Here is a 56,943-nt window from a genome sequence, read left to right as displayed (position 1 = left end):
CTCGCTCGAGGATGTGGCGAAGACCTTGGACGTCACCAAGGCTGCGCTCTACTACTACGTCAAGAACAAGCAGGAAATTCTCTTCGAATGCCATATGATGTCGCTCGATTTCGGCGACGAGGCGATGAAGTACTGCGAGGAGCATGGCAAGACCGGGCTCGAAAAAATCCTCCTGCTCATCGACAAATATGTCAGGACCATCACCAGCGAGATGGGCTCTTTCGCTGTGCTCGGCGAATACGACGCACTGGAGCCGCAGAACAAGGCGATCATCGGCAAGCGTCGCGACAAGTTCGACCATGGCTTCCGCAAACTGATATCCGAAGGTATTGCTGACGGGACGGTGCGCGCCGTCGATCCCAAGCTGACGGTGTTCTTCTTCATGGGGTCGATCAACTGGATGACACGCTGGTTCACGCCGGAGGGACCACTCACCGGCGAGCAGGTCGCGCGCCAGCTCGTCGACCTGATGGAGGGGGCTCTGCGGATCCGCTGATCACGCGGCGACAGATCCGGCGACGCGCCAGAAAGTGTGGTCTTCTGGAACGCTGGGTGGGCTTAAGTCAACGCGTTGGTCGACGACGCAACAACGCCGCTACTTTCGTCCTCTCCAGACCGGCTTGCGCTTCTCGACGAACGCACCAATACCTTCGCGCGCATCAGCGTGGGCTACCGCGAGTTCTCCGGAATATTCATAGGCATCGGAGATGGGCATTTGCAGCTGGCGATAGAACGGCTGCTTGCCGAGCGCAAGCGCATAAGCGGATTTGGAGGCGATCCCCGCGGCGAGCGCCTCAACTGTTTCGGCGAGGCGTTCCGGCTCGACCACGTCGTTGACGAGTCCAACCCGGAGCGCGAACTACGCGTCGTGTCGTAGAGGCGCCCCCTCGCCAGCATCTGCATCGCATGTTTCGGCATCACCGTTCGCGACAACGCAACCATCGGCGTCAGGCACTACAGGCCTATATTCGTCGTCCGTGAAGAACTCCGGCTTCAGGCTGGAGCGGTCTGAAGTGCGGCAGTGAGAGGCGAGAGGATTTGGCCCAGCAAAAGGCTGAGCTAGCGGATGAGGCAGCGGAAGTGGTAGCCAGCAGCGGCGAGGATGGCGTTGGCAGCGTCCCCCTGGGGGAACCAGAGATAATTGCGGTCCATGCGGTGCTCGGCCTTGAGCTGGCCGATACGGGTTCGACGGCGGCCCTGCGGCGTAGTTCGCGATTGATCTTGGGCGTCACCTCTCGCTTCTGGCCGAAGATGAACACCCTGAACTTGTGATCAGACGGCGCGTAGTGGCCGCGGTATCCCTTGTCGGCGAGGATGCGCGCGATGGTGTTGCCGGTCAGCGCCTCCATGTCCAGGATCACGCTGGCCAGCGTGTGACCGTCATAGGGATTGCCGGGCTGCGCCTTCACATGGGTGACGAACTGGCCGCCCTTGGCGTGGTCGATCGTGGTGGCAACGGAGACTTTGACGCAGAACGCGTAAGGCCGATGATCGACGTCAAACAGCGCGGGTTGCAGATCGTCCCGAAAATAGCGGTCGGCGACGACGCGCTCGGCTTCTGGAAGGCACTCGACGAGCTCTTTCCCGGCATATGGCACCAGCGGCGCTGGGTGCACAAGACCGTGAATGTCTTGGACACCGCAGCAGAACGTTGGCACCGAGAAATCTCATACCGGTTACTAACGGAACAGAATCGAAGGCTCCGCCTACGCGGGTGACACGGATCGCCAAGCTTAGAAGGGTGACGATGAAGCCAAGGCTGGACGACTGACAGTGCCCACTAGAAGATATGCAAAAACGCCCCGGCGTAGTCCAAAAGAACAAATACTACCCGCTTCCACTGTCATTCGGCGTCGGGAGCCACGCCGATCCGCACTCCGAATCTCGTCGAAGCCACGGTCGCGGATCCGGGCCGCGTTAAGGTCATCCCAGCCCCCCATCGTTCTTTTTCATAAATACAGAGCCCAAGTTTGATGACCGCGTAGGGCGCGGAAATCAACCCAGATCTCTGCCTGGAGGAGCCGAGCGCGGGTCGCACATGGCCGCCATGAGCGCTCCATCTATCTGCATTTACAGGTCGAGATCACCCGCCAGTAGTCGCTGCGAAATCATGCGCGCCAAGATTTCATTGGTGCCGTCTGCAATATTGACGATACGAAGATCCTGCCATGCATGGACGAGGCCGAGCTCGTTGGTCAGCCCCATGCCACCGTGAGTCTGTATAGCGCGGTCCACGGCGCGAAATCCGGCCTGCACCGAGTAAAATTTGGCCATCGACAGCTCCTTCAATGCCTTCTCACCGCGGTCGAGCAACATCGCCGCGTTCAGTCCCATGAGATGAGCCGCGTGAAGTTCCGTCGCCGCCTCGGCGAGCGGGAAAGAAATGCCCTGATACTCGGCGATCTTCGCACCGAACGCCTCGCGCTGCTTCGCATAGTCGATCGCCATTTCCAGCGCCCATCGGCCCTGCCCGACCGCACGCGCCGAATTGTAGACCCGGCCAAGCGACACGCCATACAGGGCGATCTTGAAGCCTTGATCGATCTCGCCGACGAGCTGCCAAGGCTCGACTTCTACATTCTCAAGCACCACGGCGCCCTCGTGGCCTCCAGCATGACCGAACAGCCGCACGACGCTCTCCACCACAAAACCCTTGGTGTCGGTGGGAACGAGAAAGGCGCTGATGCCGCCTGCTTTGCGCGCGGCCTTCTCGGTGTCGGTGATGGCGAAAACGATGCACCACTCTGCGGTCGGCGCATTCGTCGTCCAAAGCTTCCGGCCCGAGATTTTCCACCCGGTGCCGGTTTTGACGGCGCGCGTCTTGATCATGCTGGCATCCGAGCCGGCGCCCGGCTCGGAGAGGCCGAAGCACATCGATGTTCTGCCGGTCATCATGTCGGCAAGACAACGCTTGCGGGCCTCCGCCGTAGCCTGGGTCAACAGCCGGCTCGGACCGAAGGCCCAGTGAGCGATGACCCAGGGGATGATGACGCCCTGTCCACCGAGTCGGTGATAGATCGCCTCCCAGGCCACATAGTAGGCCAGGTGACCGAGATTACCCCCGCCGATTTCCGCGGGTGCGCACATGGTGTAAAAGCCCGCCTGCGCCGAGAGCATCCTGATCTCCCGGATCAGCTCGCGCGCTTCAGCGGAATACCGGCCGCGTTCGTCGTACAGAAGCCGTTGATCATCCAGCAGCGCACGACTGCTTTCGATGCGCGGAACGACCTGCGCCTCGACGAAGCGCAGTACACCGTCGCGCACATCTGTTACCTCCTCGGGAAGCGCGAACGCTACTCCGGTCATGTGAGAATCAACTCCCGCCGCGCCCAAATTGCGAGGCGCAGCCGATGCGCACGGTTCGCTCCGTCATCTCAACCTCCCTATCGCGCCACCCATTTGGGCTCAGGCCGATCCCAAGATCGCCCCCCCCCCGGGGCGTTCCCGGTTTTGAGGCGACTGCTGGCGTTGCACACGCCGAGCATGGGTGCAAACCGGCACACGCAGCTTCAGTGCCTTGAAAGTTTTTCTAACATATGTTTGATTTTGGTCAATAGCACAAACTGTTTGTTCACCGGGAGGAGCCACGATGAACGTCCTAGCCGGACCGGAAATGGCAGCGATCGAGGCCATAAAGGCCAACTACTCGCTCACGGATGAGCAGCGCCAGATCGTGAATCACGTCGATCGCGTCTCGCGCGAGGTGCTGCATCCGCTTCAAGAGAAGATGGATGCCGAGGAGTGGTGGCCGCAAGATCTTTTCAAGCAGATGGGGAAGTTGGGCCTGCTGGGCATCACTGCGCCCGAAGAGCTGGGCGGCTCGGGGCAGAACGAATTCACTCAGGCGCTTGTCTGCGGGGTGATCTCCAAGTGGAACCCGGCGGTAGGTCTTTCGCACGGCGCGCATGACAATCTGTGTCTGAACAATATTCTGCGCAACGGTTCGGAGGAACAAATCAATAAGTATGTGCCCGGCCTGTGCAAGGGTGAACTGGTCGGCGCGCTCGGGCTAACCGAGCCTGGTGCCGGATCGGACGCGCTGGGTTCGATGGCGACGACGGCGCGCCGGGACGGCGACGACTACGTCATCAACGGATCGAAAATCTACATCACCAATGGCCCGATCGCCGATGTCATCCTGGTTTATGCCAAGACCGACAAGTCGAAGGGCGCCAAAGGCATTTCGGCCTTCATCGTCGAAACCGACAATCCCGGTTTCAAGGTGGCGCAGAAGCTCGACAAGATGGGTTTCCGCGGATCGCCTACGGGGGAGCTGGTCTTCGAGGACTGCCGAGTGCCCGCCTCGGCGATGGTTGGGGCAGAAAACACCGGCACGTCGGTGGTGATGAGCGGGCTGGATCTGGAACGCGCGATGGTGGCCTCGATCTGCGTGGGCATGGCCGAGCGCGCACTAGAGTTAGCGCTTGACTACGCCAAGATCCGCGAACAATTCGGCAAGCCCATCGCCAGTTTCCAAATGATGCAGTCGAAGCTTGCCGAGATTTACACCGAAGTCGAGACCGCCCGCGCCTTCGGCTACCGGGCGTTGGCCGCCTGTGTCGGCCTGCCCAAGGGCGCCGGCGGGCGCGGCGAGATTCACAAGCTGACCGCGGCGGCCTGCCTGTATGCCGGCGAGGCGTTCAACAAGGCCGTGACGGAGGCCTGCCACATCCACGGCGGCTCGGGTTACATGCAGGATACCGAGATCAACCGCCTGTTCCGAGCAAACAAGCTTCTGGAGATCGGCGCAGGCACGAGCGAGGTGCGCAAGATCATCATCGCAGAAGAGTTGCTGCGCGCCTGAGGAGGACATCAGATATGAATGTACAATTGCGCAACTCGTCCAGCCCGCGAACCTACTATCTGACAGAAGAGCAGCAGGCGCTGGCCGATCAGGCCCACAGGTTCTTCTTTTCCGAGTTCCATCATCTGAACGCGCAGATGGACGAGACTGACAATCTGCCGCCATCGGTGTTTCCGAAACTCGGCGCAATGGGCTATCTGGGGCTGAACGTTTCACCGGAATATGGCGGGGCGGGGCTGGATTTCACCTCGGCTTGCGTCATCACCGAGGAATTATCACACGCCTCCGCCGCGATCGGGCTTAGCCATGTCGCGCACGACAATCTCTGCGTCAACAATATCTACCGTAACGCAAATGACGTTTTGCGACGCAAGTATCTGCCGGGCCTTTGTAACGGGACGATGATCGGCGCGCTCGGCCTGACCGAGCCCGGTGCCGGCTCCGACGCGCTTGGCTCGATGCGGACCACAGCGAAGGGGGATGGCGACCACTACATCCTGAACGGGTCGAAGATCTACATCACCAACGGACCGATCGCCGACGTCGTGCTGGTCTATGCCAAGACGTCCCCCGAAAAGGGCGCCAAAGGCATTTCCGCCTTCATCGTGGAAACTGACACGCCGGGCTTCAAGGTTGCGCAGAAGCTCAACAAGATGGGCTTCCGCGGCTCGCCAACTGGCGAGTTGGTTTTCGAGGATTGCAGGGTGCCTGCGAAGAACATGGTAGGCAAGCCAGACGGCGGCGTGGCAGTGACAATGTCGGGGCTGGACCTTGAAAGAGCCATTGTCTGCTTCAACGCCACGGGCATCTCGCGCCGAGCCCTGCAGATCTCGATCGACTATGCCAAGACACGGCAACAATTCGGCAAGCCGATTGCGAGCTTTCAAATGGTCCAGGCGATGCTGGCCGAGATGTATACCGAGATCGAGGCCGCCCGTAGCCTAGCGCTACATACCGCCGCGATGTGCGAGGGGCTGGAGGAAGGCGAAGGCGGCCGCGGCGAGATTCACAAGCTGACGGCTGCAGCGATCTTCAAGGCGGCGGCGGCAACCTCCTTCGTCCTTGATCGCGCGGTGCAGATTCACGGTGGATCGGGATACATGCGTAACACCGAGGTCAACCGCCTTTACCGGACGGGGCGCGTGCTCGAGGTGGGGGCGGGTACGCAGGAAGTGCGCAAACTCATTATCTCCGGCGAACTTCTTAAGAACTGAGGCGTGGCATATGGCACAGGAACAAGTGCAGCGCCGTTTCGCCCCCGACCTCATGTCGGGGCAGGTGGCTCTCGTGACCGGCTCGGGCTCCGGCATGGGCCGCGCCACTGCGCTTGAAATGGCCTCCTGCGGAGCCAGGCTGGCTCTTTTCGCCCGTCGTGAGGAGCCGCTTCAGGAAACCGCCGCGATGATCCGCGCCATCGGCGGTGAAGCCTTGGTCGTGCCGGGCGACACCCGCAACGAGGAGAGTGTCGAAGCGGCAATGCTGAAGATCAGGGATCACTATGGCCGGCTCGACGTGCTTGTGAACAACGCCGGCGGCCAGTATATCGCAGCCGCCCGCGACATCACCAACAAGGGATTCGAGGCGGTCATCCGCAACAATCTGATTGGCTCGTGGCAAATGACACGCGCCGCGGCCGATCACTTCATGTTCGAGAATGGCGGCTCGATCGTGTTCGTAACTGCGATCTCGACCCGCACGGCGTTGACGGGCTTTGCCCATACCGTTGCCGCGCGCGCAGGTGTCACCGGCTTGATGAAGACGCTCGCCGCCGAATGGGGCGAATACGGAATCAGGCTCAACTGCGTGGCCCCCGGCACGATCAAGACCGAGGCGCTCGGCCGCTACCCGATACCGCCGCAGAGGTGGCATGAACTGAACCGGTCAGTGCTGAACCGCATCGGCGCGGCCGAAGACGTTGCGGCCACGATCATCTTTCTTGCCTCCAAGGTCGGTGGGTTCATCACCGGCGAAGACGTCTATGTGGACGGAGGAGAAACCCTACACATGGGTCACGATGCTCGCGACATGATCCATCCTGACATGTTCGAGAAGCGAGTGCGGGGAGACGGAAAGAATGAGTGAACCTATCGTGGTTCTGAACATTGCCGACCGCATCGCGACAGTGGCGCGCAACGACCCCGACAGGCTGAAGCCCGTCACCGGCAATGAGATGATCGCGGGGCTGCTCGGCGCATTCGACCAGGAGCAGCGCAATCCCGAGGTCAGCGGCATGATCCTTTCACCGGCGCCGACCCGGCCTTTTGCGCCGGCGACATCAAGGAGATGGCCGACCCCGAAAGCGTGTTCCGCAAAGGTTTGCTGGCTTCGGTGGACAGCTACATCACCGGCGTTCCGCGGATACCGCTCGCGCTCTGCAATCTCGATCTTCACACGATCGCGGCCGTCAATGGCCCGGCCGTGGGCGCGGGCGCAGGAGCGCGCTGCAGTGATCGCCGCCAAGCCGTCCCTCGTGGTGCGCGTCCCCAAGCAGCTAATGCACCAATGCCGAGCGCATGGACCTGCCGGATTTCCTGGAGCATCGCCGCCGGCTATCAGGCGCTGATGGACCAGACCAAAGAACACCACGAAGCGTTGCCGCATTCTTCGACAAACGAAAGTCGTTGTTTTCTAACCTCTGACGGATCGACGCTGCAGATGACCCTCCCAGACCCGAAGAAACTCGATCAGATCGCTAGGATGTGGAATCATCGCGGGCATGGTCTGATCACCGAGATGAACCTGAAGATCGAAAAGGTCGCGACCGATGGCGTTCTGGTGAGGATGCCCTTCAATCCCTCTTTCTGTGCTGATGAGGACGAGAGTCTGCTGCATGGCGGGGTGCTGACCGCCCTTCTCGATAGCGTATTCGGGCTCGCGAATTTGGTAGCGATCGACAGGATCAGCAGCATGGCGACACTCGACCTTCGCGTCGATTATCTGCGGCCGGCCAGATCGCGAGCGGACGTCATGGTGCGCGCCGAATGCTACCGGCAGACCCGCCATATCGCCTTCAATTCAGGTACGGTCTGGTTCGACGAGCCGAACCGGGCCGAAGTGGCCCGTGGCACCGCGAGCTTCGCGCTCATGCGGGGTGAGAGAAGCCTTCTCGATGCGATGACCCGGAGCAGAACCTCCAAATGACGCCGGAAACTATAACCCTGCAGTTCAGAAAGATCCCGTTCTTCCGGTTTCTCGATCTCAAGGTTACCGAGTTCGATGACACGCACGCAATCGCAACAATGCCGTTCGCCGACCGGCTGATCGGCAATCCGATCATGGAACACTACCATGGCGGGATCATCGCGAGTCTCATGGAAGCGGTCGCCGCGATCACCGCAAAAAGTGGTCGAGATGGGCAGCCGCCTAAACCGATCAATCTAACGATCGATTATCTGCGCCCGGCGGTCAAGGGTCCGCTGATAGTGAGGGCGACCGTGACGCGGAAGGGCAAGCGCATGGCGAGCGTGCGGACGGTCTCTTGGCAGGATGATGATTCCCGCCCCGTGGCCGAAGGGTTGCACCATTTTCTGGTGGTCTAAGCCCCGCTCCTCGGGCAGCGACTATGTAACCTTCAAGGCTGAGCCGTGGCCGAAATGCCGTTCAGAAGCATTTTGATGAGCAGCTCCGTGAAGGCTGAAAGCGTGTAGTATCCGCGTTGGCCGCCCTTTCCGGGATCGAACCATTCGATCGTCCAATTCAATGCCCCCAGTACAAATTGCCGCAGCGGAACCACCTTGAGGTCCGAGCGCAATGTCCCAGCCCTCTGCGCGTCGCGTAACATCTGGTCCCAAACTGTAGCGTATTTGTGCCGAATCGGCCGATGGCGCGAGCGCATCTTCTCTGACAGCATTCCATAGATACGGATGTTGGCGGACGTGAACGCGCTGTCACGGAACAGATACGCCATATGCGCCGCGATCGCGATCGCGATCCGGTTTCGATGGTCTTCTTTGTTCGGCCAACTGGCGATCGCATGGCTGACGCCCTTCAAGAGATCACGCAGGCCCATGTCCAGAACTTCGTCGAGGATTTCTGTCTTGGAGCGGAAATGATAGTAAACGCTGCCGGCCTCGAGGCCCGCTTCCAAAGCCACACGACGCATGGTTGCTGCGTTGTACCCGCTTTCTCGCAATATCCGGGCGGCGGCGCTCAGAATTGCATACCGGGTCCGCTCGGCCTTGCCACCTTCTCCACGCGCATCCGTCAAGATACCGAAGGACTCGACCGTGAGATCGGCAACGGTTATGCTCTTGTCGCACATGCCATCAAGCAACAGCTTTGACATGCGTTCGGACAGCACCTCGACCGGATATCGCGCAGTATTGTACCATTCCGCCGTCCAGTTCATGGCGCCGAGGATGAATCGGCTAACCAGGATAACCGAGATGTCCTTACGCAGATTGCCGGCGTCTTGGGCCTGCTGCAAGAAAGTTCTCCAAAGTTCCGCATAGCCTTCTCGCAAACGCCGATGGGGCATGCGGCGTTTCGCCGTTAGAATGGGGTAATTCCTGATGTTGGCCGAGGTAAAGTCGCTTCTGGTCAAGAGAAAATTTAGATGGGTGTCGACAAGCCGGATGAAGGTTTGCCGAAATGAAGTTCCCTGCGTTCTGGCCTGTTCAACAACTATTTTTACTTCATCGTATAGCTGTCGGACGCCAATATCGAGGACCTCATGCAGGATATGATCCTTTGACTTGAAGTGGTAGTAAATGCTGCCGGCTTCCAGACTTGCGGCATCGGCGATCCGCCGCATGGTCGTGGCGTTGTATCCGTCCTCCTTAAACAGCTTTGCCGCCGCCATGAGGATCGCTTGACGTGTGTGTCCCGACTTGCCGTGAGACTCGTCGCCAGGGCTCGGCGGCGTAACGTGTCGTTCCATGGATTCCCATCCTTCTACTGGACGCTAGTCTATCCATTGCAATAATTCTAACAAGGGTTAGAAATATTTCGCGTTCCAGACGGTGCCTGCGACCCCCGCAAGGAGAAATATCCAAGGTTGCGCGGACTGAAAGGGAAGAGAATGATCGACAGAGGCGGTGGAAGCGGGATCGGGCGTTCTGTATCCACTTTGCCGAGGAAGGATCCAAAGTTGCAGTGATCGACCTCAACGAAGGCGGTGCCCGGCAAACCGTGAGAACGATCAAAAATGCTGGCGGCAAGGCACACGGATACACTGTCGACATTACCGGCCGCAAGGCCCTAGAGACGCCGCCGTGGCCTATTGCGAGGCAGGCGAAGCGATCGACGTTCCTGTGAACATCCCCGGCTGGTAGGAGCCAAGGTCGTTCCTCGAAACGGACATTGATCTGTGGAAGATCATCGACATCGATCTTTGGCCCGCCGCACATGCATCACGCGATTCTGCCTGGCATGGTGAGGAACGGATCTGGACACGTTGTCAACGTCAGCTTGGGTGCTGGCCGCGTCGGCTCTTGGGGAGAGGCCGTCTACTGCGCCTGCAAGGGCGGTATCATCTCGTTTACCAAGAGAGAAGATGAGAAGACCGCCGAAGGCCCGAAACGGGCGATCCCGATGAGCCGCTTAGCGCAACCGACGGACTATCCGCGGAAGCATCTGCTTTCTGGCCCTCCGCACCGACGCAATGACCGCAAGATCAATCTTGGTCGGGATCTCGGCAATGCGAGGGAAGCTCCGCAACCCCCGGACCCGGTCCCGTCCGTGGATTGATTGGATAGATCGCCCCCGCAAAGCCTTGTTGCTTGAGTAACCTTATCGGTAGCTTGGCCGGCTGGTCGGAAGCGCCGATCACGGCGACGAAGTTCGGCGACAATGCGGCCTGTGGGGGAACTCTCGACATTCCCTGCACTCAGTAGGAACGTGGCATGCCGAGGTCATGCTGGGCCACATAGTTGAGCACCATCTCCTCGGAAACCGGCGCGAACTTGAACAGCCGCGCGTCGCGCCACAGGCGCTCGACGTGATATTCCTTGGAGAAGCCCATGCCGCCGTGGGTCTGCATGGCGCGATCGGTCGCCAGCGCAGCCGCCTGGCCGGCGAGCCACTTGCCCATGTTGGCCTCGCTGCCATAGGGCTGGCCGAGATCGGCGAGCGTCGCCGCCTTGTGGTTCATCAGCCGCGCGCATTCAGCCTTGATGTGCGCTTCGGCCAGCGGAAACTGGATCGCCTGATAGGAGCCGATCGGCGCGCCGTTGAAGACCTTGCGGTCGTTCGCATAGTTCACGGCGAGGCCGATCGCGAGCTCGGCGGTCCCCACGAGACCCGCGGTCGTGACGATCCGCTCGGTGTTGAGGGTGTCGAGAAGGTGGTGGAAGCCGCGATCGAGTTCGCCGACAAGTTCGGCGCCCTCGACCCGGACGTCATCGAAGAACACCTGGCTCGACGGCAGCGTGTTGGTGCCGGCCTTCTCGATCGCCGCATGGGTGAGCCCGGCGCGATCCACGTCGATCATGAACAGGCTGATGCCGTCGGTCTTGCGCTTGACCTCCTCGAGCTTGCGCGTCCGCGCCACGACCAGGAGCTTGGTCGCCTGCGGCACGCAGGTGATCCAGATCTTCTGGCCGCTGAGACGCCAGCCATTGCCGTCGGCGCGGGCGAAGGTCTTGAGCGCAAGCGAATTGGTGCCGGCGTCGGGCTCGGTCAGCGCCATCGCGAACCGCGCCTTGCCGGCGACCAGCTTCGGCAAGAGATCGCGCTTCATCTCGGGCGTGCCGTATTTCGACAGCGTGACGCCGCCGAAGATGGGATTGCACATGAAGAGCTGGCTGAGCGTCGACCCGGCGCCTGAAACGCACAGCGCTTCGATCGCCATCGCCAATTCCGTCATGCCAAGGCCAGAGCCACCATGCTCTTCGGCAACCGCGATCCCGCACAGGCCGGCGTCGCAGATGTCCTGCCAGATCGCCGCGGGAAACTCCTTCTTGGAATCGAGCTCCCGCCAGTAGTTGAGACCATACTTCTCGCCGACCTGACGCGCCGTCTTGATCAGCATGGTCTGCTCGTCGGTGTAGGTGAAATCCATGATTGACCCTTCTGATTCAAATCCGCAGGAGGTTGAGTGGATTCTGGAGAATGCCGGTGATGCAGTCGAGGAAGCGCGCCGCGGCAACGCCGTTGAGCACGCGGTGATCGCAGGACAGGACGAGCCCGATCTCCCGGCGCAACACCGGCTGCTCGTTCGCGTCGGGCCGGAAGACCTGCTTGATCCCGGCGACACCGAGGATCGCGGACTGGCCCGGATTGATGATCGGCACGAGATGCGAAGCGCCGTACATCCCGACGTTGGAGACGGCGATCGCCCCGCCCGCAAGGTCGCCGGCAAGAAGCTCACCTGCCTTCGCCCGCTCCGCGATCGCGTTTGCCGCACCGGCGAGCGCATCGAGCGGCAAGATGCCGGCGTCGCGAATGACGGGCGCGAACAGTCCGCGCCCGGTATCCACGGCCATGCCGACGTCGCTACCGGTCAATTGAACGAAGGCATCGTCGGCCCAGACCACGTTCACGTCCGGCATCCGCAGAAGCGCGCGCCCAACCGCGGCCAGAACCAGATGATTGATGCTGATCCGGGCAAAGCCCTCCATCGCGTTGAGCTCGTCCCGGAGCTTCAGCAGGCCCGTGACATCGGCCTCGGCCAGCACATAGAAATGCGGGATCGCCTGCTTGGCCTCAGTCATACGGCGCGCGACGGTCTTTTCCAGCGCGGATGCGTCACGTCGATCCCCGGCGGCGACAGGTTCGCTGGGAGGCGCGATGGATCGAACGGCGGCCGATTGCGCGGCCATCGCGGTCTCGACATCACGCGCCTTGATCCGGCCACGCGGCCCGGTACCAGTCACCGTGGCCAGAGGAATGCCAGCCTTGCGCGCGAGCCTGCGCGCCAGCGGAGTTGCGATGATCCGTCCGCCGCTTGCAGCAAGGGGACGCGCACCTTGCGGAGCCGGCCGATCGGCCGCCGGCACCGGGGCACTTCGATCGTCCTCGCCGAGCTGCACGACGCCCTTGCCGGTCCAGGTCGCCACGACAGTTCCCACCGGAACCGTTGCGCCTTCGAGAACCTCGATGGATTCGATCCGCCCGTCGCCCTGCGCCTCGACTTCGGTGGCGATCTTTTCCGTCTCCACGACGAACAGCACGTCGCCGCCGCGAACCTGATCGCCCGGCCCGACCCGCCACGACGCAACGACGCCTTCGGTCATGGTGAGACCGAGCTTCGGCATGACAATTGCGGATGTTGCGTTCATCCTCTTCCCTGCGCCATGAGGTCGATGCGACTCATCTCAGAGGCCGCTGAACTGCGCCTTGCGCTTCTCGGTGAACGCCGAGCACCCTTCATGGGCATCGGAGGAGTCCAGCACGAGGCCGATCATCGCCTGCTCATGACGGAGCGCCGCACGCAACGGCATCTCGTCGCCGTCGACGAGCGTGCGCTTGAGCAGCTTGAGGATCAGCGGCGATTTGGCGGCGATCTGGTCGGCAAGCGCCATGACCGTCGTGATCAGTTCGCCAGCCGGCACGATCTTGTTGATCAGCCCGAGCCGTTCGGCGTCGCTGGCGCCGATGCGATCGCCGGTGAACATCAGCTCCTTGGCCTTGCACAGCGGAATTTGCCTGATCAGGCGCTGGGTGCCGCCGGCGCCCGGAAACAGGCCGAGGGTAATCTCGGGGAGACCGAATTTCGCGGTATCAGCGGCGATGCGGATGTCGGTGCACAGCAGGAGCTCGGTGCCGCCGCCGAGCGCCCAGCCGTTGACAGCCGAGATCGTCGGCTTGTCGAGCATCTCGATGTGGCGAAACATGGTGTGCAGGCGCTCGCCGAGCTCGAGATAATGCGGCAGGCCCTGGCGCGAATTGAGATCGGCGATGTCACCACCTGCGACGAACGCCCGGTCTCCGGCACCGGTGAAGACGATGACGCGGACGTTCTGGTCCTGCTCGGCCCTGGTCACGGCGGCGTCGAGCTCGGCAAGCGTGTCCATGTCGAGCGCGTTCAGCGTGGAAGGGCGATTGATGGTGATCAGCGCCACCGCCTCGCGGCGCTCATACTTGATCCGATCGGTCATCTGCTTCTCCTTTGGTCAATCCAGAGTTCGCCGAACGGCCGCGATCACCCGGTCCGCGGTCGGCTGATAGGCGCTTTCGAGCGCCCGCGAAAACGGTACCGGCATGAAGGGCGCGCCGACCCGGACGATCGGGCCGTCGAGTTCATCGAAACCGATGTCGGCCATCCGCGCGGCGATTTCGCCGCCGATGCCGAAGGCCTCGACCGCCTCGTGAACCACGACAAACCGATGGGTTTTCGACAGCGATGCCAGCACAGCAGCCTCATCCCACGGCTGAAGACTACGCAGATCGATCACCTCGGCTTCGACGCCGTCCGTCGCAAGCCGCTCGGCGGCGTCGAGCGCCGTCTTCACCGTCGCGCCATAGGTCACGATCGTGACGTCGCGTCCGGCTCTTATGGTTGCCGCCTTCCCGATCGGGATGATGTCGAGCCGTTCAGGCGCGTCCATTCTCATGGCGTAGAGCGCCTTGTTTTCGACCACGATCACCGGATCGGGATCATCGATCGCCGCGCGCAGCAGTCCGTACGCACTCACCGGGTCGGCCGGGCAGACCACCTTCAGGCCCGGGACATGCGCAAACCACGCCTCGAGGCATTGCGAGTGCTGCGGCCCGGCGCCGAGACCGCCGCCATGCGGCGTGCGCAGCACCATCGGCACCGACCCCTGCCCGCCGAACATGAAGCGGGCCTTCGCCGCCTGATTCACCATCGCATCCATGACGAGCGTCGTGAAATCCATGAACATGATCTCGACGACCGGCTTCAGTCCGCTCAGCGCCGCGCCAACTGCGGCGCCGGCGATCGTGGCTTCGGAAATCGGCGTGTCGCGCACCCGGCTCGGCCCGTAACGATCGCGCAAACCGCGCGTCGCCCCGAACGATCCGCCGGCTTCGCCGACGTCCTCGCCGAACAGGATCACGGCGGGATCGGCCGCCATCGCATCGTTGAGCGCCTGGTTGACCGCGCGCAGATAGCGAAGCTCAGCCATGATTGCCCTCCACGCGAGAATAGACGTCGGCCCGTGCCGCTTCGAAATCGGGATCCCGTCCGCGCCGTGCCGCCGCCACCGCCGCTTCGACGCGCTGTTCGACCGATTCCGCAGTGCTCGCCAGTTCGGCTTCCGCCACACCCATGTTCTGCAACTGCATCGCCGTGAGCCGCAACGGATCGCGCTCAGCGAGCTTCGCGACCTCGTCCGGGTTGCGATATTTCTGCGCATCGCCCTCGAAATGGCCGCGCACGCGAGTCGTCACGCATTCGAGCACGGCTGGCTCGCCCGCGCGTATCCCGCGCACCATCTTCTCTGCGGCGTCAGCGACAGCGGCGACGTCGTTGCCGTCCACCGCGACATGCGGCAATTGGAAGGCCGCCGCCAATTCGCCGAGCTTGAACGCGATCTGCTTCGAGCTCGGCAGGAATTCGCTCCAGCCGTTGTTCTCGCAGACAAACAGCAGCGGCAGCTTCCACAGGCTTGCAAGGTTGAAGCATTCGTGGACGACACCCTCGCCGAGCGCACCGTCGCCGAAGAAGGCAACCGCCACGGCCTTACGCCCGAGTAGCTGGTGCGCCATCGCCGAGCCGAGCGCGATCGGCAGCCCCGCGCCGACGATGCCGTTGGCGCCGAGCATGCCGACCGACATGTCAGCGACGTGCATCGAGCCGCCGCGGCCGCGGCAGAGCCCCTCGTCGCGCGCCAATAGCTCCAGGAAGAATCCCTCGAGCGGCAGTCCCTTGGCAATCGCGTGACCGTGGCCCCGATGCGTGGACGCGATCGTGTCCTCGGCGTTCAACGCACTCATCACGCCGGCCGAAACCGCCTCCTGGCCTATGCTGAGGTGGATAAACCCCGGCACCTCGCCGTCAGCGAACATCGTGCTGAGGCGCTCCTCCGATCGGCGGATCAGAAGCATCTGGCTGTAGAGCTGAAGCAGACGGGCCGCCTCCGGTGCCCGCTGCGCCCGGGGCTGGCCGCTCGATCGCGTCTTCACCGTCACCGTTCCTCCCTCGCTTTCGGAGCCAACCTATACAAATATGAACTACGAGTCATCATTCATGTTTGGTCCATGCGCAAGATTTCTCCCAGCCATGGAGCACCTGACCGGTCGGATTGTTTTGGTAATGAGATCAACGTATTAGATGACCGATTTGAGTCATGGCGTGCACGAGTATCAGGAGGATGGTGCCCCTGCGACTCGACCGGCGGCATTGCCGAACCGGCCACTGCCGAAACACGCTGAAGGCTGGCGACACGCGACGAAGGGTTGTCACCGCGCGGCCGAACGGCTATCGTCGAGCCATTCGCAATTGAGAATAAGATACTGAATAGAGAATGAATGCCTCGCCGAAGCCGGTCAATGCCCTCGCCCGCGGAATCGCGATCCTGCGCTACCTCGACTCGCAAGGCGAACCCGTCGGGGTGGTGCAGATCGCGCGCGATCTGAAGATCAACACGTCCACCTGCTTCAACCTGCTTCGCACCCTCGCTCACGAGCGGCTGGCGGTTTTCGACCAGACGACGAAGAAATACTCGCCGGGTCTCGGCGTGCTGGAGCTGGCGCACAGCGCGCTCAAGCAGGGCGGCCATATCCGGCTGCTCCACCCGCGGCTCGAGCAAATCGCCAACGAGCACAAGGTCACGGCGATGCTTTGGCAACTGATTTCGCCGAGCCGAGCCATGGTGGTCGATCTCGCCGAGGCGCCGACGCCGCTGCGGGTTCATTTCACGGTCGGCCAGCGGCTGCCTTCCCTGATCGGCGCGCTCGGGCGCTGCTTTGCCGCGCATCTCGGCCTGCCGAAACCGCAGATCAAGGCGATGTTCAAGGAATTGCGGTGGCAGGACCCGCCGACCTTCGATCAATACTGGTCGGATGTCGAAGAAACCCGGCGCAACGGCTTCGCGGTCGATATCGGACGTTACAATCGCAACTTCACCACCGTCGCGGCGCCGGTTCTTGCGAGCGATGGTCGTGCCACCATGGCTGTATCGGCCATCACCTTTTCCGGCGATATCGATCGCACGCGCCTGCTGCGCCTCGCCGCCGACCTGAAGCGCGTCACCAGAGACGCATCGCGCGCGCTGGGCAACAGCGGATCGCTGGATTCTGCGCAAGCTGCTCCTGCCGGTCGGACCAAAGCCTCGTCGCGACAACATCGGTCCGCTACCGCGACTTGAGGTAGCGCGCGATGGTGTCGCGCACTCCGGGACGGCTGAAGTTTTCGTGCATCAGCGGCGCGAGACGGCCGATCCGCGCCAGGACGTCGGACGACCCGTCACTGCGCATCGCCCGCCGGCCGATCCCGAGCGCCTCGACCCGGTCACGATAGAACGCCACGCGGTCGGCAACGCCGGCGGCGAAGGCGTCCGCGGGCACGATGTCGGACACGAGCCCGAGGTTACGTGCTTCCGACGCGTCGAGCAGTCGGCCTGTGGCACAAAGCTGGAATGCAACAGACCCGCTTACCTTCTCTTCGAGCGCCGCATGCACGATGACCGGGTACATATTGAACCGGATCTCGGGAAGGCCGAAGGCAAGATTGTCCGCCGCGATCACCAGATCGCTCAGCGCGGCGATCAGCACCCCTGCCCCCAGCGTCCGGCCATGTGTGGCTGTCACGACGGGACGAGGAGAGGCAGTGAGAGCGGCGGCGATCGCCTTCAAACCCTCTTCCTGCCGTTCGAGCTGATCCCCTTGCAGGAATTCGGCGATGTCGGCGCCAGCGCAGAAGCCGCGCGCGCCGCTCCCCTCGATCAGCACAAGCGCGGCATCCGCAGCCGTGCCGATCGCTTCGGCCAGCGCGTGCATCATGTCCGCCGTGAGCGCGTTGGCCTTGTCTGCGCGGTCGATCAGGATCGATCGGACACCGTCCCGGTCCTGCCGGCGGATCAATTGTACTGTCGTCAATTGTGCTATCCTGGGCTTGCGATCTTCATCAGCGCATCGAGAGCAACAACGTTCGATCCCCGAGCGACCAGAGGGTTGATCTCGATCTCGTCGAGTTTCGGATCGGCAAGGAAGCGTGCTGCGATGTTCGCCAGTCCTTGCGCGATCACGCCGACATCGACGGGTTGCCGGCCGCGAAAGCCGCCGAACAGCCTGGCGCTCCGCAGCGACCGCAGCAGGGCCTCGATCTCCTGCGCCGACAGCGGCAACAGCCCGATGGCGACGTCCGGATCGAGCTCGACTTCCACGCCCCCGCGTCCCACCATCAGCATCGGCCCGAACACCGGGTCGCGTCGGAATCCGACGATCAGCTCGATGTCGAAGCCGACCATCTGCTCGATCAGCACGCCTTCGCAATCGACCCCGGCGTCCCGGCCCCGCCGCTGCAAGACCCGAAAGGCGTCCGTCACTGCGGGCGCATCCGCGAGGCCCAGCATGACGCCGCCGTGCTCGCTCTTGTGCGGCATCGCCGGAGACTGCAGCTTGGCTGCGAACGGCCCCTGCAGCCCCGCGATGGCGGCGGCCACATCGTGATCGGTGCGCACCATCACGCCCGCGGGCAGCTCGACGCCGCCAATCTCGCGCAGTCTCGCCTTGCTCTGCCACTCGGTCAGGGTGCTGGATCGAGATACGGACCGCGCGCCTTCGGGTGCGTCACCCGCGAGCACGGCGCGAGCCCGACGCGTCCGCGCGCGACATGCGTGCGCCAGCGCCGCAATTGCCTGCGGAATGTCGGCATAGACGGGAATCCGGGCGGCATCGAGTTTCGCGACAATCTCGGGACGCGCGCCGATCCAGACTACGATGAAGGGACGGCCGCTCGCGGCGCGGGCAGCGAGAATCGACCCGGTCAGAACATCCGAAATCGAATGCATCAGCCCGATGAACAGGATGCACGCATCGAGCTCGGGAGCGGCGCTGACGACGGACAGCGTCTTCCGGAACATCTCGGTATTAGCGAGAACGTTGGCCGTGAGATCGACGGGATTGTGCGGCTTGGAATAGCCCGGCAAGGTCTTCGACAGCGCTTCGGCCGTTTGCGGCGTGAAGGCGGGGAAGCCGAGACCGGCGCTCTCGATGGCATCCGCCAGCAACACGCCCGCGCCGCCGGACACGGACAGAACGCCGATCCTGCCATCGGCCGGCACCGCGTCGTGCAGCACGAGCTTGGCCGCATCGATCATCTCGGTCACGGATGCGACACGAACCGCGCCGTACTGGTCGAAGCACGCTTGGTAGACCCGATCCTCGCCGGCCATCGCGCCCGTGTGTGAAGCCGCAGCGGCGGCGCCCGCCGACGACCGGCCGGCCTTGATCACGAAGACCGGCTTGTTGGCGCGCGCGGCGTCGCGCAACGCTGCGCGGAACGCCCGGCCGTCCTTGACGTCCTCCACATAGGCGCCGATCACTCTTGTCAGGGGATCGTCGACCAGCATGCCGATGCTCGCCGCAATGTCGACATCGCATTCATTGCCGGTCGAGATCCATTGGCTGACGCCGAGCCCGGCCTGCAGCACCAGATCGAGCCAGTAGGCGCCGAGCGCACCGCTCTGGCTCGCGAAGCCGAACCCGCCCGGGGTGAGCGTGTTCTCCTCCATCGCCGTCGTGAACGAGGCGATCAGTCCGGTCTCGGCGTTGATCACGCCGAGACAATTCGGCCCGACGATTGCAACGTCATGCCGGCGCGCGAGGTCGGTCAGTCGCGCCTGCAGCCTTGCGCCTTCGGCGTCGTGCTCCGAGAAGCCGGAGCTGAGGACGACGAAAGATCTGACGCCTGCAGCCACCCCCTCGATGATAACGGGCTCGACCTGCGCTGCCGCCGTGCCGATCAGCGCGAGATCGACCGGCCGGTCGACGGGCGCAAGCGATGGATAGGCGCGCAGGCCCTGGATTTCCTCGCGGGAGGGATTGATCGGAATGATCTCGCCCTTGAAGCCGCGCTGCAGCATGTAGGCGATCGGGCGACCGGTCAGCTTGGTCGGGTCGCTCGATGCCCCGACCACCGCGACACGCTTCGCCGCCATCAGCCGGGCAATCTTTTCGCGCGCGCTAGTCATTGCGTTGCAACTTCCTTTACACCGCGGCGGAAGCGCCAGGCCTGCCGCGCGCGCTCGAGCGCACCGACGAGGCCGTCAGGCGCAAAGCGGATGACGATCACGAGCAGCATCCCGTAGACCAGCAGATGGACCCCCGGAAGCGACCCGCCGAGCGAATGGCGCAGCCATTCGCCGGCCGGAACCAGCAGCATCGGACCGACGACCGGTCCCCATACGGTCCCGGTTCCGCCGACCACGGTCAGCAGGACGATCTGGATCACGATGTTGATGCTCGCGAAGGTGTGCGGCTCGACATATTGCAGATACTGCGCATAGAAGGTCCCGCCGAGCGCAGTCAGCGCCGCGCTGATCCCCATCGCCAGCATCTTGTACCTGAGAACCGGCACGCCGATCGCATGCGCGGCGCGCTCATTGTCGCGCACGGCCCGCAGATAGAGGCCGATCTTGGTGTGATACAGCCACATCGAGAGCGCAACCGCGGCGACGACGTGCAGCAGGATCACCACGTAATAGGTGACATCCGACCTGAACTGATACATCGCCGGCGTGCCGCGCACCGGCAATGTCAGCCCCCGGCTCGCACCGAGAAGGTCGATCGAGGAGATCGCGAGATAGCCGAGCATCGCCAGCGCAATGGTCACCAGCGCGAACGAGAGCGGCGGCAGCTCGTAGCGAAAGGACAGCCAGGCGATGAATATTCCGATCACGGTCGCAAGAGCAGCACCCGCGAACATCCCGAGCCATGGCGTGATCCCGAACTGGGTCGAGAGCAGCGTCGACGTATAGGCGCCCGCCGCCAGGAACAGGCTGTGGCCGATGCAGAACTGGCCGGCGATGCCGCCGACGATGTTCCAGGCGACGCAGAGATAGATGAACAGCAGTGTCAGGATAGCGATGTTGATCCATCCCGACGACATCGCCAGCGGCGCCAGCACCACCGCGAGAAAGATCAGCCATGGCCCGACTGCGGGCGCCAGGGGAGACGTGTCGCGCATCAATGCTCTCCCATCAGGCCGTGCGGCCGGAACAACAGCACCAGCAGCAGGATCGCGTAAGGAATCATCGCGCCGACCGTGCCGCCATAGAGCAGGCTGGCGAGGCTCTCGGACACGCCGATGATCACGCCCGCGACCATCGAGCCGGTGAAGTTTCCAAGCCCGCCGGTCACCATGACGATCAGTGCGATCAGCGTGAAGTCGAGGCCCATGGCCGGCGTCAGCGTGAATTGTGCGACGATCATCGGCCCGGTCAGCCCGAGCAGGCCGATGCCGATGCCGAAGGCGAGCGCCTGGATTCGTCCGACGCGGATGCCCATTAGCGCCGCGGCATCGCGGTTCTGCGTGATGGCGCGCACCTGGCGGCCGAAATCCGTCCGCATCAGCACGACATAGAGCACCGCAGTCAATACCGCGGCGAGCACCGAGCCGACCAGCAGCGGCCATGGCATGACGAGCGGCGGAACGCCCAGATTCCGGTTCGACAGCACGGTCGGGACATTGATGTAGTCGCCGCCGAACAGCAGAAGCAGCAGGTTCTCCTGGATGAAGACCAGACCAAGGGTGAGCTGCGCGCCGGCGAGCACGCCGGCCGCAAGCACCGGCTGCACCAGGTGCCGGAACAGCACGAAGCCCAGCAGGAGGAAGAGGAAGAACATCAGCGGGGCGGCGGCATAGGCGTCCATCCTGAAGGCCTGGTAGAGTGCCATCGCGCCGTACATCGCGAGCGCCATGAAGTCGCCATGGGCGAAGTTCAGCAGCCCGCCCACGCTGAATATCAGGGTCATCGACAACGCGATCAGCGCGTAGATCGCCCCCATCTGCAATCCCTGCACCGTCGCCTGCAGCAGCACCTCGCCCGACATCCGATCCTCACAACCGCCCGAGATAGGCTTTCCGCGTGGCTGGATCGTGGGCGAGCTCGCCCGACGCGCCCGTCAGCACGATCCTGCCGTTTTCCATCACATAGCCGCGGCCCGACACCGCCAGCGACAGCTTCACGTTCTGCTCGGCGAGCAGGATGGTGAGCCCCTCCGCATTGAGCCGGCGCAGCGCGCCGTAGGTCTCCTGCACCATCAATGGCGACAGCCCGAGCGACGGCTCGTCGAGAATGAGAAGCCTCGGCTGCGCCATCAGGCCGCGGCCGATCGCGAGCATCTGCTGTTCGCCGCCCGACATGGTCGCCGCCTTCTGGTCGCGCCGTTCGGCAAGCCGCGGAAACAGATCGAAGACCCGCTTCAGCATGGCCTCGCGATGCGGTCGCGGTCGTGGGTGAACGCCGCCCAGCATCAGGTTCTCCCACACCGTCATACGTGGGAACACCATCCGCCCCTCCGGCACCAGCACGATGCCGGCGTCCACGGCACGCTCCGCGCCTCGTCCGGTCAGGTCGGATCCCTCGAATGTGATCCGTCCGGCGCTCGCGGGAACGAGACCCGCAATGGTCTTCATCAACGTCGTCTTGCCGGCGCCGTTGACGCCGACCAGCGCGACGAGCTCGCCCGGCTCGACGCGCAGCTCGACGTCGCGCAGGATGCTGATCCGGCCATAGCCCGAGACGAGGCCCGAAACCTCAAGCAAGCTCAAACTCCGCGCCAAGATAGATTTCGATCACCTTGGGATCGCGCACCACGTCGTCGGGGCGCCCCTCGACGATCTTGCGGCCGGTGCCCATCACCGCGATCCGGTCGCTCAAGCCCATGATCACGTCCATGTTGTGCTCGACGACCAGGAAGGTGATGCCGCGGTCGCGCAGATCGCGGATCAGCCGCACCACTTCGTCCGTCTCCGACGGACGCAAGCCCGCCATCACCTCGTCCAGCAGGATCATCCGCGGCTGGGTCGCCATGGCCTTGCCGATCTCGAGCGCCTTCTGGTCAGGCAATGTCAGTTGGCGACAGGTCAGATCGAGCTTGCCGCCGAGACGCACGAGCTCAGCCGTCGAGACCGCGATCCTCCGCGCTTCGGCGAGCGGCAGCCGAACCAGCGCCGCCGCCGTCAGCGTCTCGCGCACCGTGAGACTTGGAAAGACTTCCACGATCTGGAAGGTGCGTGTCAGCCCAAGGCGGCAGATCCGCTCCGGCGCCACCCCGTCGATCCGCTCGCCGCAAAACCGCACTTCGCCGCTCGTGGTCTTGACGAAGCCGGAGACCGCCTGAAAGAAGGTCGTCTTCCCGGCACCGTTGGGCCCGATCAGGCCGACGATCTCGCCGCGCATCACATCAAGCGAGACCTTGTCGACGGCCCTGAGGCCGCCGAACTGGACGGAGACATCGCGGGCGGAGAGCATGATCTCTCCACCGCCATCCGATGAAGCGGCGATCTCGCTCATGAAGCAGCCAGCCTTCGCGACGTGCTGCGGCCCTCGAGCCTGCGATCCATCGTCCTACTTGCGGCCATGCATCACCGCCGTGGTGGACGCGACCGACTCCGGATAGACGATGTATTTCCTGCCGCCCTTCCACTGGATGAAGATCGGGCTCGTTCCCGCCAACGTGCCGTCCTCGTTGTAGCGCATGTCGCCGGGGATGATCGGAAGCACGATCGCCGGATCGCCGGCCTTGAACTTCAGTCCGCGAAAGGCGGCGTTGACCTTGACTGGATCGTCGCTGCCGGCATCCTCGAGCGCCCGCACCATCATGCGAGCGGCCTGGACGCCGAACATGAAGCTCTGGTCGAGCGTCTTGTCGGGATAGGCCGCCTTGCCCTTCTCCAGCGCGTCCTTCAGGCCCGGCAGCTTGCCGTCCTCGGAATAGAAGGCGAGCCCGAAGGAATCCGTGAGCGTCTTCTCGGCGACCTCGGCTCCCAGCGTCTCCCACAGCTTGTCATCGCTGAAGCCGGCAGAGCCGCCGAGCCAGGTCGGATCGGCATAGCCGAGGTTGAAGCGGGCCTTGTGCAGGAGCATGCCGTCCTGGAAGTAGACCACGGAGATCACCGCGTCCGGGGCCAGGCTCTTCACCCGCAGCACGATCGGCGTCATGTCCTTGACGGACGGCTCGACAGGGATAGATTCCAGAACCTTGACGCCCTGCGCGGTCAGCGCCGCGGCGGCCGTCTTGGACACGACCTGACCGTAGTCGTTGTTGGCATAGGTGATGGCGACAGTGCCGATCTTCGCGCCCTTCGATGTCAGCCACTGCACCATGTCGGCGTAGGCCTTGCCGAAGCCTTCCGCGCTGATCGAAATGGTCGAAAAATACGGCGTGGTCGGGATCAGCGTGGTCTGCAGCCCGACGCCGCCGACCTGGTAGCGGTCCGCCACCGGCATGAAGGCCTGCGCCTCGGGCGTCGAATAGGGCCCCAGGACGAAGGACACCTTTTCTTCCGACATCAGCCGGCGCGCCTCGAGCGAGGTCTTGGTCGGATCGGAGCCGTTGTCGGCGACGACGAGGTCGATCTTGCCGCCGCCCAGGCTCTTGATGCCGCCGGCGGCATTGGCGTCCTTCACCACCATCTCGATGCCGCGCATAACGCTCAGACCGCTTTCGGCGTAGCGTCCCGTGCGAGGCATCAGCACCCCGATCTTCACGTCCTTGGCGAAGCCTGGCGCAATCGACATGAAACCGGTCAGGACCGCCAGGGCACAGACCTTCGTCAGCCGCGATGCATCGATCATCATTTCATTCCTCCCAACAACGTTCACGGGGACTTGCTGTCCCCTTCAATGAACAGGTCAGCGCCTCAGGCTCCCAATGTGAGCGTTCCGGTGATCACCGGTTCGCCGTTCTGATTTTCGACCACGACGTCGTAGAGCCTGCCGCCGGCATCCTTGATCCGGCCGCCGGCCGAGACGGTATCGTTCTCCCGCACCGGGCGAACGAAGCGCACCTCGAGCCGGGCGCCTTGCGCCGCGCCCGGACCATAGGTCGCCCGCAGCGACTGCCAGATCAGATTGAGCGACAACATCCCGTGCGCGATGATGCCCCGCATCGGCGTCGTCGCCGCAAAATCCGGATCGACATGGATCGGGTTGAAATCGTCGGTGATCTCTGCGTAAAGCCGAATGGCTGGACGATCGATGGTCTTGCTGACCCTGACGAGCTCGGTGCGATCGAAACCGGACATGATCACTTCGCCCATAGCGTGGTCATCAGCCCGGAGAACATCAGCGTGCCGTCCTGCCGTCGGGTCTCGGAAGCGAACCGGACCCAGCGGCGCTCGCCCTTCAATTCCTTGCCCTCACAACGCAGCTCCGTGACCAGGGTATCGCCGACCACGGGCAGCTTCGCGATCGTGAAAAGCTGCTGACCGTGCACGTTGCCGGGCGGCCGCGGCTGGAGGATGTCGGAATAGGCGCGGCTATAGACCGCCGCGGTCATGCCGGGAGGCATGCGCTCGCCATCGTGGTCGTCCGGAAACAGCGTCAGCCATCGCTGCAGAAGCTCGGCGCTCAACGTCAGCGTCCTGCTGCCGATCGTCTTGCCCGGCTCGAAGGTCTCGAACAGAAACATCCGTCAGCCCCTCCGCCTCGCCTGGGGCAGCGGATACTCGCCTCCGTCCGTGGGTTCGAAGAAGATCTCGACCGGCATCCCGATCGAGACGCTCGCGGGGTCAGTCCCGCGGACGTTCATCATCGCGCGCACGCCCTCTTCCAACGCGACGATGGCGATGACGTACGGCACATCGGCCTTGAACGAGTCGAGCGGTGCCCGGTGCACGACCGTGAAGGAATAGACGGCCCCTCGCCGGCTGGACCGGCGCCAGTCCAGCTCCGCGGCGTGACATGCGGTGCATGTGAGCCGCGGCGGAAACTGATGGTGGCCGCACTTGCCGCAGCTCTGGAATTCGAAATGTCCATCCCTGCAGCCCGACCAGAAGCGCTGCGTGACGGCATTGGGTTGTGGAAGCGGCTTCGACATCGATCAGTTCCTTCCGAGCACCAGCGAGCAATGGGCGGAAAGGATGCCGCCGTCGCCATGGACGAAGGCCAGTTCGGGATCGGCGACCTGCCGCCCGTCGGCCTCGCCGCGCAACTGCCGAACCGCTTCGACGACATGGAACATGCCGCCGGCCGCGCCCGAATGCGCATAGGAGAGCAGCCCGCCATGGGTGTTGCACGGCAGACGGCCGTCGAGGTCGAGCGCACCGGACAGGATCGCAGGCCCCGCCTCGCCGCGCGCGAAGAAGCCGATCGACTCCAGCTCCGCAAGCAGGGTGATGGTGAAGCTGTCGTAGATCTCGGCGACATCGATATCCGCAGGCTTGACGCCGGCGCGTCCGAACGCCTGCGCCGACGACTGCTTGCAGCCGAAATCGGTGAGCGAGGGCGAGGCCACGATGTGCTCATGGGTATTCATCTGACCGGTGCCGAGAATGTCGATGCCCCGCTTGCGCGTGTCCTTTGCGGCGTCCGCCGCGCTGACGACGACCGCGGCGCCGCCGTCGGAGATCAGGCAGCAGTCGAGCAGCCGCAGCGGCGTCGAGATCGGCTTCGACTTGGCGACGTCCTCCAGCGTGATCGGCTGGCGCATCTGCGCCTTCGGATTGCGCATGGCGTGCTTGCGATGCGCGACCGCGACGCCGGCAAGGTGCTCGAGCGTCACGCCATAGTCGTACATGTAGCGCTGCGCCACCAGCGCATAGGCGGAGGGCACGCTGATGCCGTAAGGCCGCTCGAACTGCGCATGCCCCACCTCGGACAGCGCGGCGACGGCCTTGTCGCGCGACATACCGGTCAGGCGATTGTCGCCGCAGACGGCGAGGACATGCCGGCAAATTCCCGCCTCGACCAGCGCCGCCGCCTGCATGACCTGGGCGCAAGCCGTGGCGCCGCCTGCCTGCACCGCGATCGAATAGGACGGCATGATGCCTAAGAACTCGCTCACGACCGACGACAGCATCAGGTGCGGCTCCGTGAACGAATAGCCGCACAGCACGCCGTCGATGTCGCCGAGGGACAGGCCGGCATCGGCCACGGCCGCGGCGGCCGCCTCCGCCTGCAGCCCGAGCGACGTCGAGCCTTCGAGCTTGCCGACCGCAGTGTCGGCTGCGCCCGTGATGACTGCCTTCGATGCCATGATCACTTCTCTTTCGCGTTATCGCCGAACCGTTCCCAGACGAATCCGAGCGGCTTCTTGGACAGGAAGTCGGCGACCGCCGCCTGGTGATACGGCGTCTCGAGCGCGACCGCCTGCGCGTAGGACTCCATCTCCGCCAGCGCGTGGCGGTCGAGGTTGAAGGACTGGTTCAGGATGGTCTTGGCCATGCCGATGGCGTCGGTCGGCGCGTTCCTGAAGCGCTGCGCGAAGGCGACGCCGGTCGCCAGCGGGTCATCCTGCGGCACGATCTGATGAACGATGCCGAGGCTCAGCGCTTCCTCGACGCCGACCACGCGGCCCGAAAAAATGATCTCCTTGGCGCGCTGCAGGCCGACGATGCGCGGCAGGAGCTGCAGACCGCCGAGATCCGGCACGAGGCCGATCCGGACGAACACGGCACACATCTGCGCCCGCGGCGTCGCCAGGATGAAATCGGCCGCCAGCGCCAGATTGAAGCCCGCGCCGAACGCCGGCCCATCGACCACCGCAATGACCGGCATCTCCAGGTCGAGCAATTCGCTGAACCAGACATGCAGCCGACGGATGCGCTCGCGATTGGCCGTCGTCGGGCGGCGCCCCTCCGACAGCGCACGCAGATCGCCGCCGGCACAGAACGCGCCTCCCGCGCCGGTGATGACCAGCGCCTTGGCACCGCCCCTGGTGCGCAGCTCGCGCACGGCACGCTCGATATCGTCGCGCATGTCCAGGTCGAGCGCGTTGCGCTGCTCCGGCCGGTTCAGGACCAGCCGCGCGATCTCGTCCTCGATGCCGAAGCGAATGGCCTTGTACGTCATCGTGCCGCCCTCAATTCGCGCGAGATGATGTTGCGCTGGATCTCGGACGTCCCCTCGCCGATCACATAGACCAGGGCGTCGCGATGGAAACGGCCGACCGGATATTCACACATGATGCCGGCGCCGCCGAGAATCCGGATCGCGGCCTCCGTGACGCGGACCGCCATCTCGGATGCGACGAGCTTCACCTTTGCGGCGGTCGCACCGTCGATGGTTCCCTGATCCACCCGCCAGGCGCCGTAGTAGACGAACCATTTGGCCGCCTCGATATCCGCGGCCATGTCGGCGAGCTTGTGCGCGATCGCCTGGTATTCGATGATCGGCTTGCCTCTGACTATTCTGGTCCTGGCGAAGTCGAGCGCGGCATCGAACGCGCCGCGCGCCATGCCGATGCAATTGGCGGACACCCCGATACGGTTCTCCGAGAGCGACTCCAGCACGATGCCGTAGGTGCCGACCTCGCCGCCGAGCAGGCAATCATCGGGGACGAAGGCATTCTCGATGTGGATCAGGCCGGTCTCCGACGAACGGATGCCTTCCTTCCTGAGCTTGCTGATCGAAAACCCGGGATTGGGCAGTTCGACCAGGAACAGGCTGATGGCATCCGCCGTGTGCTCGGCCTTGGTGCGCGCCGCAACCGTCAGGAAGTCAGCCAGCGGCGCGTTGGTGATGTACAGTTTCGAGCCGTTGAGGCGCCAGCCGCCCTCGACCTTCTCGGCGCGCGTCTTCATGCTGCGCACATCCGAGCCGCCGTCGGGCTCCGACAGGCCGAAGCCGCCGATCTTCTCGCCTGCAAGCCCAGGCTTGAAGAAGCGCGCCTTCTGCGCCTCCGTTCCCGCGCGCCAGATCGGCCACAGCGCGAGATGCGTATGCGCGGACCATGACGATGCAAAAGCCTGGCAAACCCGGCTCATCTCCTCACGAACGATGCAGTCGCTGACCTTGTCGAAGCCGGAGCCGCCATCCGCTTCCGAATAGCGCACGCCGAGCAGACCGAGCTCGCCCCATTTGCGGAACAGCTCGCGCGGAAATACCTCGCTCTCCTCGGCCTCGGACACGAGCGGCGCCATGTCCTGCGCGACGAAGCGCACGATGGTGTCCCGCACCTGCTGCTGCTGAGGCGAAAACTCGAAGTCCATCGGGCCTTTCCTTCCCTGCGGGCTCTCCGCCTGCGACTTGCGTTCCGTCGCGCCCGCGGAGCTGTTCGATAAATTCTCTATCGAGAATTATGTTCTCTTCTGAAAATATTGATAGGCGATGGCTCCGCCCCGTGTCAACATCCTCGCTCGCTACGGAGCGGCGAAAGCCCCTTCACCGACAATCAGGATCGAACGATGAACCAGAAGAAAACACGCTGTCCGCTGAAGACCGTCGACCGGGCGCAGTTTCGCGACATGTGCGCGCGCTTTGCCGCAGCCGAGATCGGACCGCGCTGGCGCGCGGCCGACCGGGACAAGATATTTCCGCGGGACTTCTATGCGGCCTGCGCGCGCGCCGGACTGATCGGCATCACCGCACCGGAAGACATCGGCGGGTCCGACCTCGGAGCCTACGAAGAGGCCATCGCCATGGAGGAAATGTCGAAGGTCAATCCCAACCTCGCCGTGTCCGTGCTGGTGCAGAATGTCGCGGGCTCGATCCTCTACGACTACGGCTCTCCCGAGCAGCGGAACATCGCGCGCGAGGTCATCGCCGGCAACTGCCTGGTGGCGATCACCGTGACCGAGCCGGAAGCCGGCAACGACGTCCAGAACGTCAAGACGAGGGCGCGGCGGGACGGCGACGACTGGATCGTCGACGGGCTGAAGTCCTTCATCACGCTGGGAGGCGACAGCGAAGTGCTGGTGACGCTGGCGCAGACCGACACCAGCCGCGGCCGCCACGGCATGCAGTTCTTCGCCATCGATCGCCGCAGTCCGGGCGTGACCTGCAGCCAGATCGAGACCTATGTGAACCGTCCGGCGCCGACCTACCGGGTGCAGTTCGACAATGTGCGCGTGCCCGAGCGGCGCCGGCTCGATGCCGGCTTCAAGGAGATCATGACCGGATTCAACCGCGAGCGCATCATGGTCGCCGCGCGCTGGCTCGGCCACATGCAGGCCGCGCTGAACTGGGCGCGGGACTACGCGACGACAAGGCAGCAGTTCGGCCGACCGATCGGCGCCAACCAGTCGATCGCCTTCTCGCTGGCGCAGGCCCATGTCGATGTCGAGGCGACGCGTCACCTGACCTATCACGCCGCCGAACGCTACGATTCCGACGTTCCGCTGAAGGACGTGATCCTCGATGTCTCTACCGCGAAACTGCTGGCGACCCAGGCCGTGGTGCGCGTGACGCAGACGGCGCTGCATATCGGCGGCGGCTGGGGACTGACCGAGGAACTGCCGGCGATGCGCCTGGCGCTCGACGCCATGGTCGCACCCGTCACGGTCGGAAGCTGGGAGATCCAGCTCCGCGCGATTGCCCGCGAGATGGGCCTGCCCTGCAACTGATCGCAGGCGCAGCCGCTCACTGCACCAAAGCGAAAGCTCCGACGGCGTCGGCAATGGCACCGTCGGGCAGCCGGTCGACGAAGCGTTCGATGCGATCGAATGCGGCCGGCGCCACCTTCTGCTCGCGACCGATCCGCCGCAGCATTTCCGAGACGGCATCGCGGCTGAAAGAGTAGTCCGCAGGAGTCATGCGCTGCTCCCGAACCACGGTGCCGGAAGCCGTCTCTGCCTCGATCACTGCGCAGAGCGTGGGGACCGCGGGATCGCTGACCAGCGTGGTCCGCCGGATCAGATCCGCAACCTTGGGATCGTCATAGGTGGTCATGCGCGCCATGTCGGGCACGCCATGAACGAGCGTGGTCGCGATGCAGAAGGGAATGCTCATCAGCGTGCCGGAAATCGAGTTGAACGGACCGACCGCATCCATTCCCGCGTAGCCCGTCTCATAGGGGTTCATGCGCACCCGCACGGCGCTAGGTACGGTCGTGCCGAGCTGCTTGCGCAGATGCAGCGCCGCGGTCACCGGCGTCTGGTTGAAGGCGCAGACCGGGTACGGCTTGAAGGTGACCCGCAACGTCGCCCAATCGCGGCCCAGGGATGCGGCCAGGTCTTCCGGCGCCGCGGTGCCGGCAAAGCTCCTGGCGAATCCCACCTTGCCTTCCAGCGCGAGCGGCGCGGAGACCGAACCGGCGCGGGCGAGCGCAGCCGCGGCGTGTCCGTTGCGTGCAACCATGCCGGGCTGATAGCGCCATTCGTCGGTGCCGTCGGCGAAAGACTGCAATACGCCGCCGCTGAAGGAAGCCGCATTGGAGATCGCCGCCGCGGTGGTTGCGGCATCGAGCGCCATCAGCCGCGCAGCGGCCGCCGCAGCGGCGATGGCGCCGTAAGTAGCCGTCGATCGGAAGCCCTGCGGAGTCGTCCTGCCCGCAAAGGCATTCTCCAGCAGGCCGCCCGCCTCGTAGCCGGCGACGAGCGCCGGGATCAGCCGATCGAGCGGATAGCCCTGCACCTCGATCATCGCGGCGAGCATCGGAATGAGCACCGTGCCGAAATGCGCGGCGCCGCAGGTGTCCTCCTGCGCGCGCCCGTGGAACAGCGCCGAATTGGCGATGCAGGCGCCGCCGATCGTCGTGCGCCGCCCATCGCCGAACAGCGTCGCCCCGTCGTGCAGCTGTCCATCGGTTGCGAGCACAGCTTCGCGCGCCACCCGAGCATACGGCGTGTCCAGGCCGTTCAATCCCATGCCGAAGGCATTGAGAACGCAGGTTCGTGCCTTCTCGTTGACCTCCGGAGGCAGATTGGTGAGCGAAAGCTGGGAGGTGAAGTCCGCAATCTGTTGGCTGAGCGTCGGCATCTCGTTCGTCCCCCCGATCGATCACAGCGCCAGGTAGCGCTGGCGAACCTCGTCATTGCGCTTCAACTCCTCGATCGAAGCGCTGTAGACAATCTGACCCTTGTCGATCACCGTCGCACGGTTGGCGAGGCCAAGGCAAAAATGCATGTTCTGCTCGGCGATCAGGATCGTTACCCCGATGCTCCTGAGCTGCTGCAGCAATTCGGCGATCCGCTGCACGATGATCGGCGCAAGCCCTTCGCTCGGCTCGTCCAGCAGCAACAGCGCCGGATTGCCCATCAGCGTGCGGGCCATCGCGAGCATCTGCTGCTCGCCGCCCGACAGCCTCCCGGCGATGCGATACCGCAGCGGCTCCAGCAGCGGGAAAACCTCATAAATGCGCTTGAGCGACCATTCGTCCTCGCCGTCCGGCCCCTTCTTCCGGCCGATGAGGAGATTGTCCTCGACCGTGTGCTCCGGAAAGACCTGACGGTCTTCAGGCACGAAGCCCAACCCGGCACGCGCGATGTGGTGGGGCTTCAGTCCCGATATCACCCTGCCGCGCATGCTGACCGAGCCGCGCCGCGGTGGCGCGAGGCCCATGATCGCTTTCATGGTGGTCGATTTGCCGGCGCCATTGCGGCCGAGTAGCGCCATCGTGTCGCCCTTCTGTACCGAAAGGCCGACGCCGAACAGGATCTGGCTGGTCCCATAATAGACGTCGAGGTCGCTGGCCTCGATGGTCGGTTGCTCACTCATGCCGCACCGCCCTCTTCGGTGCCGAGGTAGGCATCGATGACCGCGTTATCGCTGCGGATTGCGTCCGGCGTTCCAGTTGCAAGGATGCGGCCGTAGCATAGGACGACGATCGAAGGCGCGATCTTGAACACGATGTCCATGTCGTGCTCGATGAACACAACGGTGATCTTCTGTTTTTCCCAGAGCTCGTGCACCTTCTCGATCATGCGCCAGCGCTCTTCGGGGCCCATCCCGGCCGTAGGCTCGTCGAGCAGCAGTACCTTCGGATCGAGCACCAGCGCCAGGGCGATATCGAGCAATTTCTGGTCGCCATGCGACAGCGTCGCCGCGACGCGGTGCCGCTTGCTGGCGAGCCCAAGCATCTCCATGGCATGCTCGGCGCGGTCGCGGGTCTCCACCAGCGGAAAGCGCCGATGCAGGATGCTGTTGCGGCGCTGATCGGCGCACACGGCCGCCAGCATGGTCTCCTGCACCGTCAGCGTCGGGAAGATACTGGCGACCTGGAACGCGCGGCCGATGCCCCGGCGCATGATTTCGGGCGGCGAGCGCCCGGCGAGATCGGCACCATCAAGCAGAATCTTTCCGCCATCGGGCGTCAAGGCACCGCTGATCAGGTTGAAGAAGGTGCTCTTCCCCGCACCGTTCGGACCGATCACGGCGGTCAGCGAGCCGCCGGGAAAGTCCAACGAGACATCGTCGGTCGCTTTCAGCCCGCCGAACGATTTCGTGAGATGCTGGATCGAAAGCATGGCTCAGACCGCAGCTCCCCTCAGCCCGCCATAGGTGCTCCACGACGTGCCTGCAAGCCAGCCGCAATCCACCGGGACGTTGACGCCCGTCATTGCGGATGCTGCGTCGGAAGCCAGGAAGACCACCACGCGCGCGATTTCGTCGGGATCAACCAATCGTCCGAGTGCCGCGTTGGATGTGAGCGCCCGCGTGTCGCGCTCACCCCGGTCGATCGCGAGCTTCAACGCCGGCGTCAGCGTGTAGCCCGGCGAGACCGCGTTGACCCGGATGCCGGACGGACCCCATTCCGCGGCAAGGCATTCGGTCATGGCGATCACCGCAGCCTTCGCCGGCGCATAGGCGTGCAGCGGCATCGACCGCATTCCGGCGATCGATGCGATGTTGACGATGCTGCCACGCTGGCGCTCGATCATGCGCCTGGCAAAGGCGAGACTCGCGACATAGGTTCCGCGCTGGTCGATGCGGACCACGTCGTCCCACGCGCTGATCGGCAGTTCGTGCGGACGAACCGGCGCCTGGATGATGCCGGCGCTGTTGACCAGCACATCGACTGGCCCGCAATCACGCTCAATAGATTCGGCGCACTTCTCCGTCTGCTGGCTATCCGCCACGTCGGCCGCATATGCACGACCGCCAATACGCGCGGCGACGGCTTGTGCCTTGGTGACGTCGCGATCGACGAGAACAGCGGCATAGCCTTCGGCGACGAATTGCCGAGCGCAGGCCTCGCCGATGCCGCTCGCCCCTCCGGTCACCACAGCAATACGGCCTGGTTTCGCTTCGCTCCGGCTCATGTTCGCCCTCTCTTGCCCGCGCGGTCGTTTCGCGCGGCAATGCGCTCGACCACGAAATCCATCAGGCCTTTGCGCAGGCCGATGGCGAAGAACAGAATCACGATGCCAAGCACGATGCCGTAGTACTCGGTCAAGCGGGTCACGGTGTCGTTGAGGATCAATAGCAACACGGTTCCGACCATCGGCCCCAGGAACGTCGTGACGCCGCCGAGCATGTTGATGAAGATCGCCTCACCCGAAATCGTCCAGTAGGCGAATTCGGGATAGGCGCCCGACACGAACAACGCCATTACCATTCCGCCCATCGACGCAAACAGGGCCGCCAGCACGAAGATCGTCAGCTTGGCGCGCCAGACCTCGACCCCGATGAAGCTCGCTCGCGCCGGGTTGTCGCGGATCATGCGTAGCGTATAGCCGAACGGCGATTGCGCAATCTGCCGCATCGCCAGGAGGCCGACCACCAGGAGCGCGCAGCTCGCAAGGTAGAGATGCAACTGGTTTGACAGGTCGATGCCCAGAAACGGCGGGCGTGGAAGGCCGCCGCGCAGGCCCTGGTCGCCGCCGGTGAACGAGGCCCAGGACAAGATCGTCGAATGGATCAGCATCTGGAAGGCGAGCGTGACGAAGGCAAAATAGATCTCCTTCAGCCGCACGCAGATCGCACCGATGACGGCCGCGATGACGGCGGTGATCGCAAGCGTCGCCACGAAAGCAACCGGGATCGGCACACCGACGCGCTGCATGATCAGCCCGAAACTATATGCTCCGATGCCGAAGAACATTCCATGCCCGAACGAGATCATGCCGGTGTAGCCGATCAACAGGTTGAGCGAGGTGGTAAACAGGCCGTAAGCCGAGCACCGGATTACGAAGTCAAGCAGCGCCTTGCTGCCCGAAACGAACGGCAGGATTGCCAGCACCGCGAAAGTGGCCAGCGCCACCGAGAGGTCGAGATACCGCGAACGCTTCGCTTCCGCCTGAAATCGCGGTGCGCTCAGGGTGCCCGTGGGACGATCGGCTTGCAGCTCGGTCATGCGACCTCTTTGCCGAACAGGCCCGTAGGCCGGGACGCCAGCATGATCACCATGAACAGGTACATCAATCCTTCGGTGAACAGCGGGAAGCCAAGCGAACCGAACGAGCGGATCAGGCCGAGCAGCAGCGCGCCGATCAGCGCGCCGAGGATCGAGCCCATGCCGCCGATCACGGTGACGATGAAGGATTCGATGAGAACGGAGAATCCCATTCCTGGTGTCAACGACCGCACCGGCGCTGCGAGCGCGCCTGCCAATCCCGCCAGCAGGCCGCCGAGCGCGAACACGGCGCCATTGATCAGCGCGGTATTGATACCGAGCGCGGACACCATGGCGGGATTATGCGCGGCTGCGCGGATCACCTTGCCGATACGGGTACGCGCCAGGCCGAAGCCGAGCACGACGGCGGCAGCGAGCGCCACCCCGATCAGCAAAAGGTAATACGGCGGCACCGCGCCCCCAGCAATAAAGAATGGGGCCACCTGGAAGGTTGCCGGCATCCCCATCGACTTGAACTCGGGACCCCAGATCAGGCGTACGACATCGTCGAAGATCAGGACGAAGGCGTAGCAGACCAGAAGCTGCATCAGCACGTTGGCGCCGTAGACGCGGCTCATGAAGACGCGTTCGAAGATCAGCCCGATAATGGCGGTGCCGGCGGCCCCGCACAGCGTCGCGAGCGCGAAGTTGCCCGTGAGCTGATAGGTCGTCATCGCGAAATAGGCGCCGAACATATAGAGGGCGCCGTGACTGAAATTCACGACCTTGAGGACGCCGAAGATCAGCGTCAACCCGGCGGCGACCAGAAACAACAGCATGCCAATGATGAGTCCACTGGTGGTTTGGGTCACCAGGCAAGCGGGGCTGCCGAGGCAGCCGGCGAGTGCATAGAGGTCCAAGGCAGCATTCCCTTGCTTGCGCGCCGACATGAGGCACGCGAAAAGCCACTCGGCGATCAACGAAGACGGCCCGCGCCGCCTTCAACGATTACGGTTAGGTGTAGCCCTTGCTCTTCTTCCACTCGGCTTCGAGTTCGAGAATGGTCTTCCAGTCGCCGGCCTTGAGCTCCGGCACGTAGGGCTCTTGCGGGATCGTGGTGCCCCACCCGATCGCGTAGCCGATCAGGGTGTGATCGTCGGCACGCATCGTGACGGTTCCGTCTGCGCCGAATGGGCATTTGATCGTCAGCCCCTTTAGGGCCTCTGCAACCTTCTGGCCGTCGGTGGTATTGGCTTTCTTCACGGCCTCGGCGAGCAGCATCACCGCGGTCGCGTTCTGCCACGACCAGTTGGTAGGATACTCGTTGTACTTTGCCCGGTAGGCATCGCCCCACGCCGCATTCTCTGGCGTCTTCGGGAATGTCTTGATGTAGCGGTTGCCGGAGTGAATGCCCTTCGGAAGGTTCTTGACCACCGTGAGCGCGGTATAGTCCGCCATGTTGACGGCGAAGACCTCCATCTGGGCAAACAGCGCGTAGATGTTGGCCTGATCGATGTAGGACGTCAGATCGCCGCCCCAGAGGCAAGAATAAAGAGCTTGCGGCCTGGCATGGAGGATCTTTGTCACTGCTTCGGTGTAGTCGGGCTGGAACAGCTTCGGCCAGGACTCGCTGATGACCTCGACGTCGGGCGCAAAGCGCTTCAGGTAAAGTGCGAACTCGGCCGTAGTGTCTCGACCATACGCATAGTCCGGCGAGCAGGTTGCCCATTTATTGAGGCCTTTGGCCTTGGCGATTGACGCTGCATAGCTTCCGCCGACGATCGAGTCATGAATGCCCTGACGCACGCAGCGGAACGCATTGGGAATGTGCTGCTTCGGATCGGCCGTCAGTGACGACGCCTCCGAGCAGGTATGGATGCAGAGCACGCCGAGATCGCGTGTCACCTCGTGCACCGCGAACGATCCCGACGAGGCTTCGCCGTCGAGCAGTATCTCGCAACCGTCGATGTTGACGAGCTCGCGCGCGATGCGGGCAGCTTCCTGCGGTTGCCCCTTCGAGTCGCGAATCACCATCTCGATCTGCCGGCCGGCCAATCCGCCGGCGGCGTTGACCTTCTCGACTTCCATCAGCACGGCGTTGCGCGAGGAGGTGCCGAGTTGGGCGACCCGACCCGACAGAATGGTCGGCATGCCGATTTTGACGGATTTCGCCTCCGCGCGGGCGACGTGAGGCGCTGCGAGCGATACGACGCCCGCCCCGAAAAAAGTCAGCGCCCTCCGCCGACTGACGCCTCGCTTCGACATACCCTTCATCGTTTCCTCCCAACCATCTCCGCCAATGACCCGAGCCGGGGATCGCCCGTCCCCGTTAGTTCAAGTTTTTCAGCGATTAGGGGATGACGTCAAGAGAAATATGAATTACGACTCGTAATTCATATTTCTCCATTGGAGGCGATGCGCGCTTGTGCCGCGTCGGTCCGGGATGCTGCCATGATCGGCTTATCGAGCTTTATTGCGTTCCGCGCCCGCCAGAGCCCGGCGAGGTGCGCACTCAAATACCGCGGCGAGGAGATTTCGTACGCCGCCTTCCTCGATCGCATCCGGATCGTCGGTGGATGGCTTGCTTCGCGCGGCATCGGTCCGGGCGACGTGGTCGCGGTGCTGATGAAGAATAGTGCCGCCTTTCTCGACATCGCATTCGCGGTCAGCCATATCGGCGCGGTCTTTCTGCCAATCAATTTTCGACTGTCCGCCGACGAGGTTGCCTACATTGTCGAGAACTCCGGCGCCCGGCTGCTCATCGCCGACGACGAGCTCGCTGCAACGGCGGCCGGCCCCGCTCCTATTATTCTGCTCGATCAGGCCATGCAGGCCAACGCGGCGCGCCTTGCGCCCAAGGGTAAACCGGCGTCGGCCTGCTATCGCCGTCCGTCGGATTTGATGCGGCTCATGTACACTTCCGGTACAACTGACCGACCAAAAGGCGTGATGCTGTCCTATGAAAACATGTATTGGAAATCCGCCGATCAATCCGTGGTGTTGGGATTGAACCGCGATACCCGCCTTTTGGTCGTCGGCCCCCTCTATCATGTCGGTGCACTGGACCTGCCGGGCATCGCGGTCCTCTGGCAAGGCGGGATGCTCTCGATCCAACGCAACTTCGATGCCGAGCAGACGCTCGCGGCGATCGAGGCCGACAGGCTCAACGCAGCCTGGCTCGCGCCGGTCATGACCACCGCCCTGCTCGCCTGCCCGACCCGCGACCGTTACGACGTCTCAAGTCTGTGCTGGGCCATCGGCGGGGGCGAGCGCACCCCCGAGGCGCGCATCCGAAGCTTTTCGCAGTACTTTACCAATGCCCGCTATATCGATGCTTATGGCCTTACCGAGACTTGTGGCGGAGATACCTTTATGGAGGCGGGTTGCGAGATCGAAAAGATCGGATCGACCGGCCGTCCGATTGTCCATGTCGAAATCGAGATCCGCGACGACGCCGGCACCCCTCTTCCTCCAGGAGAGAACGGCGAAATCTGCCTCCGTGGACCGAAGATCACGCGCGGATACTGGAAGGACCCCGACAAGACAGCTGCCGCCTTTTTCGGCGATTGGTTTCGCAGCGGCGACATCGGCTATCTCGACGAGGACGGTTTCCTTTATCTAACCGACCGCAAGAAGGACATGATCATTTCCGGCGGCGAGAACATCGCGTCATCGGAAGTCGAGCGGGTGATCTACGAGCTGCCGCAGGTACGCGAGGTCGCCGTCATCGGCCTGCCCGACGCGCGCTGGGGCGAGAAACCGGTCGCGATCGTGGTGCTGGTGGAGGGCTCGGCGCTTGTACAATCCGATCTGGAGAAGCATTGCCGCGCGCGGCTTGCCGGATTCAAGGTGCCGAAGCAGCTCATCGTCCGTGACAGCCTGCCGCGCAATCCCTCGGGCAAGATCCTCAAGCGTGTGCTGCGCAAGGAACTGGAGGCCGACGCATGACGGAAACGTCCGAAGCCGCATCGCGCAAGGTCGCAAAGCTCAGCCGAGTCGAGCGCAGCGCCTGGACGAAGCAGAAGATCTTCGACGCCGCGACCAAGATCGTCGGCAAATACGGTTATGCGGAAGCATCCGTTGCCCGCATTACCGAGGAGGCCGGCGTCGCGCAGGGCACCTTCTACAATCATTTCGAGAGCCGCCAGGAACTGCTCGACCAGCTCCTGCCCAAGATCGGCATCGACATGGTGCACTTCATCCGCGCGCGCACCGTCTCCGCGGAGGCGGCCAAACAGGAGATCGAGCGCTTTTCCGCTTTTTTCGATTTCATCCGCGAAGTGCCGGAGTTCCTGCGCATCCTCAACGAGGCCGAGTTCTTCGCCCCGGCCGGATACCAGAAGCACCTCGACAACATCTCGACCGCCTATGTCCGCATCCTGCGCCGCGCCCGCCTTGCGGGCGTGATCGACGACTACAGCGACGAGGAGTTCGAAGCCATCGTGCACATCTTCATGGGCGCGCGCAGCTATCTGAGCCGCCGCTATTCCTATGCCCCGGCCGGGGTGACCGCCGTGCCCGACCATGTCGTCTCGGCTTATCGCAAGCTGGTGACGCGCGGGTTATTCAATGCATCCGAGTTTGCCGATGAGCGCTGATGGCATCATCCTGGTCACAGGCGGGAGCCGCGGCATCGGGGCTGCAACCGCCTCCCTGCTTGCCGAGCAAGGCAGCCGAGTCGTCGTCACCGACATTGCGCCGGAACAGCCTCAAGGAGCTGATGCGATCCTGTGGCCCACGCCGTTCGACGTAGCGAGCGAGCCGGTAGTTGTCAGCGGCATTGCCGAGATAGAGGCGCGGCACGGCCCGATCACGGGCCTCGTGAACGCTGCCGGCATTTTTGGCAAGATGCACCCTGTCGAAAACGTGCGGATAGAGAACTGGGACCGCGAGATAAACATTGATCTGCGCGGTACATTCCTGGTCGCCCGCAGCGTCGGCGAGCAGATGACGAAACGTCGGCATGGCGCCATCGTCAATGTCGCCTCCATCGCCGGAATGACGTCAGGCCCGATCCACGCCTATACCGCGGCGAAAGCCGGCGTCATTCAGATCACGCAGACGCTCGCAGCCGAATGGGGCCGCGTCGGCGTGCGCGTCAATGCGGTGTCCCCCGGCTTCACCCGCACCGTGGCGCTGGAAGCCGGTATCGCCTCGGGCGCATTGAATGCCGACCGACTCGCGCGCAACGCCGCGATGAATCGGCTGGTCGAACCGATTGAGGTGGCGCAGGCGATCGCTTGGCTGCTGTCACCGCTCGCGAGCGGCGTCACCGGTATCAATCTCCCTGTCGATGCCGGCTTCATCGCTGGTTCGACTTGGGACGCCTATGGCGGACTACCTGAGCCGCCGGCTGCTTAGCCAAGATAACACCATGAACATCGAACTGCCACGCGACCAACTCGACCTCACCTCCGCCATTGCCGAGGGCGACATCCGCTGCCTGTTGATGGTGCTGGTCCACATGACCGGCGCTACGCGCTGGCTCGAGCCGCCCTATCTGCCCAAGCGCGACATCCGCCTCATTCCCGATCCCGAGGCCGGCGTGCCGAGAGAGATCCAGGATGAAATCCGTGCGGCGGTTGTCAAGCTGTTTGCCAACGGCACGTCCCAGCCGGTCATCACCGATCCCGGCGAAGAGCTGCTCCTCAAGATGATGCGCGCCTGCCTTGGCGAGAACGTCGCGCCGGAATATGCGCCGCTGATGCGAGAGGAGATGGGCTTTGTGCCGCGCGAGGCGCGCTGGCGCCATCGCCCCTCCGAGGAGAAGCTCGCCCAACAGCACGTGCTGATCGTCGGCGCCGGCGTCTGCGCCATTGCGCTCGGCGTGGCGCTTGGCCGGCTAGGCATCTCCTACACCATTGTCGAGAAGAACGCCGAGCTCGGCGGCACCTGGTGGATCAACCGCTACCCTGGCTGCGGCGTCGACACGCCGAACCATTCCTATTCTTATTCGTTCGGCTCACGGAATGCCTGGACGCGCTATTTCTGCCAGCGCGAGGAACTGCTCGCCTATCTCCAGAAGGTTGCGGACGAATACGGCATCCGCAAGCACCTGCGCGTCAACACTGAGCTAACCTCATCGCGGTGGGACGAAGGCAAGCGGCGCTGGATCTCGACACTCAGGACCCGAGACGGCGAGGAAATCTTCGAGTCCACCATCCTGGTCTCCGCGATCGGCCAGCTCAACGATCCCTCGCGCGCGCATTTTAGGGGCGAGGAAGACTTCAAGGGACACATCCTGCATTCGGCACTGTGGTCCGAAGACATTGAGCTCAATGGCAAGCATGTCGCCGTGATCGGCACGGGCGCGACCGCGATGCAACTCGTTCCGACGATCGCCGACCGGGTCGCTTCCGTCACCGTCTACCAGCGCACCGCGCAATGGGCTCGTCCCGTCAAGGGCTATTCAGACCCGATCACCGAGGGTGCGCGGTGGCTGCTCGCGCATCTGCCGTTCTACGTGCAGTGGTATCGCTTCAACATGTTCTGGCGCTATGGCGATGGCCTATTGCCGTTCCTGCGCAAGGACCCGGCCTGGCCGCATCCCGAACGCTCCGTCAACAAGGGCAATGACCGGCATCGCCAGGAACTGACGGACTTCATCCTGTGGGAATTGAAAGATCGCCCCGATCTGATCGCAAAATGCGTGCCGACCTACCCTCCTTACGGCAAGCGCATCCTGCTCGACAACAACTGGTTCAGGACGCTCACGAAGCCGAATGTCGAACTCGTCACCGACCCGATCGATCACCTCAGCCGCGACGGCATCGTGACTGCGGACGGCAAGCGGCGCGCCGCCGACATCATCGTCATCGCCACCGGCTTCAAGGTCACCGAGATGGCGGCCCGGCTCAACATCACCGGGCGCGACGGCAAGAACCTCCGCGACACATGGGCGGACGACAACCCGACTGCCTTCCTCGGCCTCACCGTGCCTGACTTTCCCAACTTCTTCTGCATGCTCGGTCCGAACTCCGGCCCGGCACATGGCGGCAGCGTCATCTTCCAGTCGGAATGCCAGAGCCGCTATATTTCCGCCTGTCTCGTCGACATGATCGAACAAAATGTCGCGGCGATTGACGTCCGCCAGGATGTGCTCGACGACTACGTCCGCAAGGTCGATGCCGAGCATGAAGCAATGATCTGGACCCATCCCGGCATGACCACCTACTACCGCAACAAAAGCGGCCGGGTATTCTCAGCGATGCCCTGGCGGTTCGTCGACTACTGGCGGCAGACGCATGATCCGGATCTGCGCCACTATCACCAAACGAAGGCATAGAAATCATGTATCAGCCCCCCGTTCGGATCTATGCCGAGAACCAATCGGAGTCCGATCGAATAAAGAAACTAGCCGAGAAAGAGTTGTATCCGACGGTATTCGATGTCTGGGTCGACTCTGGCCGCGACCTAAAATACTCGCGGGAGCTCTGGGACTATTTCTGCTTAGTAGTGTCGCCTGTCATGATGGAGTGCATGCCGGATGAGGAGGAATTCATCGGGATCCTGCTGACGGAGCAGAATCGAAGGCACCGTCTACGCGGGTGACAAAGAGACCGGTCTTCCCTCGATCGCCGCAACGCCCATGCATCGCGTAAACTCTAAAAGTCGCCGATCGCGATCTGTTTGAAAGGCCCTGTAACAGCGAAGCGATACGAGCCCCGACATGAAGCACAGTCTCCCTAGCCACCTCTGCGGGGACTCTCTGTGGCGCTCTTCGTTCGAATCCCAGCTTCGCTTATCGTCCCACGGCGTGTGCTTGCATCCGGCCTGCTGGCTGCTTGCCGGCTACGGATCCGGTTTCCTGAGCACTTGTATGGGGAAGCGGCTACCTGGTACGCGCCAATGATCCCCCACCCAGCAATATGGTTATGTGGCGCGGATTGTCGCGACTTGCTGACACGGGTTGGGTGCCGTCGTTGGGGGCAGAAATTGTGGGTAATTGAAAGCCGGTGAGGACCGCGTAGCGGCCACTCAAGGCGGCTTGATCGAGTTGCTTGTTTCGGTCCGTATGCTGTACCGGGCCTTGCTTGCCTCAAGACCGCTCAACATGCGCAAGATAATGGCTGGCAGATGCTTGACCGCCAAACCGAACAATCACGTGAAGCAGCGACGGCCTGATGGCTCGCCCCCAGTGGCGGCCCCACTGGGGGCCGCTCTGGCAGAGCCGCCGCTGCTGTTTCGTTCTCAAGTCGAGAAAATCTGTACCACGAAAACACCAAGCGCCCCCCACACCTCTAGCTGGCGCGGTGCTGGAAACATGTCGAGAACGACTCGTGAAATCCCGGCCTGATGCTCGCCTCGTAGCGCGAGCGAACCAGATCGTCGGAGATCAGGTCGCGATTATATACAAAGAACTCAGTGAGCAGGCGGTGCATGCTTTCAATGCCGGGCTCGTAGCCCCAAACGGCATCCAGCCCTTCCGTAAGCTCGAATTCCAGACCGGCCGATCCCATCAGCACTATCCGGTTAACCCGCTCGGGATGGCGTGTGGCGAGTGCGAGCGTCAGCGCCCCGCCGAAGGAATTGCCAACAAAATGTGCTTTCTCGACCTCGAGCCCGTCCATCACGCCAACGATGTGATCGACCCAGAAATCGAGCGTGAAAGCCTGGTTCCGTTTGCGTTGCGTACATCCGAAGCCGGCCGCATCCGGCGCGGTGATGCGAAAGCTCGGACAGTGCAGGGATGTGAAACCAGATTGCAGCAAGATGGTCTAGCCTTGCTATGCGGTCGCGGGCTTGGCATGACTACCAACTCGCAGATGGCCTTGTCACCCCCCAAGATAGGCTTCGCGTACGAAGGGGTGGTCCAGAAGGTCAGCTGCGTTTCCTTCTAGTACAAGCTCGCCACGTCGCAACACATAGGCACAATCCACGGAACGTAGACTGAGCTGGACATTCTGCTCGACAAGCAGAAGACTCAATCCGCTGCCAGTCAATCTGCCGAGCGCTTCGAATATTTCACCGACCACCTTTGGCGCGAGTCCAATCGAAGGCTCGTCAAGCATCAACAGGCGCGGGCGCGTCATCAACGCCCGACCGATCGCGACCATCTGTTGTTCACCGCCCGACAAAGTACCGACGCGTTGGGCCGATCGCTCCCGCAAGCGCGAGAAAAGATCAAAAACGACCTCGATGCTGCGCTGTCGCTCGATCTTTGGCTGTCCCCAGGTCGAAGCCGCGACGAGATTTTCGGTCACGGTACAGTCCGGAAAAAGCAAGCGTCCCTCCGGAACAGTTGCAATGCCGGCGCGGGTGCGCTGATGGACTCTCATACTCTCGATCGGCACCCCGTCCCATTGAACCGATCCACCACGCAGTGCCAAAAGGCCGTTGATTGTACGCACGATTGTGCTCTTGCCGGCACCATTCGAGCCGACCAACGCGATGCGACGCCCCTCGGGAACTGTGAGGGAAACGTCACGAACCACATTCACCTTGCCATAGCCGGCGCTGATGCCCCGAACAATCAGATTGCTCATGACCAGGCTACCGCCTCGACCTTGCCGAGATAAGCTTCCTGCACGCGCGGATCACGGATGACATCGAGCGTCGCCCCATGCGCCATGACCTCGCCGAAATTGATGACGACGGCCCGCGAGCACAACGAGCTGACGACCGGGATGGAATGCTCGACAACGACGAGCGCCACACCCTGCCGGGCGATCTCCCGAAGCTCCTCGCAGATCGCTTCCGTCTCGGTCGCGGTCAATCCGGCGAGCATCTCGTCCAGCAGCACCATCCGCGGCCGCGTCGCCATTGCGCGGGCGATCTCGAGCCGGCGCAGCTGCGCAATATTCAGCTCGTCGGCGCCGACATCGGCATAGTCGTCGAGCCCGACCTGCTTCAGCATCGCGCGCGCGACGGCATCCGCGCCGGCGTTTCGGCGTTCGTGCACATAGGCGGCGACACGAACGTTGTCGGCCACCGTCATCCCGAGGAAGGGCTTGACGATCTGGAAGGTCCGTACCAGGCCCGACCTGCAGATCTCATGCGGGCGAAGTCCGTCGATCCGCCTCTCCTGGAAAATGATGCTGCCGGAGGTCGGTTTCTGCGCACCGGCAATACAGTTGAACAGGGTTGTCTTGCCGGCGCCGTTTGGTCCGATGATGGCGAAGATCTCGCCGGCCTCCACCGAAAATCCGACATCGTGCAGGGCACGGAGCCCACCAAAGGACTTGCTGACCCCTTCGAGCTGCAGGAGCTGGTTCATGACGGCAGCTCCGCAGCCGCCTTGGCTTTGCCGATGCGGCCGACCACCCAACCGCTGACCCCCTGCGGCAGAACGAGCGCCAGCCCGATTAGCAGCACGGCATAGAAGATGACCTCGCTTCCCTGCAGAAAGCTGAAATTCCGCAGGAACATGCCGAACGGCACCAGCACGGCGGCGCCGACCAGCGGCCCCCAGAGCAGGCCCATGCCGCCGACGATGGCATAGACCAATAGCTGCACCGAGATGTCGACGCCGAGCACCGATCGCGGATCGACGAAGGCGACATAATGCGCATAGAACGCGCCGCACACGCTGGCGACGCCGGCGCTGATGGCAAACGACAGCACCTTCATCGCCATCGCATTGACGCCGAGGGCCTCCGCGGCATCCTCATTGTCGCGCAGCGAGCGCCAGTAATAGCCGATCCGCGACCGCATCAGGAATTGGCCGGCAAGCAGCGTGAGGGTCAGGAAGCTGCCGATCATGAGGCCATAGGGCCACTTCGCGATGAACTGCAAGTGCAGTTCCGGATTCTTCGCCAGCGGCAGAATGATTCCGTCGGAACGACCGAGCGCCGTCGTCGCGGATACCGCAAAGAAGGCGATCTCACCGCAAGCGAGCGTAGCGATCGCGAAGAAATAGCCCTTCAACCCGTAGCGAAAGCACAGCAGTCCAATCACAATTGCGACCGCGATCGACAGTCCGATCCCGATCGGCCAGGTCACGAGCGGCGACCATTGATGGGCCGTATATCCCCAGGCCACGCTATAGGCGCCGATTCCAACGAACAGCGCATGGCCAAGCGACATCAATCCGGTCAACCCCGCCATCAGATTCCAGGCGACCGCCAGCGTGCCGTAAAAGCAGGTCAGAATGAAGATATCCATGTAGTAGCCGTCGGTCAGGGCGGCGGCGAACGCCACAATGATGACAGCGATGATGATTGCGACAGCTGCAAAGTCCCGCATCAGCGCATCCTTGCGCTCATCAGGCCTTCCGGCCGGATCAACAGAACCAGGAGCAGGATCGCAAACGGGACGGCAGCGGAGATTGCAGCCGAGAACCAGGCGGCGGCAATGCTTTCCGCGAGACCCACCAGCAGCGAGCCGATCAGCACTCCGCTGAAGCTGCCGAGACCGCCGACGATCACGATCACGAATGCCTTCAGGGTGAACAGCGCCCCCACCATCGGATTGACATAGAGGATCGCCGCCATCAGCGGCCCGGCGACCCCGAGCGATCCGATACCGATCGCCATCGCCCATTTGTAGACCGCGGAAATGTCGATTCCCGACAACGCGGCACCGTCGCGCGACTGAGACACTGCGCGCATGACGAGCCCAAGATCGCTGCGGCGAAGAACCAGATAGAGAAGGCCCAGCAGCGAAAGCGACGCGACGCAGGCAATCAGTTGCGGCACCTGGATGATCGCGGGCCCGATGGCGATGCTCGCCGTGCTGCGCGGTTGCGTGATCAACCTGTTGTTTCCGGTGAACATCATCAGCGCCATGTGCTGCAGCAGCATCGACAGGCCCAGCGTCACGGCCATCTGGTTGATGTCCGGCACGTTGAGCGCAAACCTGATCAACCCCTTGTAGAGGCCGACGCCGATCAACATCACGACGGGAGTCACGATGACGACGGCGAGCACCGGATCGATGCCGAAGGCCGACCACGCAAAGAAGCCGCCATACATCGCGATCATTAGGAATTCGCCGTGAGCGAAATTGATGATCCTCATGATGCCGAACACGAGCGTGAGGCCGACCGCAATCAGCGCATAGATCGATCCGTTTGCCAGACCGCTGATCACGGCTTGCAACAAGATTCCTATCGTCATGCCGATATTCCAGCTAGAGGAAGGACGTCCGGCCAGAAGACGTCCTCCGCGAGGGCGCTCATTTGCGTGGCTTGAACGGTTGCGCCGCAAAGTTCGTCGGCCAGACGGTGACGAACTTGCCGTCGATCACCTGGGACATGACATTGCTCACGTGGTTCTGGCCGCTCTCATCGAAGGCCAACGCATCGTTCGGCAGCAGGGTCGCCGGCCCATCCTTCAGCTTCAGTTGACGCAAGGCATCGCGGATCGCCACCGGGTCCGCACTGTGCGCCGCATCGGCGCCGAGCGCTGAAACCCACGTCGCGGCAAAGGCTTGCGCCGAATTGCTGAGCGGGAGCGCCCCGTAGGCCGCCTTGTACGCGTCGGCGAACGCCTTCGCGGCCGGGTTCTTGAGATCCGGCATCCACTCCACGACGCCGAAGGCACCTTCGACCAGGTCGCCAAGCTCAAGCAGCGTCGGATGGGTGTGGCCGCCGCCATAGCCGAGAATGTAGGGACGGTATTGCTGCGCAGCCATCGAACGGACCAGCACGCTCTCATCGTCGATATAGGCGACGATCAGGACCAGATCTGCGCCGCTCGCCTTGATCTTGGCAACCTGGGTCGACACGTCGGCCGAACCGGTCCGGAAGCTCTCGTCGGCGACGAGCTTGATACTCTGCGCGGCCAATTCCTTGCGATATCCGGCAGAGACGGTTTGCCCGAACGGGCCGTCCTCATAGGCGATCGCGACCTTGTCGAGAGCAACGCCGTGCTGACGAAGATCGCCGATGAACGCACCCACATCCTTGGCCGCCCAGGAGCCCTTGGGGCTGACCCGAAAGACGAATTGCATGCTCTGCTCGGTGATCGCATCGGTCACGGCGGAGGTGACGACAAAGGGAACCCGATAGCGTTCGGCGACCTGCACTGACGGAATCGTGGTTGCCGAGGCCCAGGCGCCGAGCACCACGCTGACTTTCTCCCGCGAGATCAGCCGCTCGGTCTCGCTGCGGGCGACCTCCGGCTTGGACTGCGTGTCGGCGACGACGAGATTGATCTTGGCGCCACCCAGCCCGGCAATTCCGCCGGCGTCATTGATCTGCTTGGCGGCCAGCTGGTGCGCGTTCAACAGGCGAGTGCCGTCAGCAGCAGACGTCCCCGTCAGCGGCACCAAGACGCCGATCTTCAATTCGCTCGCGGCATGAGCCGGTCCCGCCGCGCCGATCGCCATCGCGACGAGCGGCAAGAGACAACCCCAGATCAGTCGCTTCATAGTCTGTCCTCTCACTTGATCTGTATAATTGACCGCTACTGGCAGGTGAATCCGCCGTCGACCAGCAGCTCGATGCCGGTCACATAGCTCGCATCGTCCGAGGCGAGCCACAGCGCGGCATGCGCGATCTCTTCGGGCCGACACAGCCTGCGCAGCGGTACGGACTCGAGAAACTTTGCCTGCGACGCCGCCGCCTTCACCGGATCGCGATCGCGGCTCATGAATTCCAGAAGCATCGGGGTGTCCGTGACACCCGGACAAACCACGTTGACCCGCACCTTGTCGGGAGCGAAGGTCTGGGCGAGCGACTTGGTGAGCCCGACGACGGCGAACTTGGCGGCCGAATAGACCGGGCTGAACCGGGAGCCGACGATTCCCGAGACCGATGCGGTGAAGATCACCGAGCCGCCGCCGCGCCTGCGCATGTGGCCGACGACCTCGCCGGCGGCGAACACCGCCGAGTCGACATTGAGCGTCATCGCCTTACGATAGGCATCCAGATCGAGATTCTCGATGCCGGCGGGCCCTGGAATTCCCGCATGAGCCCACAGAATGTCGATCCCGCCGAGCTTGTCGGCGGCGGCATGCACGCTGCCGCGCGCGCCATCGACGCTCGACAAGTCCGCCTGGATGGTCTCGATCGGCGTGCCCTTGGCCGCCATCTCGGCGGCAAGTGCCGCCAGTGCCGCGGCGTTGACGTCAACGGCTGCAACGCGCGCCCCCTCTCGCGCGAACAGCTCGACGCCGGCCTTCCCCATTCCGGACGCGGCGGCAGTGATGACGGCGAGCTTGTTGGCCAAACGCATAACGTTTCCTCCGAAAGTTCGGTTCAATTGATATAAGGATTGGGAAACTGGCCCGTGGTGCTGATCACGGTAGTGCGCGTCTCGAGATAGTTGTCGAGCGCCTCGATGCCGTTCTCGCGGCCCCAGCCGCTGCTCTTGAAGCCGCCATAGGGCGTACTCCAGCGGATGTAGCGGTAGGTGTTGACCCAGACGATCCCGGCCCGGATCTGCGCGGCCACGCGATGCGCGCGCCCGACGTCACGCGACCACAATCCGGCAGTCAGGCCATAGCTCGTATCGTTGGCGATGGCGACTGCTTCCGCCTCGCCGTCGAACGGGATGATGGTCGCCACCGGACCAAAAATCTCCTCGCGCGCAAGACGCATGTCGTTGCGGGCACCGGCGAAGACTGTCGGCTCCACGAAATAGCCCTGCGCCATGTCGCCATGCTCAATACGCCTGCCGCCGGCAACGAGCTCCGCGCCTTCGGCGCGGCCGATTTCGATATAGGACAACGTCTTCTTCAGCTGCTCGTCGCTGGCTTGCGGCCCCATGTGCGTGGCTTCGTCGAGCGGCATGCCGACGCGAACCGAGGCAGCACGGAGGGCGAATTCATCGACCACGCGATCGTAGATCGGCCGTTCGACCAGCACGCGCGATCCGAGCGCGCAGCTTTGCCCGCATACCGCCCACGCCGAACTGGTGGCGGCGTTGAGCGCCTGCTCGATATCGGCATCGGCAAACAGGATATGCGGCGCCTTGCCGCCGAGTTCGAAGGAAAAGCGCTTCAATGTATGCGCGCCGGTCTTGAGAATGGCGCGTGCGGTGTCGCCTTCACCGGTGAAGGCGATCTTGTCGACCCCGGGATGAGAGACGAGATGCTCGCCGGCACCGTCCTTGCCGTAGCCCGGAACGACATTGACCACGCCCGGCGGGAAGCCGGCCTCCTCGATGATCCTGCCGAGCTCGAGCGCCGTGACCGGCGTCAGCTCCGCGGGTTTGAGTACGACGGTGCAGCCGCTCGCCAGCGCGGGACCAAGCTTCCAGGTCGTGGTGAGCAACGGCGCGTTCCAGGGGGTGATTGCGCCCACAACGCCGAGCGGCTCGCGCGAGGTGAACACATGGACACTGTCGTCCATGGGAATGGTCCGCCCCCAAATCTTGTCGCAGAGCGAGGCGAACCAGAAATACCAGTTGTGATGCGCACCGACGTCGGCACGCGCCTCGCGTAGCGCACGGCCGGAATCGCGGCTTTCAAGGATTGCGAGCTCGGGCGCCCTGCGCTGATATATCTCCGCAAGGCGACGCAGCAGTGCAGCGCGCTCCCAACCCGGCATCTTGCGCCAGGGACCGTTGAAGGCCTCGCGGGCCGCAGCGACGGCGCGATCGACATCGCGCTTGCCGCCGTAGGCAACGAGCGCCCACGGCTTCCCCGTCGACGGATCGATGCTCTCGATCTGTCCGCCATCCTGCGGGGCGACCCATTGCCCACCGATATAGAGGTGCTCATAGCGGGCTAGCGACGCCGCGCCGCGGGATGTCGGAATCATGACACTTATCCCCTGTTGTTGCGCCGCCGCCTTCGTGCCTCCGGGGCGAGCACGCGCACGGGTCGACCCCTTCGCTCCGAGAGGCTCGGCCAGTCTCGCCGCCTTGGGCGGTCACCCGTCGGTAAGCTTTGAAAGGATCGAGGGAATGCGGACGCGAGGACGCGGACGGTCAGCACCTTATGGGCCTTCGACACAACTCCTCCCCGTGACGGTTCTTACACTTGCTCCGGCGGTGCGTTCGCCGAGCCCCGATCGCAGATGTACATATCTGTGCAATTTTAGTTCGTCAATATGTACAAATAATTCAAAGCCATTTTTCCAACCGGCATCCAGGAATGAGAAGACACAGGTAGATTAGAGCGATAAGCTATGAATGCACGGCAGAGTGCATTGCAGATCCAGCAACTTTCTGCTTTTGTTATTCACATATGTGAACTACAGGGAATGCAAACACTGAGTTCGTCTTAAGCGCAGCCGGCTATTTCACGATTCCGGCAGAGCGAAGCTGCGCCGTCCTCGCCCGATCGACACCCCATGCTTCCAGGAGTTTCGTCGCATCCATCGTGCATTCTCGGGCGCTGCGCGGGCGCGCTGGAACACTACGGCCAAAGCGCGGCCCCGGCGCCGGCTGCACGACGCCGTCGATCTCGACGAAGGTCCCGCGCGCGCGGTTGTGCAAATGGTGGGGCGCCTGCAGCGCCGACAGCACGGGAGCGAAGCAGACGTCGGCGCCCTCCAGCACAGCGCACCATTCCTCCTGCGTTCGCTGGGCGAAGATGTCAGCGAAGACTCTCTTCGAGTCCGGCCAGGCCGCAACGTCGTCGAGATCAGGAATTTCCGTCTCAGCCAGACCAAGGCGCCTGAACAGTTCACCCCTGAACTTTGTCTCGATCGGAGCGATGCTGATGTATTCGCCGTCCGCGCACCGATAGACCTCGTAGTGCGGGGCGCCGGAGTCGAGCAGGTTGGTGCCACGCTCCGGGCCGTGCAGGCCGGCACCGAACATGCCGTAGATCGAGCTCATCAGCGTTGCCGCGCCGTCGACCATAGCCGCGTCGACCACTTGGCCGCGACCGGAGTGCTGACATTCGATCAGGGCACAAACCACGCCGAACGCGAGGTAGAGCCCGCCGCCGCCGAAATCCCCGACCAGATTCAAGGGCGGTGTCGGCGGCTGACCGGCGCGCCCGATTGCATGCAGCGCGCCGGTCAGCGCGATGTAGTTCAGATCATGACCGGCGGCTTGCGCGAGCGGACCGGTCTGGCCCCAGCCGGTCACGCGTCCGTAGACCAGCCGCGGGTTGACGTCGAAGCAGTCCTGGGGACCGAGGCCAAGCCGTTCCATCACGCCCGGGCGAAAGCCCTCGATCAGGCCGTCGGCGCAGCGCACGATGTCGCGCACGCATGCAAGGCCGTCGGGATGCTTGAGGTCGACCGCCACAGACGGGCGCCCCCGCGCCAGCACATCGAACTGCTTGGGTTTGGCGATACCGAGCCTGCTTGGCTCGAGGCGATCGATGCGGATGATGTCGGCGCCAAGATCGGCAAGCAGCATCGCAGCCATCGGCGCCGGACCGATGCCTGCGAGCTCGACGATCCGCAAGCCTTGCAACGGCCCGTGGCGGTCCGCCTCGCCGCCGACTTCAGCAACATCGTTCATCAACGTCCCTCAACCTTCCTCGAAAGTGCTTCACGGTGCTCGGGCGCGGCGATCGCGATCATCCGGTGCGCGCGCTCGGTGAGGCTCAAGCCGCGCAGTTCCGCCACGCCCCATTCGGTCACGACGGCATCGACATCGGCGCGCGGCGTCGTCACGGTCTCTACGACCGCAACGATGCGGCTCGTGCCATCGGACGCTGTCGCAGGCAGCGCGATGATGGCGCGGCCTCCAGGTGAAGCGTTGGCGCCGCGCACGAAGTCGAGCTGACCGCCAATTGCGCCGACGGCAACGCCGCTCAACGTCTCGGAGTTGACGCTGCCGTCGAGCCCGACCTGCAATGCCGAGTTGATCGCGACCAACCGGTTGATCTTCGACAGCACGTCCTGACTGTGGGTGTAGGACGCCGGCCGGACGGCGATCACCTTGTTTTCATGCGCGAAGCGGTAGAGGCGCTGCGTGCCGATGAGCTGATTGGTTATGGTGATGCCGGTATCGCGGCCCTTGCCTGCATTGGTGACGGCGCCGCGCTCGATCAGATCGACCACTGCATCGTTGATGAGGCCGGAATGGATGCCGAGATTGCGGGCATGCGACAGGCAGGACAGGATCGCATCCGGAATCTTGCCGACCCCGAACTGCAGCGTGCTGCCATCGGCGATCAGGCTTGCCGCGCGCGCGGCTATACGCCGCGAAACATCATCCAGCGGCGTCGACGGCAATTCAACGGGCGGGCGGCGGGCGGCAACGCGCAAGTGTATCGACACGTCCTCGGGCCATTCGGCGCCGTACGTCCAGGGCGCAGCCGGATTGATCTCCGCAATGACCATACGCGCGCTGCGCGCCGCGTCGATCACATAATCATTCGACAGACTCGCGCTGAGCCGCCCGTCGCGGGATTGAGCGAGCTGTACAAGGACCACATCGGCGCGGTGCCTTCCGCAAACGAAATCGGCGCAGAAGGCGCTGTAGCTGCTCGGGATCACGTCGAGCTTGCCGGCCCGGGCAAGCCTGCGCGTATTGCCGATCACGCCATAGCTCAGAAACGAGATCTTCGAAATGCTTTCGAGAGAAAAGGTCTCGGAGAATACGGGGCCGACGAGCATGCGGTACGGCGGCAAACGGTCCGCCTGCGCGACCAGTGCCTCGGTGAGAGTCCGCGGCTCCGCGGTCGCTTGCCCACAGACCACGAGATCCCCCTCCCGGATCAGGCCGCCAAAGTCGATCGATCTCGTGTCGTCGGGCATGGGCGTCTGCGACAGCTCAGTCCATTGGTGCCAGTCGCCCCGAACGCTCGCCCAGAAAAGTACGGAGCTGGGTCTTCACGACCTTGCCGTAGCTGTTCTTTGGTAATTCGCTCGTGACGAAATAGTGCTTCGGCCGCTTGAAGCGGGCGATCCATTCGCCGCACATCCGGTCCAGCTCTTCGCGCTTAACCATCCTACCGGCGACAGGAACGACGACGGCCACGACTTCCTCGCCCCATTCCGGATGCGGTTGGCCGATCACCGACACTTCGGCGACAGCTTCGTGCCGAAGCAGGACCTCCTCCACCTCGCGCGGATAGATATTCGTACCTCCGGAAATAATGACATCCTTGGAGCGGTCCTTCAGGGTCAGAAAACCATCCGCATCGAAGGAGCCCATATCGCCGGTATAGAGCCAGCCGTCCCGCAAAGTGATCCTCGTCGCGTCAGGATTCTGCCAGTAGCCCGACATCACAGTATCCCCGCGCACGATGATCTCACCGATCATGCCGGGCGCCACGTCAGCTCCTGCGTCATCCACGGTTCGGACCTCAACGACGCTCTGCGCAAAGCCGACGGAAGCCAAGCGCTCCTCGTAGCGCGGATGGCCATCATCGACATGCATTTGCTTGGGCAGAAACGTGATGGTCATCGGCGTCTCGCCCTGGCCGTAGATCTGGGCAAGCTTGGGCCCGAACACATCGAGCGCTGCCTTGCAGTCGGCGACATACATCGGACCGCCGCCATAAATGATGGTCTTCAGCCCCGGCGCATGCGTGCCTGCGGCTCCCGCCGCCACGGTCAGGCGCCGGACCATGGTCGGCGCCGCAAAGAAGGAAATGCCGCCCCGCCTGGCAGTCAGCTCCAGGATCTCATCGGGCTCGAAGCGGCCGCTCTCCGGAATGATCTGCGCGCCCATCCCGAGCACATGCGGGATCATATAGAGACCGGAGCCGTGCGACATCGGTGCAGCATGCAGCAGCGCTTCGTCCGGCACGAGTGGATTGATCTCCGCGAGATAGTTGAGCGCCATGGCAAGCAGATTGCGATGACTGAGCACAGCCCCCTTCGGCCGGCCCGTGGTGCCGCTGGTGTAGAAGATCCAGGCCGGGTCCGTGGCGGAGACATCGGCGACACCGATGCCCTCGGTCTTCTCCAGGCCGCGATACTCGGCCGAGCCGATCTCCACCACACGCGGCTTCGTGGCGCTCAGCGCCAATGCGTCCGAGGCAACTCCGGCCATGTCCTCCGTCACGAACGCGACGGCCGCAGCGGAATTCTCGAGAATGAACGCGACCTCGCGCGGATGCAGCTTGGCATTGACGGGGACCGCGACCAGCCCGGCATGCCAGCAGGCATAGAGACAAGCGACATAGTCGGGCACGTTCTTCATGAGCAACGCGACCCGATCGCCCCTCGCAAGGCTGAAGCGTTGACGTAACGCGGCGGCCAGGGAGGCAGTCGTGGCCGCAAGCCGGCCGTAGTCCGCGACCGGCACGAGGCCCTTGAGAAGCGACGGCGCAGATGCATTGACCTTGGCGGCACGCAGCAGATGGTGAGCGAGGTTCATGTCGGTTCGGCCCAGAAGCTTTCGCGCGGCGGCCTAGTATGATTTCGCGAGTCCGAGCACCTTCTCCGCGATGAAGCTCAGCGCCAGCTGCGGGCTGACCGGGGCGATGCGAGGGATCAGGATCTCGCGCAAATAGCGCTCGACGTGGAACTCCTTGGCATAGCCGAAGCCGCCATGGGTCATCACCGCCTGCTCGCAGGCCTGGAAGCCGGCTTCGCCCGCGAGATATTTTGCAGCGTTGGCCGCCGCACCGCAGGGCATGCCCTTGTCGTACTGCCAGGCGGCCGACATCACCATCAGCCAGGCAGCCTCGAGCTCGACCCAATTCACGGCGAGCGGATGCTGGATGCCCTGGTTCTTGCCGATCGGACGGTTGAACACGACACGCGTCTTGGCATATTCGGTCGCGCGCGACAGCGCGAGCTTCCCGAGCCCCACCGCTTCCGCGGCAATCAGGATGCGCTCTGGATTCATGCCTTCGAGGATATATTCAAAGCCGCGGCCCTCCTCGCCGATCCGGTCCTCCATCGGGATCTCGAAATCCTCGAAGAACAGCTCGTTGGAATCGACGATCTTGCGACCCATCTTCTCGATCTCATGGACCTTGATTCGCGTGCGGTCGAAGTCCGTGTAGAACAGGCTCAATCCGTGCGTCGGCGAACGCACCTCCTCCAGCGGCGTGGTGCGCGCGAGCAGGAGAATCTTGTGCGCGACCTGCGCGGTCGAGATCCACACCTTCTGGCCGTTGACGATGTAGCGGTCGTTCTTGGCGACCGCGCGCGTCTTCAACTGCGTGGTGTTGAGGCCGGTGTTGGGCTCGGTGACGGCAAAGCAGGCCTTTTCACGACCCTCGACCATCGGCGGCAGCATGCGCTTGCGCTGCTCCTCGGTGCCGAACACGACGACGGGGTTGAGCCCGAACACGTTGATGTGCACCGCGGAGGCGCCCGACATGCCGGCGCCGGATTCCGCGATCGTGCGCATCATGATCGCGGCCTCGGTGATGCCGAGGCCGGAGCCGCCATAGGCTTCCGGCACGCAGATGCCGAGCCAGCCGGCGTCCGCGAGTGCTTTGTGAAAATCGTGCGGGAAGCCGCCCTCGCGATCCTTGTTCAGCCAGTAGGCATCGTCAAAGCCTTCGCAAATCTTTGCGACGGCATCGCGGATCGATTCCTGCTGGTCGGTAAGCGCGAAATCCATGATTTTGTCTCCTTGTTGGAGCCGCGGCGGCTCAAGCTTGATTAGCGGCCCATCTGCGAGGGTAGCCAGAGAATGATGCTCGGAAACGCCACCAGGATCGCGATCGCGATCAGGTGCGCGATGAAGTGCGGGAAGGTGCCGTGAAACACCTCCGCCACCGGCCGCTTGGCATAGCGCGCAACGATGAAGCAGTTCAGCCCGACCGGAGGGGTGATCATGCCGACCTCTGCGGTGACGATCTTGATGACGCCGAACCAGATCGGATCGAAGCCGAGCATCTTGATCAGCGGCAGCACGATCGGCACCGTCAGCACCAGGATCGCGATCTGGTCCATGAAGGAACCGAGCACGATGTAACCGCAGAGGATGAGCGTGATGATCATCCAGCGCGAGGTCGGCAAGCTACCAATCCAGGCGACGAGATCCTGCGTGACATGGGTGAGCGTGAAGAAATAGCCGAAGATGGAGGCGCCGACCAGGATCATGATGATCATGCAGGTGCCGTGGCAGGCCCGCAGCAGCGTCCTGTACAGCGAGGACGGCGTGATCTTGCCCTTCACGATCGCGAGCAGGAAGGCGCCGAACGCGCCGAAGGCGGAGGCTTCCGTCGGGGTCGCGACGCCGAGATAGATCGTGCCTGTGACGATCGAGAACAGCACCACCATCGGCGAGACCTGCCACAGCAGCGCGAACTTCTCGCGCCAGGGCACCGGCTTCGCCGCCGGCGCGCGCGACGGATCCTGCCAGACCAGGAAATAGATCGTGGCCATGATCGTGATCGTCACCAGGATCGCCGGGATGATGCCGCTGATC

The 56,943-nt window shown here is 63.4% G+C and carries 54 protein-coding genes and 3 pseudogenes (2 of these 57 running past the window's edge); 15 read left to right on the top strand and 42 right to left on the bottom strand.

The window, feature by feature from the left end:
• Positions 1-496: the 3' portion of a TetR/AcrR family transcriptional regulator gene (locus tag Q0030_RS00550; RefSeq protein WP_298361958.1), read on the top strand. Its footprint begins 149 nt before the window's first position; 496 of the gene's 645 nt are visible here — the last part of the coding sequence; its start codon lies off the left edge, out of view; it ends in the stop codon at positions 494-496.
• A gap of 99 nt (positions 497-595) precedes the next feature.
• Here Q0030_RS00550 and Q0030_RS00545 read toward each other — a convergent pair.
• Positions 596-844: pseudogene (locus Q0030_RS00545) on the bottom strand (enoyl-CoA hydratase-related protein); the annotation flags it as partial.
• A gap of 218 nt (positions 845-1,062) precedes the next feature.
• Positions 1,063-1,490: pseudogene (locus Q0030_RS00540) on the bottom strand (IS5/IS1182 family transposase); the annotation flags it as partial.
• Between Q0030_RS00540 and Q0030_RS00535 the strand changes: the two are divergent.
• Positions 1,488-1,637: pseudogene (locus Q0030_RS00535) on the top strand (IS256 family transposase); the annotation flags it as partial. The pseudogenes Q0030_RS00540 and Q0030_RS00535 sit on opposite strands and share 3 nt — an antisense overlap.
• A 433-nt stretch (positions 1,638-2,070) precedes the next feature.
• On the opposite strand, the gene Q0030_RS00530 reads toward Q0030_RS00535, so the two are convergent.
• Complete coding sequence (locus tag Q0030_RS00530) at positions 2,071-3,306, bottom strand: acyl-CoA dehydrogenase family protein (protein WP_298361955.1); 1,236 nt, start codon at positions 3,304-3,306, stop codon at positions 2,071-2,073.
• 283 nt (positions 3,307-3,589) lie between these two features.
• Between Q0030_RS00530 and Q0030_RS00525 the strand changes: the two genes are divergently transcribed.
• The 5 genes from Q0030_RS00525 (at position 3,590) to Q0030_RS00505 (ending at position 8,343) form a co-directional block, all read left to right on the top strand.
• Positions 3,590-4,804: an acyl-CoA dehydrogenase family protein gene (locus Q0030_RS00525; RefSeq protein ID WP_298361952.1), complete on the top strand. Its 1,215-nt coding sequence runs from the start codon at positions 3,590-3,592 to the stop codon at positions 4,802-4,804.
• Positions 4,805-4,830: 26 nt separating this feature from the next.
• Positions 4,831-6,018, top strand: a complete 1,188-nt coding sequence (locus tag Q0030_RS00520) for an acyl-CoA dehydrogenase family protein (RefSeq protein WP_298361949.1) — start codon at positions 4,831-4,833, stop codon at positions 6,016-6,018.
• A 73-nt stretch (positions 6,019-6,091) separates the two neighbouring features.
• Positions 6,092-6,886: an SDR family oxidoreductase gene (locus Q0030_RS00515; RefSeq protein WP_298361946.1), complete on the top strand. Its 795-nt coding sequence runs from the start codon at positions 6,092-6,094 to the stop codon at positions 6,884-6,886.
• A gap of 201 nt (positions 6,887-7,087) precedes the next feature.
• Complete coding sequence (locus tag Q0030_RS00510; protein WP_298361943.1) at positions 7,088-7,945, top strand: PaaI family thioesterase; 858 nt, start codon at positions 7,088-7,090, stop codon at positions 7,943-7,945.
• A complete protein-coding gene (locus Q0030_RS00505) occupies positions 7,942-8,343 on the top strand; it encodes a PaaI family thioesterase (protein ID WP_298361940.1) in 402 nt (133 codons plus the stop codon). The genes Q0030_RS00510 and Q0030_RS00505 overlap by 4 nt, the downstream gene beginning before the upstream one ends.
• Before the next feature lie 32 nt (positions 8,344-8,375).
• Here the strand turns inward: Q0030_RS00505 and Q0030_RS00500 are convergent, their stop codons facing one another.
• Positions 8,376-9,683, bottom strand: a complete 1,308-nt coding sequence (locus Q0030_RS00500; RefSeq protein ID WP_298361937.1) for a TetR family transcriptional regulator — start codon at positions 9,681-9,683, stop codon at positions 8,376-8,378.
• A 215-nt stretch (positions 9,684-9,898) separates the two neighbouring features.
• On the opposite strand from Q0030_RS00500, the gene Q0030_RS00495 reads away from it, so the two are divergent.
• Together Q0030_RS00495 and Q0030_RS40515 are read left to right on the top strand one after the other, a co-directional pair.
• The gene (locus tag Q0030_RS00495) at positions 9,899-10,060 is read left to right on the top strand and encodes a hypothetical protein (RefSeq protein ID WP_298361934.1); all 162 of its coding nucleotides are present in this window, start codon (positions 9,899-9,901) and stop codon (positions 10,058-10,060) included.
• 90 nt (positions 10,061-10,150) lie between these two features.
• Positions 10,151-10,492: an SDR family NAD(P)-dependent oxidoreductase gene (locus Q0030_RS40515; RefSeq protein WP_363323402.1), complete on the top strand. Its 342-nt coding sequence runs from the start codon at positions 10,151-10,153 to the stop codon at positions 10,490-10,492.
• Positions 10,493-10,631: 139 nt separating this feature from the next.
• Here Q0030_RS40515 and Q0030_RS00490 read toward each other — a convergent pair whose 3' ends face one another.
• Genes Q0030_RS00490 through Q0030_RS00470 form a run of 5 tightly spaced genes read right to left on the bottom strand, consistent with a single transcriptional unit; the run spans position 10,632 to position 15,838 of the window.
• Positions 10,632-11,804, bottom strand: a complete 1,173-nt coding sequence (locus Q0030_RS00490) for an acyl-CoA dehydrogenase family protein (RefSeq protein WP_298361931.1) — start codon at positions 11,802-11,804, stop codon at positions 10,632-10,634.
• Positions 11,805-11,820: 16 nt separating this feature from the next.
• Entirely contained in the window at positions 11,821-13,023 is a 1,203-nt protein-coding gene (locus Q0030_RS00485; RefSeq protein WP_298361927.1) for a dihydrolipoamide acetyltransferase family protein, read from the bottom strand.
• A 36-nt stretch (positions 13,024-13,059) separates the two neighbouring features.
• Positions 13,060-13,842, bottom strand: a complete 783-nt coding sequence (locus tag Q0030_RS00480; RefSeq protein WP_298361924.1) for an enoyl-CoA hydratase/isomerase family protein — start codon at positions 13,840-13,842, stop codon at positions 13,060-13,062.
• Positions 13,843-13,857: 15 nt separating this feature from the next.
• A complete protein-coding gene (locus Q0030_RS00475; protein ID WP_298361922.1) occupies positions 13,858-14,832 on the bottom strand; it encodes an alpha-ketoacid dehydrogenase subunit beta in 975 nt (324 codons plus the stop codon).
• Positions 14,825-15,838 carry a thiamine pyrophosphate-dependent dehydrogenase E1 component subunit alpha gene (locus tag Q0030_RS00470; RefSeq protein WP_298361918.1) on the bottom strand — a complete coding sequence of 338 codons (1,014 nt, stop codon included), beginning with the start codon at positions 15,836-15,838 and terminating at the stop codon, positions 14,825-14,827. Before Q0030_RS00470 ends, Q0030_RS00475 begins: the two co-directional genes overlap by 8 nt.
• Before the next feature lie 335 nt (positions 15,839-16,173).
• On the opposite strand from Q0030_RS00470, the gene Q0030_RS00465 reads away from it, so the two are divergent.
• Entirely contained in the window at positions 16,174-17,016 is an 843-nt protein-coding gene (locus Q0030_RS00465) for an IclR family transcriptional regulator (RefSeq protein WP_298361915.1), read from the top strand.
• Here the strand turns inward: Q0030_RS00465 and Q0030_RS00460 are convergent.
• From Q0030_RS00460 to Q0030_RS00400, 13 genes are all read right to left on the bottom strand, one after another.
• Positions 17,003-17,731, bottom strand: coding sequence for an enoyl-CoA hydratase/isomerase family protein (locus Q0030_RS00460; RefSeq protein WP_298361912.1), 729 nt, complete (start codon positions 17,729-17,731; stop codon positions 17,003-17,005). The genes Q0030_RS00465 and Q0030_RS00460 overlap by 14 nt on opposite strands.
• A 20-nt stretch (positions 17,732-17,751) precedes the next feature.
• Complete coding sequence (locus Q0030_RS00455; RefSeq protein WP_298361909.1) at positions 17,752-19,842, bottom strand: acetate--CoA ligase family protein; 2,091 nt, start codon at positions 19,840-19,842, stop codon at positions 17,752-17,754.
• Positions 19,839-20,837, bottom strand: a complete 999-nt coding sequence (locus Q0030_RS00450) for a branched-chain amino acid ABC transporter permease (protein WP_298361906.1) — start codon at positions 20,835-20,837, stop codon at positions 19,839-19,841. The genes Q0030_RS00455 and Q0030_RS00450 overlap by 4 nt, the downstream gene beginning before the upstream one ends.
• Positions 20,837-21,703 carry a branched-chain amino acid ABC transporter permease gene (locus Q0030_RS00445; protein ID WP_298361903.1) on the bottom strand — a complete coding sequence of 289 codons (867 nt, stop codon included), beginning with the start codon at positions 21,701-21,703 and terminating at the stop codon, positions 20,837-20,839. The genes Q0030_RS00450 and Q0030_RS00445 overlap by 1 nt, the downstream gene beginning before the upstream one ends.
• Before the next feature lie 7 nt (positions 21,704-21,710).
• Positions 21,711-22,418, bottom strand: a complete 708-nt coding sequence (locus tag Q0030_RS00440; RefSeq protein WP_298361900.1) for an ABC transporter ATP-binding protein — start codon at positions 22,416-22,418, stop codon at positions 21,711-21,713.
• Positions 22,411-23,169: an ABC transporter ATP-binding protein gene (locus tag Q0030_RS00435; RefSeq protein WP_298361897.1), complete on the bottom strand. Its 759-nt coding sequence runs from the start codon at positions 23,167-23,169 to the stop codon at positions 22,411-22,413. The genes Q0030_RS00440 and Q0030_RS00435 overlap by 8 nt, the downstream gene beginning before the upstream one ends.
• Positions 23,170-23,223: 54 nt before the next feature.
• Positions 23,224-24,456 carry an ABC transporter substrate-binding protein gene (locus Q0030_RS00430; protein ID WP_298361894.1) on the bottom strand — a complete coding sequence of 411 codons (1,233 nt, stop codon included), beginning with the start codon at positions 24,454-24,456 and terminating at the stop codon, positions 23,224-23,226.
• A gap of 62 nt (positions 24,457-24,518) precedes the next feature.
• On the bottom strand, positions 24,519-24,902 hold the full coding sequence (locus tag Q0030_RS00425) for a MaoC family dehydratase (RefSeq protein ID WP_298361892.1): 384 nt from the start codon (positions 24,900-24,902) through the stop codon (positions 24,519-24,521).
• Between the two features lie 2 nt (positions 24,903-24,904).
• A complete protein-coding gene (locus Q0030_RS00420; protein ID WP_298361889.1) occupies positions 24,905-25,288 on the bottom strand; it encodes a MaoC family dehydratase in 384 nt (127 codons plus the stop codon).
• A gap of 3 nt (positions 25,289-25,291) precedes the next feature.
• Positions 25,292-25,696, bottom strand: coding sequence for a Zn-ribbon domain-containing OB-fold protein (locus Q0030_RS00415; RefSeq protein WP_298361887.1), 405 nt, complete (start codon positions 25,694-25,696; stop codon positions 25,292-25,294).
• Between the two features lie 3 nt (positions 25,697-25,699).
• Positions 25,700-26,854, bottom strand: a complete 1,155-nt coding sequence (locus tag Q0030_RS00410; protein ID WP_298361884.1) for a thiolase family protein — start codon at positions 26,852-26,854, stop codon at positions 25,700-25,702.
• 2 nt (positions 26,855-26,856) lie between these two features.
• Entirely contained in the window at positions 26,857-27,669 is an 813-nt protein-coding gene (locus tag Q0030_RS00405; protein WP_298361881.1) for an enoyl-CoA hydratase/isomerase family protein, read from the bottom strand.
• A complete protein-coding gene (locus Q0030_RS00400) occupies positions 27,666-28,808 on the bottom strand; it encodes an acyl-CoA dehydrogenase family protein (RefSeq protein ID WP_298361876.1) in 1,143 nt (380 codons plus the stop codon). Before Q0030_RS00400 ends, Q0030_RS00405 begins: the two co-directional genes overlap by 4 nt.
• Before the next feature lie 195 nt (positions 28,809-29,003).
• Here Q0030_RS00400 and Q0030_RS00395 point away from each other — a divergent pair, with 195 nt between their 5' ends.
• Positions 29,004-30,161: an acyl-CoA dehydrogenase family protein gene (locus tag Q0030_RS00395; RefSeq protein WP_298361873.1), complete on the top strand. Its 1,158-nt coding sequence runs from the start codon at positions 29,004-29,006 to the stop codon at positions 30,159-30,161.
• A 16-nt stretch (positions 30,162-30,177) separates the two neighbouring features.
• On the opposite strand, the gene Q0030_RS00390 is transcribed toward Q0030_RS00395, so the two are convergent.
• The 7 genes from Q0030_RS00390 to Q0030_RS00360 form a co-directional block, all read right to left on the bottom strand.
• Positions 30,178-31,515 (bottom strand): MmgE/PrpD family protein, encoded by a 1,338-nt coding sequence (locus Q0030_RS00390; RefSeq protein WP_298361872.1) that lies wholly within the window; start codon positions 31,513-31,515, stop codon positions 30,178-30,180.
• Between the two features lie 21 nt (positions 31,516-31,536).
• Complete coding sequence (locus Q0030_RS00385) at positions 31,537-32,253, bottom strand: ABC transporter ATP-binding protein (RefSeq protein WP_298361869.1); 717 nt, start codon at positions 32,251-32,253, stop codon at positions 31,537-31,539.
• The gene (locus Q0030_RS00380) at positions 32,250-33,002 is read right to left on the bottom strand and encodes an ABC transporter ATP-binding protein (RefSeq protein WP_298361866.1); all 753 of its coding nucleotides are present in this window, start codon (positions 33,000-33,002) and stop codon (positions 32,250-32,252) included. Before Q0030_RS00380 ends, Q0030_RS00385 begins: the two co-directional genes overlap by 4 nt.
• A gap of 3 nt (positions 33,003-33,005) precedes the next feature.
• Positions 33,006-33,797, bottom strand: coding sequence for an SDR family oxidoreductase (locus tag Q0030_RS00375; RefSeq protein WP_298361863.1), 792 nt, complete (start codon positions 33,795-33,797; stop codon positions 33,006-33,008).
• Positions 33,794-34,831, bottom strand: coding sequence for a branched-chain amino acid ABC transporter permease (locus Q0030_RS00370; RefSeq protein WP_298361855.1), 1,038 nt, complete (start codon positions 34,829-34,831; stop codon positions 33,794-33,796). The genes Q0030_RS00375 and Q0030_RS00370 overlap by 4 nt, the downstream gene beginning before the upstream one ends.
• Positions 34,828-35,730: a branched-chain amino acid ABC transporter permease gene (locus Q0030_RS00365; protein ID WP_298361849.1), complete on the bottom strand. Its 903-nt coding sequence runs from the start codon at positions 35,728-35,730 to the stop codon at positions 34,828-34,830. Before Q0030_RS00365 ends, Q0030_RS00370 begins: the two co-directional genes overlap by 4 nt.
• Positions 35,731-35,824: 94 nt before the next feature.
• Complete coding sequence (locus tag Q0030_RS00360; protein ID WP_363323401.1) at positions 35,825-37,084, bottom strand: ABC transporter substrate-binding protein; 1,260 nt, start codon at positions 37,082-37,084, stop codon at positions 35,825-35,827.
• 177 nt (positions 37,085-37,261) lie between these two features.
• Here Q0030_RS00360 and Q0030_RS00355 point away from each other — a divergent pair, with 177 nt between their 5' ends.
• From Q0030_RS00355 to Q0030_RS00340, 4 genes are read left to right on the top strand one after another with little or no spacing between them, the layout of a single operon-like run.
• Positions 37,262-38,758, top strand: a complete 1,497-nt coding sequence (locus tag Q0030_RS00355) for an AMP-binding protein (protein ID WP_298361842.1) — start codon at positions 37,262-37,264, stop codon at positions 38,756-38,758.
• Positions 38,755-39,408, top strand: coding sequence for a TetR/AcrR family transcriptional regulator (locus Q0030_RS00350; RefSeq protein ID WP_298361839.1), 654 nt, complete (start codon positions 38,755-38,757; stop codon positions 39,406-39,408). The genes Q0030_RS00355 and Q0030_RS00350 overlap by 4 nt, the downstream gene beginning before the upstream one ends.
• Positions 39,398-40,171 carry an SDR family oxidoreductase gene (locus Q0030_RS00345; protein ID WP_298361835.1) on the top strand — a complete coding sequence of 258 codons (774 nt, stop codon included), beginning with the start codon at positions 39,398-39,400 and terminating at the stop codon, positions 40,169-40,171. The genes Q0030_RS00350 and Q0030_RS00345 overlap by 11 nt, the downstream gene beginning before the upstream one ends.
• 13 nt (positions 40,172-40,184) lie before the next feature.
• Complete coding sequence (locus Q0030_RS00340) at positions 40,185-42,095, top strand: NAD(P)/FAD-dependent oxidoreductase (RefSeq protein ID WP_298361833.1); 1,911 nt, start codon at positions 40,185-40,187, stop codon at positions 42,093-42,095.
• Positions 42,096-43,050: 955 nt separating this feature from the next.
• On the opposite strand, the gene Q0030_RS00335 is transcribed toward Q0030_RS00340, so the two are convergent.
• The 13 genes from Q0030_RS00335 to Q0030_RS00275 all read right to left on the bottom strand — a co-directional run.
• On the bottom strand, positions 43,051-43,521 hold the full coding sequence (locus tag Q0030_RS00335) for an alpha/beta fold hydrolase (protein ID WP_298361830.1): 471 nt from the start codon (positions 43,519-43,521) through the stop codon (positions 43,051-43,053).
• A gap of 63 nt (positions 43,522-43,584) precedes the next feature.
• Positions 43,585-44,295 carry an ABC transporter ATP-binding protein gene (locus Q0030_RS00330; protein WP_298361827.1) on the bottom strand — a complete coding sequence of 237 codons (711 nt, stop codon included), beginning with the start codon at positions 44,293-44,295 and terminating at the stop codon, positions 43,585-43,587.
• Positions 44,292-45,026, bottom strand: a complete 735-nt coding sequence (locus Q0030_RS00325; RefSeq protein ID WP_298361825.1) for an ABC transporter ATP-binding protein — start codon at positions 45,024-45,026, stop codon at positions 44,292-44,294. The genes Q0030_RS00330 and Q0030_RS00325 overlap by 4 nt, the downstream gene beginning before the upstream one ends.
• Entirely contained in the window at positions 45,023-45,994 is a 972-nt protein-coding gene (locus Q0030_RS00320) for a branched-chain amino acid ABC transporter permease (RefSeq protein ID WP_298361822.1), read from the bottom strand. Before Q0030_RS00320 ends, Q0030_RS00325 begins: the two co-directional genes overlap by 4 nt.
• Positions 45,994-46,866 (bottom strand): branched-chain amino acid ABC transporter permease, encoded by an 873-nt coding sequence (locus Q0030_RS00315; protein WP_298361818.1) that lies wholly within the window; start codon positions 46,864-46,866, stop codon positions 45,994-45,996. The genes Q0030_RS00320 and Q0030_RS00315 overlap by 1 nt, the downstream gene beginning before the upstream one ends.
• A gap of 58 nt (positions 46,867-46,924) precedes the next feature.
• Positions 46,925-48,121: an ABC transporter substrate-binding protein gene (locus Q0030_RS00310; RefSeq protein WP_298361815.1), complete on the bottom strand. Its 1,197-nt coding sequence runs from the start codon at positions 48,119-48,121 to the stop codon at positions 46,925-46,927.
• A gap of 35 nt (positions 48,122-48,156) precedes the next feature.
• Entirely contained in the window at positions 48,157-48,927 is a 771-nt protein-coding gene (locus Q0030_RS00305) for an SDR family oxidoreductase (protein ID WP_298361812.1), read from the bottom strand.
• A gap of 23 nt (positions 48,928-48,950) precedes the next feature.
• On the bottom strand, positions 48,951-50,456 hold the full coding sequence (locus Q0030_RS00300) for an aldehyde dehydrogenase (protein ID WP_298361809.1): 1,506 nt from the start codon (positions 50,454-50,456) through the stop codon (positions 48,951-48,953).
• Between the two features lie 478 nt (positions 50,457-50,934).
• Complete coding sequence (locus Q0030_RS00295) at positions 50,935-52,116, bottom strand: CaiB/BaiF CoA-transferase family protein (RefSeq protein ID WP_298361806.1); 1,182 nt, start codon at positions 52,114-52,116, stop codon at positions 50,935-50,937.
• Positions 52,116-53,360 carry an acetyl-CoA hydrolase/transferase C-terminal domain-containing protein gene (locus Q0030_RS00290; RefSeq protein WP_298361803.1) on the bottom strand — a complete coding sequence of 415 codons (1,245 nt, stop codon included), beginning with the start codon at positions 53,358-53,360 and terminating at the stop codon, positions 52,116-52,118. The genes Q0030_RS00295 and Q0030_RS00290 overlap by 1 nt, the downstream gene beginning before the upstream one ends.
• A 16-nt stretch (positions 53,361-53,376) precedes the next feature.
• Positions 53,377-54,930 carry an AMP-binding protein gene (locus tag Q0030_RS00285; protein ID WP_298361800.1) on the bottom strand — a complete coding sequence of 518 codons (1,554 nt, stop codon included), beginning with the start codon at positions 54,928-54,930 and terminating at the stop codon, positions 53,377-53,379.
• A gap of 33 nt (positions 54,931-54,963) precedes the next feature.
• Complete coding sequence (locus Q0030_RS00280; protein ID WP_298361798.1) at positions 54,964-56,130, bottom strand: acyl-CoA dehydrogenase family protein; 1,167 nt, start codon at positions 56,128-56,130, stop codon at positions 54,964-54,966.
• A 41-nt stretch (positions 56,131-56,171) separates the two neighbouring features.
• A protein-coding gene (locus Q0030_RS00275; RefSeq protein ID WP_298361795.1) for a TRAP transporter large permease crosses the window boundary here: on the bottom strand, positions 56,172-56,943 show its 3' portion. The gene runs 518 nt beyond the window's last position; 772 of the gene's 1,290 nt are visible here — the last part of the coding sequence; its start codon lies beyond the right edge, outside the window; it ends in the stop codon at positions 56,172-56,174.

Origin of the sequence: uncultured Bradyrhizobium sp., assembly GCF_947648125.1 — a bacterium.
In the GTDB taxonomy this organism is placed as follows: domain Bacteria; phylum Pseudomonadota; class Alphaproteobacteria; order Rhizobiales; family Xanthobacteraceae; genus Bradyrhizobium.
Note: the sequence above shows the minus strand (reverse complement) of the source record. Positions and strands in the feature narration are given on the sequence as shown.

Coding starts and splice junctions, on each gene's coding strand:
- Q0030_RS00530 (WP_298361955.1), bottom strand. CDS start 3,306: ATGACCGGAGTAGCGTTCGCGCTTCCCGAGGAGGTAACAGATGTGCGC.
- Q0030_RS00525 (WP_298361952.1), top strand. CDS start 3,590: ATGAACGTCCTAGCCGGACCGGAAATGGCAGCGATCGAGGCCATAAAG.
- Q0030_RS00510 (WP_298361943.1), top strand. CDS start 7,088: ATGGCCGACCCCGAAAGCGTGTTCCGCAAAGGTTTGCTGGCTTCGGTG.
- Q0030_RS00505 (WP_298361940.1), top strand. CDS start 7,942: ATGACGCCGGAAACTATAACCCTGCAGTTCAGAAAGATCCCGTTCTTC.
- Q0030_RS00500 (WP_298361937.1), bottom strand. CDS start 9,683: ATGGAACGACACGTTACGCCGCCGAGCCCTGGCGACGAGTCTCACGGC.
- Q0030_RS40515 (WP_363323402.1), top strand. CDS start 10,151: ATGCATCACGCGATTCTGCCTGGCATGGTGAGGAACGGATCTGGACAC.
- Q0030_RS00490 (WP_298361931.1), bottom strand. CDS start 11,804: ATGGATTTCACCTACACCGACGAGCAGACCATGCTGATCAAGACGGCG.
- Q0030_RS00485 (WP_298361927.1), bottom strand. CDS start 13,023: ATGAACGCAACATCCGCAATTGTCATGCCGAAGCTCGGTCTCACCATG.
- Q0030_RS00480 (WP_298361924.1), bottom strand. CDS start 13,842: ATGACCGATCGGATCAAGTATGAGCGCCGCGAGGCGGTGGCGCTGATC.
- Q0030_RS00475 (WP_298361922.1), bottom strand. CDS start 14,832: ATGGCTGAGCTTCGCTATCTGCGCGCGGTCAACCAGGCGCTCAACGAT.
- Q0030_RS00465 (WP_298361915.1), top strand. CDS start 16,174: ATGAATGCCTCGCCGAAGCCGGTCAATGCCCTCGCCCGCGGAATCGCG.
- Q0030_RS00455 (WP_298361909.1), bottom strand. CDS start 19,842: ATGACTAGCGCGCGCGAAAAGATTGCCCGGCTGATGGCGGCGAAGCGT.
- Q0030_RS00450 (WP_298361906.1), bottom strand. CDS start 20,837: ATGCGCGACACGTCTCCCCTGGCGCCCGCAGTCGGGCCATGGCTGATC.
- Q0030_RS00445 (WP_298361903.1), bottom strand. CDS start 21,703: ATGTCGGGCGAGGTGCTGCTGCAGGCGACGGTGCAGGGATTGCAGATG.
- Q0030_RS00435 (WP_298361897.1), bottom strand. CDS start 23,169: ATGAGCGAGATCGCCGCTTCATCGGATGGCGGTGGAGAGATCATGCTC.
- Q0030_RS00430 (WP_298361894.1), bottom strand. CDS start 24,456: ATGATGATCGATGCATCGCGGCTGACGAAGGTCTGTGCCCTGGCGGTC.
- Q0030_RS00425 (WP_298361892.1), bottom strand. CDS start 24,902: ATGTCCGGTTTCGATCGCACCGAGCTCGTCAGGGTCAGCAAGACCATC.
- Q0030_RS00420 (WP_298361889.1), bottom strand. CDS start 25,288: ATGTTTCTGTTCGAGACCTTCGAGCCGGGCAAGACGATCGGCAGCAGG.
- Q0030_RS00415 (WP_298361887.1), bottom strand. CDS start 25,696: ATGTCGAAGCCGCTTCCACAACCCAATGCCGTCACGCAGCGCTTCTGG.
- Q0030_RS00410 (WP_298361884.1), bottom strand. CDS start 26,854: ATGGCATCGAAGGCAGTCATCACGGGCGCAGCCGACACTGCGGTCGGC.
- Q0030_RS00405 (WP_298361881.1), bottom strand. CDS start 27,669: ATGACGTACAAGGCCATTCGCTTCGGCATCGAGGACGAGATCGCGCGG.
- Q0030_RS00400 (WP_298361876.1), bottom strand. CDS start 28,808: ATGGACTTCGAGTTTTCGCCTCAGCAGCAGCAGGTGCGGGACACCATC.
- Q0030_RS00395 (WP_298361873.1), top strand. CDS start 29,004: ATGAACCAGAAGAAAACACGCTGTCCGCTGAAGACCGTCGACCGGGCG.
- Q0030_RS00390 (WP_298361872.1), bottom strand. CDS start 31,515: ATGCCGACGCTCAGCCAACAGATTGCGGACTTCACCTCCCAGCTTTCG.
- Q0030_RS00385 (WP_298361869.1), bottom strand. CDS start 32,253: ATGAGTGAGCAACCGACCATCGAGGCCAGCGACCTCGACGTCTATTAT.
- Q0030_RS00380 (WP_298361866.1), bottom strand. CDS start 33,002: ATGCTTTCGATCCAGCATCTCACGAAATCGTTCGGCGGGCTGAAAGCG.
- Q0030_RS00375 (WP_298361863.1), bottom strand. CDS start 33,797: ATGAGCCGGAGCGAAGCGAAACCAGGCCGTATTGCTGTGGTGACCGGA.
- Q0030_RS00370 (WP_298361855.1), bottom strand. CDS start 34,831: ATGACCGAGCTGCAAGCCGATCGTCCCACGGGCACCCTGAGCGCACCG.
- Q0030_RS00360 (WP_363323401.1), bottom strand. CDS start 37,084: ATGAAGGGTATGTCGAAGCGAGGCGTCAGTCGGCGGAGGGCGCTGACT.
- Q0030_RS00355 (WP_298361842.1), top strand. CDS start 37,262: ATGATCGGCTTATCGAGCTTTATTGCGTTCCGCGCCCGCCAGAGCCCG.
- Q0030_RS00350 (WP_298361839.1), top strand. CDS start 38,755: ATGACGGAAACGTCCGAAGCCGCATCGCGCAAGGTCGCAAAGCTCAGC.
- Q0030_RS00345 (WP_298361835.1), top strand. CDS start 39,398: ATGAGCGCTGATGGCATCATCCTGGTCACAGGCGGGAGCCGCGGCATC.
- Q0030_RS00340 (WP_298361833.1), top strand. CDS start 40,185: ATGAACATCGAACTGCCACGCGACCAACTCGACCTCACCTCCGCCATT.
- Q0030_RS00330 (WP_298361827.1), bottom strand. CDS start 44,295: ATGAGCAATCTGATTGTTCGGGGCATCAGCGCCGGCTATGGCAAGGTG.
- Q0030_RS00325 (WP_298361825.1), bottom strand. CDS start 45,026: ATGAACCAGCTCCTGCAGCTCGAAGGGGTCAGCAAGTCCTTTGGTGGG.
- Q0030_RS00320 (WP_298361822.1), bottom strand. CDS start 45,994: ATGCGGGACTTTGCAGCTGTCGCAATCATCATCGCTGTCATCATTGTG.
- Q0030_RS00315 (WP_298361818.1), bottom strand. CDS start 46,866: ATGACGATAGGAATCTTGTTGCAAGCCGTGATCAGCGGTCTGGCAAAC.
- Q0030_RS00310 (WP_298361815.1), bottom strand. CDS start 48,121: ATGAAGCGACTGATCTGGGGTTGTCTCTTGCCGCTCGTCGCGATGGCG.
- Q0030_RS00305 (WP_298361812.1), bottom strand. CDS start 48,927: ATGCGTTTGGCCAACAAGCTCGCCGTCATCACTGCCGCCGCGTCCGGA.
- Q0030_RS00300 (WP_298361809.1), bottom strand. CDS start 50,456: ATGATTCCGACATCCCGCGGCGCGGCGTCGCTAGCCCGCTATGAGCAC.
- Q0030_RS00295 (WP_298361806.1), bottom strand. CDS start 52,116: ATGAACGATGTTGCTGAAGTCGGCGGCGAGGCGGACCGCCACGGGCCG.
- Q0030_RS00290 (WP_298361803.1), bottom strand. CDS start 53,360: ATGCCCGACGACACGAGATCGATCGACTTTGGCGGCCTGATCCGGGAG.
- Q0030_RS00285 (WP_298361800.1), bottom strand. CDS start 54,930: ATGAACCTCGCTCACCATCTGCTGCGTGCCGCCAAGGTCAATGCATCT.
- Q0030_RS00280 (WP_298361798.1), bottom strand. CDS start 56,130: ATGGATTTCGCGCTTACCGACCAGCAGGAATCGATCCGCGATGCCGTC.